Source organism: Nostoc sp. CCY0012, assembly GCF_963920855.1.
Classification (GTDB): Bacteria; Cyanobacteriota; Cyanobacteriia; order Cyanobacteriales; family Nostocaceae; genus Cyanocohniella.
Window position 1 is genome coordinate 1 of record NZ_CAWUDM010000042.1, and the last position, 53,840, is coordinate 53,840.

General features: G+C 41.5%; 54 protein-coding genes, 4 tRNA genes and 3 pseudogenes. 40 read left to right on the plus strand and 21 right to left on the minus strand.

Annotation, left to right across the window (positions count from 1 at the left end):
* Positions 1-218: 218 nt before the first annotated feature.
* The gene (locus ACM0OS_RS13905) at positions 219-428 is read right to left on the minus strand and encodes a dienelactone hydrolase family protein (RefSeq protein ID WP_414543831.1); all 210 of its coding nucleotides are present in this window, start codon (positions 426-428) and stop codon (positions 219-221) included.
* Positions 429-457: 29 nt separating this feature from the next.
* Here ACM0OS_RS13905 and ACM0OS_RS13910 point away from each other — a divergent pair, with 29 nt between their 5' ends.
* The 13 genes from ACM0OS_RS13910 (at position 458) to ACM0OS_RS13970 (ending at position 10,887) form a co-directional block, all read left to right on the plus strand.
* Positions 458-1,225, plus strand: coding sequence for a hypothetical protein (locus ACM0OS_RS13910; protein ID WP_414543781.1), 768 nt, complete (start codon positions 458-460; stop codon positions 1,223-1,225).
* 131 nt (positions 1,226-1,356) lie between these two features.
* The gene (locus ACM0OS_RS13915) at positions 1,357-2,718 is read left to right on the plus strand and encodes an aminopeptidase P family protein (RefSeq protein ID WP_414543782.1); all 1,362 of its coding nucleotides are present in this window, start codon (positions 1,357-1,359) and stop codon (positions 2,716-2,718) included.
* A gap of 47 nt (positions 2,719-2,765) precedes the next feature.
* Positions 2,766-3,050 (plus strand): DUF2934 domain-containing protein, encoded by a 285-nt coding sequence (locus tag ACM0OS_RS13920; RefSeq protein WP_414543783.1) that lies wholly within the window; start codon positions 2,766-2,768, stop codon positions 3,048-3,050.
* A gap of 181 nt (positions 3,051-3,231) precedes the next feature.
* Positions 3,232-4,689: a signal recognition particle protein gene (ffh, locus tag ACM0OS_RS13925; protein ID WP_414543784.1), complete on the plus strand. Its 1,458-nt coding sequence runs from the start codon at positions 3,232-3,234 to the stop codon at positions 4,687-4,689.
* A gap of 116 nt (positions 4,690-4,805) precedes the next feature.
* Positions 4,806-5,066: a 30S ribosomal protein S16 gene (gene rpsP, locus ACM0OS_RS13930; RefSeq protein WP_414543785.1), complete on the plus strand. Its 261-nt coding sequence runs from the start codon at positions 4,806-4,808 to the stop codon at positions 5,064-5,066.
* On the plus strand, positions 5,029-5,463 hold the full coding sequence (locus ACM0OS_RS13935) for a KH domain-containing protein (RefSeq protein WP_414543786.1): 435 nt from the start codon (positions 5,029-5,031) through the stop codon (positions 5,461-5,463). Before rpsP ends, ACM0OS_RS13935 begins: the two co-directional genes overlap by 38 nt.
* Positions 5,464-5,610: 147 nt before the next feature.
* A complete protein-coding gene (locus tag ACM0OS_RS13940; RefSeq protein WP_414543787.1) occupies positions 5,611-6,564 on the plus strand; it encodes a PhoH family protein in 954 nt (317 codons plus the stop codon).
* Between the two features lie 69 nt (positions 6,565-6,633).
* Positions 6,634-7,041 (plus strand): ChuX/HutX family heme-like substrate-binding protein, encoded by a 408-nt coding sequence (locus ACM0OS_RS13945; RefSeq protein WP_414543788.1) that lies wholly within the window; start codon positions 6,634-6,636, stop codon positions 7,039-7,041.
* A gap of 66 nt (positions 7,042-7,107) precedes the next feature.
* Positions 7,108-7,896 carry a DUF6816 family protein gene (locus ACM0OS_RS13950; protein WP_414543789.1) on the plus strand — a complete coding sequence of 263 codons (789 nt, stop codon included), beginning with the start codon at positions 7,108-7,110 and terminating at the stop codon, positions 7,894-7,896.
* Between the two features lie 206 nt (positions 7,897-8,102).
* Entirely contained in the window at positions 8,103-9,923 is a 1,821-nt protein-coding gene (locus tag ACM0OS_RS13955) for an ABC transporter ATP-binding protein (protein WP_414543790.1), read from the plus strand.
* A 109-nt stretch (positions 9,924-10,032) separates the two neighbouring features.
* Positions 10,033-10,118: transfer RNA gene (locus ACM0OS_RS13960), tRNA-Tyr, on the plus strand.
* An 86-nt stretch (positions 10,119-10,204) separates the two neighbouring features.
* Positions 10,205-10,276: transfer RNA gene (locus ACM0OS_RS13965), tRNA-Thr, on the plus strand.
* Between the two features lie 179 nt (positions 10,277-10,455).
* On the plus strand, positions 10,456-10,887 hold the full coding sequence (locus ACM0OS_RS13970; RefSeq protein ID WP_414543791.1) for a hypothetical protein: 432 nt from the start codon (positions 10,456-10,458) through the stop codon (positions 10,885-10,887).
* A 55-nt stretch (positions 10,888-10,942) separates the two neighbouring features.
* Here the strand turns inward: ACM0OS_RS13970 and ACM0OS_RS13975 are convergent, their stop codons facing one another.
* The 3 genes from ACM0OS_RS13975 to ACM0OS_RS13985 all read right to left on the minus strand — a co-directional run bounded on the left by ACM0OS_RS13975 (position 10,943) and on the right by ACM0OS_RS13985 (position 11,819).
* On the minus strand, positions 10,943-11,371 hold the full coding sequence (locus tag ACM0OS_RS13975) for a type II toxin-antitoxin system VapC family toxin (RefSeq protein WP_414543792.1): 429 nt from the start codon (positions 11,369-11,371) through the stop codon (positions 10,943-10,945).
* Positions 11,368-11,667, minus strand: coding sequence for a hypothetical protein (locus tag ACM0OS_RS13980; protein WP_414543793.1), 300 nt, complete (start codon positions 11,665-11,667; stop codon positions 11,368-11,370). Before ACM0OS_RS13980 ends, ACM0OS_RS13975 begins: the two co-directional genes overlap by 4 nt.
* A 79-nt stretch (positions 11,668-11,746) precedes the next feature.
* Positions 11,747-11,819, minus strand: a tRNA-Arg gene (locus tag ACM0OS_RS13985).
* Positions 11,820-11,939: 120 nt separating this feature from the next.
* On the opposite strand from ACM0OS_RS13985, the gene ACM0OS_RS13990 reads away from it, so the two are divergent.
* The 5 genes from ACM0OS_RS13990 to cutA all read left to right on the plus strand — a co-directional run bounded on the left by ACM0OS_RS13990 (position 11,940) and on the right by cutA (position 15,192).
* A complete protein-coding gene (locus ACM0OS_RS13990) occupies positions 11,940-12,110 on the plus strand; it encodes a hypothetical protein (protein ID WP_414543794.1) in 171 nt (56 codons plus the stop codon).
* A gap of 45 nt (positions 12,111-12,155) precedes the next feature.
* Entirely contained in the window at positions 12,156-12,815 is a 660-nt protein-coding gene (locus ACM0OS_RS13995; RefSeq protein ID WP_414543795.1) for an Npun_F0813 family protein, read from the plus strand.
* Positions 12,816-12,953: 138 nt separating this feature from the next.
* Positions 12,954-13,805 carry a hypothetical protein gene (locus ACM0OS_RS14000; protein WP_414543796.1) on the plus strand — a complete coding sequence of 284 codons (852 nt, stop codon included), beginning with the start codon at positions 12,954-12,956 and terminating at the stop codon, positions 13,803-13,805.
* A 17-nt stretch (positions 13,806-13,822) separates the two neighbouring features.
* Complete coding sequence (locus ACM0OS_RS14005) at positions 13,823-14,860, plus strand: transposase (RefSeq protein ID WP_414543832.1); 1,038 nt, start codon at positions 13,823-13,825, stop codon at positions 14,858-14,860.
* 5 nt (positions 14,861-14,865) lie between these two features.
* Positions 14,866-15,192: a divalent-cation tolerance protein CutA gene (gene cutA, locus ACM0OS_RS14010; protein WP_414543797.1), complete on the plus strand. Its 327-nt coding sequence runs from the start codon at positions 14,866-14,868 to the stop codon at positions 15,190-15,192.
* A 207-nt stretch (positions 15,193-15,399) separates the two neighbouring features.
* On the opposite strand, the gene ACM0OS_RS14015 is transcribed toward cutA, so the two are convergent.
* Positions 15,400-16,347 (minus strand): ADP-ribosylglycohydrolase family protein, encoded by a 948-nt coding sequence (locus ACM0OS_RS14015; RefSeq protein ID WP_414543798.1) that lies wholly within the window; start codon positions 16,345-16,347, stop codon positions 15,400-15,402.
* A 603-nt stretch (positions 16,348-16,950) separates the two neighbouring features.
* On the opposite strand from ACM0OS_RS14015, the gene ACM0OS_RS14020 reads away from it, so the two are divergent.
* The 5 genes from ACM0OS_RS14020 (at position 16,951) to ACM0OS_RS14040 (ending at position 24,560) form a co-directional block, all read left to right on the plus strand.
* Positions 16,951-17,487 carry a hypothetical protein gene (locus tag ACM0OS_RS14020; protein WP_414543799.1) on the plus strand — a complete coding sequence of 179 codons (537 nt, stop codon included), beginning with the start codon at positions 16,951-16,953 and terminating at the stop codon, positions 17,485-17,487.
* 224 nt (positions 17,488-17,711) lie between these two features.
* On the plus strand, positions 17,712-19,655 hold the full coding sequence (sir, locus tag ACM0OS_RS14025) for a sulfite reductase, ferredoxin dependent (RefSeq protein WP_414543800.1): 1,944 nt from the start codon (positions 17,712-17,714) through the stop codon (positions 19,653-19,655).
* Between the two features lie 259 nt (positions 19,656-19,914).
* Positions 19,915-20,109, plus strand: coding sequence for a hypothetical protein (locus ACM0OS_RS14030; protein WP_414543801.1), 195 nt, complete (start codon positions 19,915-19,917; stop codon positions 20,107-20,109).
* 8 nt (positions 20,110-20,117) lie between these two features.
* Positions 20,118-23,693 (plus strand): NB-ARC domain-containing protein, encoded by a 3,576-nt coding sequence (locus tag ACM0OS_RS14035; protein ID WP_414543802.1) that lies wholly within the window; start codon positions 20,118-20,120, stop codon positions 23,691-23,693.
* Between the two features lie 360 nt (positions 23,694-24,053).
* On the plus strand, positions 24,054-24,560 hold the full coding sequence (locus ACM0OS_RS14040; RefSeq protein WP_414543803.1) for a GNAT family N-acetyltransferase: 507 nt from the start codon (positions 24,054-24,056) through the stop codon (positions 24,558-24,560).
* 63 nt (positions 24,561-24,623) lie between these two features.
* On the opposite strand, the gene ACM0OS_RS14045 is transcribed toward ACM0OS_RS14040, so the two are convergent.
* From ACM0OS_RS14045 to ACM0OS_RS14055, 3 genes are all read right to left on the minus strand, one after another.
* Positions 24,624-25,592 carry a histone deacetylase gene (locus ACM0OS_RS14045; protein WP_414543804.1) on the minus strand — a complete coding sequence of 323 codons (969 nt, stop codon included), beginning with the start codon at positions 25,590-25,592 and terminating at the stop codon, positions 24,624-24,626.
* Positions 25,593-25,714: 122 nt separating this feature from the next.
* A complete protein-coding gene (locus ACM0OS_RS14050; RefSeq protein WP_414543805.1) occupies positions 25,715-26,545 on the minus strand; it encodes a hypothetical protein in 831 nt (276 codons plus the stop codon).
* Positions 26,546-26,638: 93 nt separating this feature from the next.
* Positions 26,639-27,073: a hypothetical protein gene (locus ACM0OS_RS14055; RefSeq protein ID WP_414543806.1), complete on the minus strand. Its 435-nt coding sequence runs from the start codon at positions 27,071-27,073 to the stop codon at positions 26,639-26,641.
* Between the two features lie 176 nt (positions 27,074-27,249).
* On the opposite strand from ACM0OS_RS14055, the gene ACM0OS_RS14060 reads away from it, so the two are divergent.
* A complete protein-coding gene (locus ACM0OS_RS14060; protein ID WP_414543807.1) occupies positions 27,250-27,486 on the plus strand; it encodes a hypothetical protein in 237 nt (78 codons plus the stop codon).
* Between the two features lie 23 nt (positions 27,487-27,509).
* On the opposite strand, the gene ACM0OS_RS14065 is transcribed toward ACM0OS_RS14060, so the two are convergent.
* Positions 27,510-27,857 carry a hypothetical protein gene (locus ACM0OS_RS14065; protein WP_414543808.1) on the minus strand — a complete coding sequence of 116 codons (348 nt, stop codon included), beginning with the start codon at positions 27,855-27,857 and terminating at the stop codon, positions 27,510-27,512.
* Between the two features lie 283 nt (positions 27,858-28,140).
* Here ACM0OS_RS14065 and ACM0OS_RS14070 point away from each other — a divergent pair, with 283 nt between their 5' ends.
* The 3 genes and pseudogenes from ACM0OS_RS14070 (at position 28,141) to ACM0OS_RS14080 (ending at position 28,767) form a co-directional block, all read left to right on the plus strand.
* Complete coding sequence (locus tag ACM0OS_RS14070; RefSeq protein ID WP_414543809.1) at positions 28,141-28,284, plus strand: hypothetical protein; 144 nt, start codon at positions 28,141-28,143, stop codon at positions 28,282-28,284.
* Positions 28,285-28,299: 15 nt separating this feature from the next.
* A pseudogene (locus tag ACM0OS_RS14075) lies at positions 28,300-28,542 on the plus strand (putative toxin-antitoxin system toxin component, PIN family); the annotation flags it as partial.
* A 6-nt stretch (positions 28,543-28,548) separates the two neighbouring features.
* Positions 28,549-28,767, plus strand: coding sequence for a toxin-antitoxin system HicB family antitoxin (locus ACM0OS_RS14080; RefSeq protein WP_414543810.1), 219 nt, complete (start codon positions 28,549-28,551; stop codon positions 28,765-28,767).
* 203 nt (positions 28,768-28,970) lie between these two features.
* Here ACM0OS_RS14080 and ACM0OS_RS14085 read toward each other — a convergent pair.
* The 4 genes from ACM0OS_RS14085 to ACM0OS_RS14100 all read right to left on the minus strand — a co-directional run bounded on the left by ACM0OS_RS14085 (position 28,971) and on the right by ACM0OS_RS14100 (position 30,381).
* A tRNA-Pro gene (locus tag ACM0OS_RS14085) sits at positions 28,971-29,044 on the minus strand.
* A 50-nt stretch (positions 29,045-29,094) separates the two neighbouring features.
* The gene (locus ACM0OS_RS14090) at positions 29,095-29,460 is read right to left on the minus strand and encodes a DUF1818 family protein (protein ID WP_414543811.1); all 366 of its coding nucleotides are present in this window, start codon (positions 29,458-29,460) and stop codon (positions 29,095-29,097) included.
* A 52-nt stretch (positions 29,461-29,512) separates the two neighbouring features.
* Positions 29,513-30,118 (minus strand): hypothetical protein, encoded by a 606-nt coding sequence (locus ACM0OS_RS14095; protein ID WP_414543812.1) that lies wholly within the window; start codon positions 30,116-30,118, stop codon positions 29,513-29,515.
* Positions 30,119-30,141: 23 nt separating this feature from the next.
* Positions 30,142-30,381: a DNA-directed RNA polymerase subunit omega gene (locus tag ACM0OS_RS14100; RefSeq protein ID WP_414543813.1), complete on the minus strand. Its 240-nt coding sequence runs from the start codon at positions 30,379-30,381 to the stop codon at positions 30,142-30,144.
* A gap of 167 nt (positions 30,382-30,548) precedes the next feature.
* Here ACM0OS_RS14100 and ACM0OS_RS14105 point away from each other — a divergent pair, with 167 nt between their 5' ends.
* Positions 30,549-30,968 (plus strand): fasciclin domain-containing protein, encoded by a 420-nt coding sequence (locus ACM0OS_RS14105; protein ID WP_414543814.1) that lies wholly within the window; start codon positions 30,549-30,551, stop codon positions 30,966-30,968.
* 34 nt (positions 30,969-31,002) lie between these two features.
* On the opposite strand, the gene ACM0OS_RS14110 is transcribed toward ACM0OS_RS14105, so the two are convergent.
* Positions 31,003-32,454, minus strand: a complete 1,452-nt coding sequence (locus tag ACM0OS_RS14110; RefSeq protein WP_414543815.1) for a glycoside hydrolase family 13 protein — start codon at positions 32,452-32,454, stop codon at positions 31,003-31,005.
* Between the two features lie 944 nt (positions 32,455-33,398).
* On the opposite strand from ACM0OS_RS14110, the pseudogene ACM0OS_RS14115 reads away from it, so the two are divergent.
* A pseudogene (locus tag ACM0OS_RS14115) lies at positions 33,399-33,881 on the plus strand (S8 family serine peptidase); the annotation flags it as partial.
* Positions 33,882-34,042: 161 nt separating this feature from the next.
* On the opposite strand, the gene ACM0OS_RS14120 reads toward ACM0OS_RS14115, so the two are convergent.
* Positions 34,043-34,108: a formate dehydrogenase N subunit beta transmembrane domain-containing protein gene (locus ACM0OS_RS14120; protein WP_414543833.1), complete on the minus strand. Its 66-nt coding sequence runs from the start codon at positions 34,106-34,108 to the stop codon at positions 34,043-34,045.
* 217 nt (positions 34,109-34,325) lie between these two features.
* Between ACM0OS_RS14120 and ACM0OS_RS14125 the strand changes: the two are divergent.
* From ACM0OS_RS14125 to ACM0OS_RS14145, 5 genes and pseudogenes are all read left to right on the plus strand, one after another.
* Positions 34,326-34,808 (plus strand): annotated as a pseudogene (locus ACM0OS_RS14125) (S8 family serine peptidase); the annotation flags it as partial.
* A 137-nt stretch (positions 34,809-34,945) separates the two neighbouring features.
* Complete coding sequence (locus tag ACM0OS_RS14130) at positions 34,946-35,245, plus strand: hypothetical protein (protein WP_414543834.1); 300 nt, start codon at positions 34,946-34,948, stop codon at positions 35,243-35,245.
* A 291-nt stretch (positions 35,246-35,536) separates the two neighbouring features.
* Complete coding sequence (locus ACM0OS_RS14135) at positions 35,537-36,826, plus strand: glucose-1-phosphate adenylyltransferase (protein ID WP_414543816.1); 1,290 nt, start codon at positions 35,537-35,539, stop codon at positions 36,824-36,826.
* 66 nt (positions 36,827-36,892) lie between these two features.
* Positions 36,893-37,402: an AAA family ATPase gene (locus tag ACM0OS_RS14140; protein WP_414543817.1), complete on the plus strand. Its 510-nt coding sequence runs from the start codon at positions 36,893-36,895 to the stop codon at positions 37,400-37,402.
* A 121-nt stretch (positions 37,403-37,523) separates the two neighbouring features.
* Complete coding sequence (locus ACM0OS_RS14145) at positions 37,524-38,531, plus strand: DnaJ C-terminal domain-containing protein (protein WP_414543818.1); 1,008 nt, start codon at positions 37,524-37,526, stop codon at positions 38,529-38,531.
* On the opposite strand, the gene ACM0OS_RS14150 is transcribed toward ACM0OS_RS14145, so the two are convergent.
* The gene (locus ACM0OS_RS14150) at positions 38,521-39,795 is read right to left on the minus strand and encodes an MFS transporter (RefSeq protein WP_414543819.1); all 1,275 of its coding nucleotides are present in this window, start codon (positions 39,793-39,795) and stop codon (positions 38,521-38,523) included. The genes ACM0OS_RS14145 and ACM0OS_RS14150 overlap by 11 nt on opposite strands.
* Positions 39,796-40,823: 1,028 nt before the next feature.
* On the opposite strand from ACM0OS_RS14150, the gene ACM0OS_RS14155 reads away from it, so the two are divergent.
* The 3 genes from ACM0OS_RS14155 to ACM0OS_RS14165 all read left to right on the plus strand — a co-directional run bounded on the left by ACM0OS_RS14155 (position 40,824) and on the right by ACM0OS_RS14165 (position 44,403).
* Positions 40,824-41,213, plus strand: coding sequence for a hypothetical protein (locus ACM0OS_RS14155; RefSeq protein WP_414543820.1), 390 nt, complete (start codon positions 40,824-40,826; stop codon positions 41,211-41,213).
* A gap of 195 nt (positions 41,214-41,408) precedes the next feature.
* Positions 41,409-41,639: a hypothetical protein gene (locus ACM0OS_RS14160; RefSeq protein WP_414543821.1), complete on the plus strand. Its 231-nt coding sequence runs from the start codon at positions 41,409-41,411 to the stop codon at positions 41,637-41,639.
* A gap of 403 nt (positions 41,640-42,042) precedes the next feature.
* Positions 42,043-44,403: a WD40 repeat domain-containing protein gene (locus ACM0OS_RS14165; protein ID WP_414543822.1), complete on the plus strand. Its 2,361-nt coding sequence runs from the start codon at positions 42,043-42,045 to the stop codon at positions 44,401-44,403.
* 116 nt (positions 44,404-44,519) lie between these two features.
* Here the strand turns inward: ACM0OS_RS14165 and ACM0OS_RS14170 are convergent, their stop codons facing one another.
* Together ACM0OS_RS14170 and thrC are read right to left on the minus strand one after the other, a co-directional pair.
* Positions 44,520-45,761, minus strand: a complete 1,242-nt coding sequence (locus tag ACM0OS_RS14170) for a hypothetical protein (protein WP_414543823.1) — start codon at positions 45,759-45,761, stop codon at positions 44,520-44,522.
* Positions 45,762-46,305: 544 nt separating this feature from the next.
* The gene (thrC, locus tag ACM0OS_RS14175; RefSeq protein WP_414543824.1) at positions 46,306-47,397 is read right to left on the minus strand and encodes a threonine synthase; all 1,092 of its coding nucleotides are present in this window, start codon (positions 47,395-47,397) and stop codon (positions 46,306-46,308) included.
* A gap of 347 nt (positions 47,398-47,744) precedes the next feature.
* Here thrC and ACM0OS_RS14180 point away from each other — a divergent pair, with 347 nt between their 5' ends.
* Complete coding sequence (locus tag ACM0OS_RS14180) at positions 47,745-47,936, plus strand: hypothetical protein (RefSeq protein ID WP_414543825.1); 192 nt, start codon at positions 47,745-47,747, stop codon at positions 47,934-47,936.
* 55 nt (positions 47,937-47,991) lie between these two features.
* On the opposite strand, the gene ACM0OS_RS14185 is transcribed toward ACM0OS_RS14180, so the two are convergent.
* Together ACM0OS_RS14185 and ACM0OS_RS14190 are read right to left on the minus strand one after the other, a co-directional pair.
* Positions 47,992-50,325, minus strand: a complete 2,334-nt coding sequence (locus tag ACM0OS_RS14185; RefSeq protein ID WP_414543826.1) for a hypothetical protein — start codon at positions 50,323-50,325, stop codon at positions 47,992-47,994.
* A 382-nt stretch (positions 50,326-50,707) separates the two neighbouring features.
* Complete coding sequence (locus tag ACM0OS_RS14190; protein WP_414543827.1) at positions 50,708-51,100, minus strand: hypothetical protein; 393 nt, start codon at positions 51,098-51,100, stop codon at positions 50,708-50,710.
* Positions 51,101-51,383: 283 nt separating this feature from the next.
* On the opposite strand from ACM0OS_RS14190, the gene ACM0OS_RS14195 reads away from it, so the two are divergent.
* A complete protein-coding gene (locus ACM0OS_RS14195) occupies positions 51,384-51,722 on the plus strand; it encodes a nucleotidyltransferase family protein (protein ID WP_414543828.1) in 339 nt (112 codons plus the stop codon).
* Positions 51,709-52,059: a DUF86 domain-containing protein gene (locus tag ACM0OS_RS14200; RefSeq protein WP_414543829.1), complete on the plus strand. Its 351-nt coding sequence runs from the start codon at positions 51,709-51,711 to the stop codon at positions 52,057-52,059. Before ACM0OS_RS14195 ends, ACM0OS_RS14200 begins: the two co-directional genes overlap by 14 nt.
* Before the next feature lie 117 nt (positions 52,060-52,176).
* Here ACM0OS_RS14200 and ACM0OS_RS14205 read toward each other — a convergent pair.
* Positions 52,177-53,840 (minus strand): DUF4912 domain-containing protein (locus ACM0OS_RS14205; protein ID WP_414543830.1); only part of this gene is annotated, 1,664 nt, incomplete at its 5' end.

Consider the following 53,840-nt stretch of genomic DNA (forward strand, 5'->3'; position numbering starts at 1 on the left):
TATTCACAATGCTTCTACAGCCATTGAACCCTCGTAATTTGGCTACAGTATTGTACATCAGCCCTTTTTTTTATACTCTTTTTTTGGCTACAGTATTGTTGTAGTGAGAACTTTAGTTCTCAAATCAGGACTTTAGTCCTGACTACAAACTGATTTCTAGTAAATTTACATTACTTTACATAGCTTGGTTTTTTCAAGTAGTTTTACTTATACGGAAGTTAGACTGCTTCCTTGAGATGGGTATGGAAAAACTTTGTCAACTCGCACCAAGCATCTTCATCTGCTAAACCATTGTAAGCAGAACGTTCATGGCAGAAAAAACCATGATCAGCATCAGGATAGACCTTTAAATTGTACTCTTTACCCAATTCTTGGAATCGAGACTCGACTTGTTTAATTCGTTCAAGAGAAATAAGTATACTGAAAATTTATCAAGACATTGAAGTTGTTTGATCTAGTGGTTTCTATTTCCCAGCCAGAACAATTCATCACAAATGGTCTTATCCCGTGGCTATCAGCATTATTTGCCATTTGTTTAGCTATCATTCATATCTACTCAGGCAAACTACGTTTTATCGATACAATTCCTCGCAGTCGCTGGCTTTCCACGGCCAGTGGCGTCTCAGTCGCCTATGTCTTTGTTCACATACTTCCCGATTTGAGTATTAGACAAAGAGTGATAGCGCAGACGGGAATTTTTGCCTTTATAGAACACCATGTTTATCTCATAGCACTTTTTGGACTTACTGTATTTTATGGGCTAGAAAGAGTAGTTAGAGAATCGCGTAAAATTCAAGAAAAATTGGGTAAAGATACACCAGAAGTAGGTGTTTTCTGGCTACATATCATCTCATTTGCCCTTTACAACGGACTAATTGGTTACCTGCTATTACATCGAGAAGAACCAGGCATTCAAAGCCTTTTCTTGTTTTTTATCGCAATGGCATTGCATTTCGTTGTCAATGATTATGGTTTACGCCAACACCACAAACACATTTATCATACACAGGGGCGCTGGATACTAGCAGTTGCAATCATTGTAGGATGGGTGATTGGCTATGGCACAGAGATTGATCAAGCTGCGATCGCAGTATTGTTTGCTTTTTTAGCAGGTGGAGTAATTCTCAATGTCTTAAAAGAAGAACTCCCTGAAGAACGTGAAAGTTGTTTTTGGGCATTTGCAATAGGTGTAGGAGCTTATACCCTATTGTTGCTAGCACTTTAGGCACTTAAGTAGTCGGCAAGTTCAAAATCATCAACAATCCAAAGCTATAAAATTAAGTTGAACTAGTCTTAAAAACTCCTTTGCAACCCTTGGCGCTGAACTTTAAATTCCTTTGCGATTAAAAAATAATCATGCCCAACCTCTCCCATACCCTACAGCAACGCCGCCAAAAGCTAGCCAAACTCATTGATGTTCCGGCAATTTTGTGGTCAGGAAGCATTAATTCGCGTAACTTCCCTGCCAATCACTTTCCTTTTCGCGCCAGCAGTCACTTCCTCTACTTTGCCGGACTACCATTGCCCAACGCCGCCATTCGCATAGAAGCAGGCAAACTACAACTATTCATGGATGATCCTCACCCAAGTAGCGCCCTGTGGCATGGAGAAATGCCCACCCGCCACCAAATCGCCCAACAAATCGGTGCAGACATCGCTAAACCACTGGCAGAGTTAGAGTCTCACCTAGAAGGTGCAGCCACAATTCCCGCCCAAGATGCTGCTACTTGGACACAGCAATCGCAACTATTAAATAGATGGTTATTACCCCAACAACCACCCCAAGGAATCGATTTAGAATTAGCCAAAGCTATAATTTCCCTGCGCCTCATCCACGACGAAAGCGCATTAGCTGAATTACGCCAAGCTGCTGCGGTGACTGTTGCAGCACACAAAGCTGGTATGGTTGCCACACCAAAAGCCAAACTAGAAGCAGAAGTGCGGGCGGCTATGGAAGGGGTAATCATGTCTGATAATATGACCACCTCCTACAACAGTATTGTTACCGTCCACGGCGAAGTTTTACATAACGAGCAGTATCACCATCCCCTGCAACCAGGAGACTTACTGCTTGCTGATGTGGGTGCGGAAACTGAGATGGGTTGGGCTGCTGATGTCACCCGTACTTGGCCAGTATCAGGGAAATTTTCATCTACCCAAAGAGATATTTATGACGTGGTGTTAGCGGCTCATGATGCTTGCATTGCCAAAATATGCCCCGGTGTAGAGTATGGAGATATTCATCTCTTAGCGGCTATGGTTATTGCTGAGGGGTTGGTAAATTTAGGCATTTTACAAGGAAATAGCCAAGATTTAGTGGAGATGGATGCCCATGCACTGTTTTTCCCTCACGGCATCGGTCATTTACTAGGCTTAGATGTGCATGATATGGAAGATTTGGGCGATTTAGCAGGTTATGAAGAGGGAAGAATCAGGAGCGATCGCTTTGGTTTAGGCTATCTACGTTTAAATCGTCCTTTGCATCCAGGAATGTTGGTAACAATTGAGCCAGGCTTTTATCAAGTACCAGCTATTTTAAATAATAGAGAAGTGCGGGAAAAATATGAAAATATAGTTAATTGGCAACGATTATCTCAATTTGCTGATGTACGGGGAATACGTATAGAAGATGATGTTTTAGTTACAGAAGTAGGTAGCGAAGTTTTAACAGCAGCATTACCAAGTACAGCCAGTGAAATAGAGGATTTATCTAATTGACATAGTTTTGTTTATTTCCTCCGACTTACTTAGATATACAGAAAAAAATGCCTTATGATGTTACTAAATGTCCAGGAAAAAACTGCCCAGTAAAACAAAAATGTTCCCGTTTTACAAATGAAATTCTGGGTCGTCAGGATTTTTTTGGAGAAGCTCCCTATAATTTCACTACTAATTCCTGTGAACACTTTATTAATAACTGCCCAGATGAAAATAAAATCCGCTTGAAAGCTTATGAAATCTGGCAACAAATGGGTTATCAAGAGGGCAAGTCTGTAGAATATTGGCTTCAGGCTGAAAAGGCGTTGATAGATTTAGGGACTTACACCTAAAAAGTAAAGTTGACCCCAAAAGATCGGTTCACCACTCCAAGAAAGGGGAGTATTTGGTTGTTCAAGTCGGGGTGAAAACTACTAAGCTGGTAAATAGCACGTTAAAAATTTACCGGGAAACCTGAATCGCATTCATGGGCGGTTCAACTTTACCCATTGGCGAACTACCTGTAATTACACTATGTTTGATGCTTTATCTGAACGTTTAGAAAGTGCCTGGAAAAAACTGCGGGGACAGGACAAAATATCTCAATCCAATATTCAAGACGCTTTGCGGGAAGTACGCCGCGCCTTGTTGGAAGCAGATGTCAATCTCCAGGTAGTTAAAGATTTTATTAGCGAAGTCGAAGCCAAAGCACAGGGGGCCGAGGTGCTTGCTGGCGTGCGACCTGATCAGCAGTTCATCAAAATTGTGCATGATGAATTGGTGCAGGTAATGGGGGCGGAAAATGTACCCCTAGCGGAAGCCGAGGAACAACCCACAATTGTTTTAATGGCTGGGTTGCAAGGTACTGGTAAAACCACAGCAACAGCTAAATTAGCTTTACATCTGCGGAAATTAGAGCGTAGCTGTTTGTTGGTAGCCACAGACGTATATCGCCCAGCAGCTATTGACCAACTGGTGACGTTAGGTAAGCAAATTGACGTACCAGTTTTTGACTTGGGTAGCGATGCAGACCCCGTAGAAATTGCCCGTCAAGGTGTAGAACGCGCCAAAGCAGAAGGCGTCAACACAGTCATTATTGACACGGCTGGTCGTCTGCAAATTGACGAAGACATGATGGCGGAGTTAGCCCGTATCAAAGAAACTGTCCAACCCGATGAAACTTTGCTAGTCGTGGATTCCATGACTGGTCAAGAAGCGGCAAATCTTACCCGTACCTTCCACGAACAAATCGGTATTACTGGGGCAATTCTCACCAAGATGGATGGTGATAGCCGTGGTGGTGCAGCGCTATCAGTGCGCCAAATTTCGGGAGCGCCAATTAAATTTGTAGGCGTGGGCGAAAAAGTCGAAGCACTGCAACCGTTTTACCCTGAGCGCATGGCTTCGCGGATTCTGGGAATGGGCGATGTGCTGTCTCTGGTAGAAAAAGCTCAGGAAGAATTTGATCTGGCTGATGCCGAGAAAATGCAGGAAAAAATCCTGTCAGCCAAGTTTGACTTTACTGACTTTCTCAAACAGCTGCGAATGCTGAAAAATATGGGTTCATTGGGAGGCATCATGAAGATGATTCCAGGGATGAACAAGCTTTCAGACGACCAGCTAAAGCAGGGAGAAACCCAGCTCAAGCGCTGCGAAGCCATGATTAACTCCATGACTCGCCAAGAACGCCACGACCCAGATTTATTAGCAAGTTCACCGAGTCGGCGGCGACGGATTGCCAAGGGTGCTGGCTATAGAGAAACCGATGTCAGTAAACTAGTGGCTGATTTCCAAAAAATGCGATCGCTCATGCAGCAAATGGGTCAAGGTCAAATGCCAGGAATGCCAGGAATGTTTGGTGGCGGCGATAACGCCTTTGCCGGTGCGGGTAATCGTCCTGCTCCTGGATGGCGCGGTTACAATGCTGGTGCAGCAGGTACGAAAAAGAAAAAGAACAAAGAGAAAAAGAAAAAAGGCTTCGGCAGTCTCTAATGTTTCCCATTACCCCTTAGGGGGCCCGAGTTCCCCAGAAATCATAGCAGCGAAGACTAAGCAAGTGCTAAAATTAGCATTTCAGTACCAACAATTAGGAGAATCATTCCTCAACCATGATCAAATTGCGCTTGAAGCGATATGGCAAAAAGCGGGAAGCGAGTTACCGCATCATCGCTATTAACAACCTTGCGCGCCGTGATGGCCGTCCCCTAGAAGAACTGGGATTCTATAACCCCAGAACTGACGAAGTACGACTAGATGTTCCTGGTATCATCAAGCGTCTACAACAAGGCGCTCAACCAACTGATACCGTCCGTAGCATCTTAGTTAAAGCCAATGTTTTTGAACAGCTCAGTGCCACAAACGCATCTTAAGGACGAAATACAATCCCCAACAGCTAGTCCCAATTACGTTGGGCTAGTTAAGTTTTTGATTCAGCCATTTTTAGAATCTCCAGAGACTTTAAGCGTCGATTGTGAAATTTCTCCCACCCTGAAACGGGCTTGGATTCGCATCGCCTTTGACAGCACAGACAAGGGGAAAGTGTTTGGTCGAGGAGGACGCAATATTCAGGCGATTAGAACAGTAATTGCAGCTGCTGCGGCACTTGCCGGACAATCAGTATACCTGGATATTTACGGCAACAATGCTTTAGGCAGAGAGGGAATGTCTTTTGACGAAGATCAACAAGAACGATCATCGCCACCACCAAAAACACGGGAAAGAGCCGGAAATTTACCTAGACCTGTGGTAAAACCCCGAACTCGCTAGTTAATCAAGAGAAAGTCTGAGCGGTGGAAACTGAGCTACGCCGAAGTGCTGTAGTTACTTCCGCTCAGATATTTCAGATTAAAAATTTAAAATGGTATAACTTTTGTTATCAAAAATTGCACTTCAGAAATTAAGCAATAAATATTTATGGCAGATGCTTTAACAATTCAGCTGCCGAACATTCCCAGTGCGATCGCTCTTGCCGGTGATAGAGAAGAAAATCTCAAACTATTATCCCGACAAACAGGCGCTAATTTGGTGCTGCGTGGGCAAGAACTACATATTGCAGGTACAGAAGCGCAAATTAACCTGGCTTCTCAATTAGTGCGATCGCTTGAAGTAATCTGGACTAAAGGCGATACTATCTCCAGTGCCGACATATTAACAGCCCGTCAAGCTCTAGATAGTAATCGACAAGGGGAACTTCAAGACTTACAGCGAGATGTCTTAGCCAAAACTCGTCGCGGTGAAGAAATTCGTGCCAAAACCTTTCGTCAACGGCAGTACATTGAAGATATACGCAAGCGTGACTTGACATTCTGTGTTGGGCCTGCTGGTACTGGTAAAACCTACCTCGCAGTGGTTGTTGCTGTGCAAGCACTGTTAAATAATCAGGTAGAGAAGCTGATTTTAACTCGTCCTGCTGTAGAAGCTGGCGAAAAACTGGGATTTTTACCCGGAGATTTACAGCAAAAAGTCAATCCCTATCTCCGCCCACTTTACGATGCCATCTATGAATTTATCGATCAAGAAAAAGTCCCCAGTTTGATGGAACGGGGTGTCATTGAAGTTGCACCACTCGCCTATATGCGAGGACGTACCCTCAATCATGCTTTTGTAATTGTCGATGAAGCCCAAAATACTACACCTGCTCAAATGAAAATGGTGTTGACTCGTTTGGGTTTCCGTTCGCGGATGGTAATTACAGGTGACACTACACAAACAGATTTGCCCCTCAACCAAAAATCAGGACTAGGGGTAGCTTTACAAGTCCTCAAGAATGTTGAAGGGATAGGCTTTTGTGAATTTACCCAACAAGATGTTGTGCGTCATCCTCTAGTTCAGCGCATTGTCGCTGCTTATGAACGATACGAAAGATAATTTATCTGTAGTTGCGGAAATTTTCCTCTAGTTGTACTAATCACAAAACCTGATAACTAATAACTGATTATGAGTAAAAATTTGAAAGACTTTTTAGAAGCCTGTGAAAATTTAGGAACCTTACGCATTATTGTTACCAGCAGCGCTGCTGTATTAGAAGCAAGAGGCAAAATAGAAAAGCTATTTTATGCCGAATTGCTTAAAGGTAAGTATGCGAATATGCACACCGAAGGCTTTGAGTTTCATTTGAATATGGATAAAATTACTCAAGTAAAATTTGAAACAGGTGAAGCGAAAAGAGGTAATTTTACCACTTATGCCATTCGGTTTTTAGATGAGAGCCAGGAGTCTGCTTTAAGCCTATTTTTACAATGGGGTAAACCAGGAGAATACGAACCCGGTCAAGTGGAATATTGGCATACTTTACGGGAGCAGTATGGGGAAGTTTGGCAACCTACACCTATTGAAACTTTATGATTTTATCAAGGTTAGCTAATATTCATAATTAGGATTCATCACCACTATCCAATTCTTGTTTGAAAGATGCGTCATATAAGGGTGATTTACAGTTTTTGTTTGATTATTTTATGCCTACTCGCATGGTGTGGGAAAGCAGTAGCCGGGGAGTTATCGGAACGCCTAACAAATTTTCCTCAGTGGGAACAACTAACTTCGGTGAAACCAGCAACAGGAGATTTGGTTTATCCTGATTGGTTTGCTGGTGATTGGCAGGTAACAAGTACGTTAGTCGATTTAGTTGCACCTTTAGCACCAGATATCGTCACCCCTGGATTTGAGGCTAATCGCCAACAACTAAATCAGCCTGTAAGTTTTTTAGTGCGTTTTATTTCCGAAAAACCTCCAATTACTGAGTTAAAACTTATCCCTAAAATAGATAATAAATCAACAATTTTAGTAGCAGATAGAGCGTTTAATAGTTTGAATTTGGCCAGGGCTTATTTAGGGGATAAAGCTGTGTTATCAGTCAAAGCAGATCCCAATTCACCTAATCGTCAAATTACTCTTTTGCGGGGCGATCGCCAATTAGTTTCTATTGTGAGCGCCCGTGCTACTGAAACAACTTCAGATGACAAGTTCATCACTTCAGAAGTATTTCAACAACTATTTAAAGGGGGTTCACAACCCTATTTTAATTCAGTGGAATCTACCACCGCTTATCACAAATTAGCTACATCTCAACCCGCCATTGAGGCAGATCAAGTTACGGCTGTTTATCTCTCGCCTCAAGACCCAGATTATTTTACCGCAGGTTCTCGTCCTGTAGCCCTTTATCGCTATCGTCTGGAATTTTTTCCTGCAACTAGGGGCTAGTTACTAATACCGAGTTGCAGTCAAAGATAGTAACTTGGGCTGGGAGTAGGGAGTAGGGAATAGGGAGTAGGAATATTATGTTTGAACGCAACTTAGTATAACTACGCCTCAAGAGTGATTTAGCATCGTAGCACTTGACTACAGCATACTACAAATGTAGTATAAATATTCCAAGCTAACGCTCATGCTCTTGGACGGTGTGCATCATGGCAACATTTAAAGATATTATCAACTACTTTCGTCCTGATTGGAGGCTGAGTGTTGTCAGTATTGCAGCATCCAGCATTTATGAAATTGTTGACTTGCTTGTTCCTTATGCGATTGGGCAGATTTTAAATGTTCTGTCTAATCAACCATTGGATAGGCCATTGCAAAGTGCGATCGCTAGCATAGGAGAATTGATCAATTACCCAGTAAATCAAACTTTATCTTTAGGTGTCTTACTGGGATTAATTTTTTTGGTGACAGTAGTCAAAGCACCTACACAGCCTTGGTTAACCAGTTGGTTCCATTGGGATATTGCCTTACGGGCGCGTCGGGATAAGACTCAAACAACCATAGCCAAAGTTCTCACACTGCCACTAGAATTTTATGATGAAAATAACCCCGGGCGCATTTCTGGGCGAGTAGCTAGAGGTCTTGCGAACCATACTTGGACGTATCCCGAAATTGCCGGACAGTTGATTCCTAAATTGGTGCGTGTGCTAGGAATTTTCGTGTTTATCCTGTTAATTGAGTGGCGGATTGCGATTTTATATTTGATTTCCTTTGTAGTTATCCTCAGCTTTACCTTGAAGACTTTGCGGCGGATCATTTGGCACGAAAGTCGCTTAGATAAATACATGGAAAACACCGAAAGTCGGACTTCGGAATTGATTACAAATATCAAAACAGTCAAAGCATTTGCCACAGAAGCCAATGAACTAAAACGCCAACAGCAAAGATTGGATCGTGAGTTCACAGTAGTAGATTATCGTATCCACAAAGGTTATGTAAAACTGCTGACATGGCAAAAGGCTATAATTCAATTTTGTGTATTCACAATTTTGGGTCTAACTTTAGCTGCAACAGTAGACGGGAGAATTTCTCTAGGTCACTTTGTCATGACCTTAACACTTTCTAGCATGGCTTATGCCGAACTAGAACCTATTAGTAATCTGGCAGAAGTTTTTGCCCGACGCTATTCTTCGATGTTGCGGTTTCACGAATTTTTGCAAGAACCAATTGGCTCTGATTCAGTTGGTCTATTAGCAGCAGAAAACCAAACCGCATCACCTTATAAATTCACTGGCAAAATTGAGTTATCCCACGTCAGTTTTGGATATGATGACAGTCGTCAAGTTTTGCAAGATATCAACTTGTTGATTGAACCATACCAAACAGTGGCATTAGTTGGGCGTTCTGGTTCTGGTAAGTCTACCTTAGTGAAACTGCTGCTGCGGTATTTTGCACCTCAAGAGGGCGAGATTTTGATTGATGGTCAAGATATTCGCACCTTGGATGTAGGTAAGTATAGGCGGAGGCTGGCGATCGTTCACCAAGAAGTAGACGTTTTTAACGGTACTGTATTGGATAACCTCACCTACGGTAGACCAAACGCCACTCTAGAACAAGTCAAGGAAGCCTGTAGAATTGCCCGAGTTGATGAAGTCATGGAACACCTCCCCCAAGGTTATTACACCGTTGTCGGGGAACGTGGCGTCAGGTTATCTGGCGGACAAAGACAGCGTTTGGGAATTGCTAGGGCGTTGTTAGTTGAACCAGACGTACTAATTTTTGACGAAGCTACCTCCAGCTTAGATTACGAATCTGAACGGGCAATTCAATTAGCCATGCGATCAATTCAGGGAACTTGCACCACTATCGTCATTGCCCACCGTTTAAGTACAATCCGGGAAGCCGATAAAATTGTGGTTCTCGATCAAGGAAGAATTGCCGAAGTGGGTAGTCATGATGAACTGTTGGGTCATCAAGGGATTTACCGTCGCTTGCACTCCCTGCAAGAAACCGGAGAATTACTGAATTAGGCAGGAACAACCTGGTTTTTCCATAAATCAGGTTTCCCCAAATTAAATATTTGTTAAACGCTTGCCAATTCTAAAACCTGGTGCTACTATTGATAATCGTGAGACAAATGGGTCGGTGTCCGAGTGGTTAATGGAGACGGACTGTAAATCCGTTGGCTAGCGCCTACGCTGGTTCAAATCCAGCCCGGCCCACCACTTCTAAGGTAGTGAGCTATAATTGCTAAGTGACTGGTGAGTTCACAGCTTTATAGCTCATCACTTCAAAACCAAGTTTGTTTTTTGCCCGTGTGGCTCAGTGGTAGAGCACACCCTTGGTAAGGGTGAGGTCACGAGTTCAATCCTCGTCACGGGCTTTTTATTATATTTAGTAAATCAACAGTTTAATACTAGTTGCACAATATACGTTTAATCTATCATTATCGTTATCGCTTTGCATAGATCAAGTAAAATGCATTTTTCAGTACAAATAGCATTATTATTTACAAAGTTGTTACTTATACTTTAAGTGCAACATATGATATCCCTAGAAAATATGAAAGTATCAAACATTGTTATTTGTTTAGTTCTTCTTCAAGCTATTTGTGGATGCCAAGAGAATATTCAGAATAGTTTAGAAACAAAAATTAAAAGTGATGTAGAAATTGCCAATTCTAATCTTCCTAAATATCCATCTTTAAAAGAAGAAATTCAACGCCCTGCATTTGATAAATTTGCTGATTCTATAAAAGTAAAATACGATGATAAAAATTCATACGAAATAGAAAAAAATGAATCGGTAACTTCACCTTATACAGGAAAAGTCCAATACCAAATTACTTTGAATATACATGGTAATGAAATAAACATGAAACCCATTAAAGCATTATATGTATATAAAAATAGTAGATGGGAATTTAAAGAAGCCATGATTTCATATGAATATGGCAGAATTAGAAGTTTAGATGTTAGCCCATTGTTTCAATAAATTTTGTTAAAATTATTCAGCAAGACTTTTTTACTGATTAGCAGTGAAGTGTACTTTACACTAACCAATTTACTATTTTTAGATCTGGGATTTGTGAAAAATCTTGATAATTGCGTGTAGCTACTATTGCATTGTGAGTGAGGGCAATAGAGGCAATTCTTAAGTCTTTTTCAATTTTCTTTTTTGCCAGAGACTTGGAGTTTTGCCGTAAAATTTGATAGTAGTTTTCGGCACGAAAATCAAAATTCAAAACAGTTATCACCTTGATGAACTCTGTAGTTTGCCATAGCTTTGTGTACAGTTTAGTAAGATTGCTAGCTTGACCAGGATCATTTAATCTCCCAGTCCAACCGTTGAATAACTCCTGCACAGTAATTATGGTAATTGCTACATTATAAGAATGCTTTTCTACTTGGGTAATTATTGACTTATTCCCAGCTAAGAATAGTGAAGCATGGTCAGTATCGAGAATCCACAAACTCATAAGTCGCTATCTTGTTCGCGCTCTGCTCTTATTTCTTTCATGATTTCTATAAAATCTGGGTCATCCCGAAAAATTCCCGCAAATCTCATCACAGGGTTTTCTAGGGTACTTGGCTGTATCGGTGTAGGAATTTTAATTATTTCGGCTTTATCCAGACGTTTTTGTAATAGCTGCTGAACTTTTTCAACTGCTCCTTCTTTTGTTTCATCTCTAATTTGGCAATCTGGAACTTCTAAGACAGTTGCTATAGTAAAACCATCATTTGTACTTTCTAACAAGATATTCCAGTTATCCATCAGATTTACCTAGCTGTAATTTCTACAATTGGCTGATTACCTGATATTTTACCAATGTTTATTAATTGGCACATTGCAACGAGCGCGGCAGGGTTCGAACCTGCGACCAACGGATTAGAAATCCGTGGCTCTATCCACTGAGCTACGCGCCCAAACTAATATTCTGGCTCCCGAAGAAGTCATCGAATTGATTATATCGTTATATCCTACCAAGAAGCAAACAAAAAATTGCAGATTTACCACTAGCAAGGCTATGATTCAAGTCGCTAGTTATGTCGATTTACACTAAAAATGCAGCAAATGGGCTATTGATTGGCTATATTGTGTGGTCGATAGGTTATTTGTGTGTTGATGTCAGGGTAGCTTCAGGCGATCGCGAGGCTCAACTCAATGGCACGCTAGGTAATCGCACTCTTGGCGATGTTACCAAAACACGACTATAGATCGCATATCCATGAAGCCCCTGTGAGGAGTTATTTGCGAGTGCCATGTTTATTCTCAAACGGCAGGATGTTGAAATATCGAGTATTCAGCACCCAAAACGGGATCAGCAAGTGCCGATTCTTACTTATCAGGGGCAAACCTTTCGCTTGATTAGCCTTTTTAAAGCTAGCCAAGAAGAAGAAGCTAGAGCCTTGTGGCGAGAATTGACTGATAACCGAGGTAAAGCCTGTGTCTTGCTGGAAGAACCGGATCGCTTTAGTGTCTGGGGAAAAGTCCGCTTAGATCAAATAGGTAGTGACACGGGTGGTCATAGCAAGCAAGGAATTTATATTCAAGCCAGTATTTTGCTGCTGCAAGCAGTTTATCTGGACATTGAAGAGTTTTTAGGTGGTCGCCAAGCGACACTATTTGAGAAAGATATGGCAGAATTTTTGCGCCAGCAACAATTTCCCCAAACATCTTCCCTAGAAGCTGTCAAGCACTTGGTATCGATAAATCCCTTAGAAATAGTTAATATTCCTCCTTGGCAAGAAAACCACGTAATTAGTTTCTTGCAAACACTGCATCAACTCGGAAAAAGTTATTTTGGTAATGCAAACTTTGCTAATCAAGTCAATGATCGGTTACAAGATATGCCAGAAGCCGAGCGATCGCTATTTATCAGTTGGCTAAATCAAACTTCACTGAGTAAACTGTGGCAATAGCATGGAAAGTGTGGGAAAAACTGCGGCTACAGGCAGTTGCTTTTGGCCTCCATTGGTGCATCGCTGGATAGATAAACCGCTTCCTACACAGTCCTGCACACCAAAATCAGGCCGAGTGCATTTACACAGTTAATTCCTATGAGCAGTTCATACAAAAATTCCTACCGTTCTCAATCCATCTTCACCAATCGCAACATAATTTTAGCTAGCATCGCCTGGGCTGTGCTGGCACTGTTATACTTTTTGTTGTTTAGTGCCAAAATCCCCGGAGCAGATGGTGTAGAAAGCCGTGCTGACTGGTACGTGATTGGTACAAATATTTTTGAAGCCTTGGCTTACTTGGGTGCAGGTATCTTATGCTTAAGGAACTGGCGTAGCCCGCAAATTGTCAGTAGCAGAAATGTTTGGCTGGCGATCGCTATAGGTATGCTTTCTTATTTCCTGGGAGGGATCATCTTCGGTTACACAGAAATAATTTTAGACAAAGAACCAGATGTGTCTATTGGCGATATATTTTTTGTACTGAGTTATCTTTCCCTGGGCGTAGGCATGACTTTAGCTGTGGCTTCTAGACGAATCAATTTAGAAAAATGGCAATGGCTAATTGTGGTGGCAATAGGAGTCTTTGGCAGTTTGTTAGCATGGTGGATTTCTATGCAACAAGCAGTACCCTCAGAGCCGCTAGTCGCTATTTTGAATTGGTTTTACGTAGTTAGTGATGTGGTTTTGCTAATTATTGCTACCACTTTATTACTGGCATTTTGGGGAGGCAGAGTTGCCCAGTCTTGGAGAATGATTGCGGCGGCCGCGTTTTCGCTCTACATTGCAGATATGTGGTTTAAATATGCTCAAGGGGCAAATTATCAAAGTGGGGAGATTCTAGAAGTGTTTTGGGTATTGAGTGGAGTTTTATTTGGTATGGGCGCTGTCTTAGAACATGACGCATCGTTGAGCAGAACTCGGCGAGAGCGTGGGCGCAAACGAGCTTAGAAAATTTGGTGTCTACCGTGAGAAAACTAACAGATCCTGACAAGAAAGAAATTCTGAAGTTATATCGAGAAACTGCCGAAACAACCTCAACTTTGGCAGAACATTATGGCGTGAGTAACTCGACAATTAGTCGGCTACTTAAAAGCACCTTGCCAGAAGACGAGTACGAATATCTCGTTTCTCTCAAACGTGCTGCTAGGACTCCTGAAGGCAGGGCGCAGGTAAATTATGAACAATTACCTTTGTTAAGTCAGCCAGAGCCAGACTTAAAGCCAGAGCCACCACCAGAGCCAAAGCCAGAGCAGCCACCAAGCCAGGAAACAAAAACTCCTCGCCTGAAGTTGCCAGATATTGAGCCAAAAGAAGCAGTTATCGAAGGCGAACAATTAGAGGAGGAAGACGAATTTAGTACCTCCATGAGGCGAGTCCGTCGGCGTCCCTCAGCAGAGGAAAAACCAAAGCTACGCTCAACAAAACGATTAGAAGTTGTTGAACCCAAGCCGTCGGAAATCACCAGCATCCCCACCCCCATCTTAAAAGACGAAAATCCTGAAGCAACTGTCATTGCCAACATGCTGGGAGAAGACTTGCTAGATGAGTCGGAGGATTTGGATGATTTAGACGACGATTTAGAGGATGATTTAGACGATGAAGATTACGACGAAGATTATGACGAAGAGGAAGAAGACTTAGACGAACCAAGACCATTAGTTACTAGACGTAGAGCCAATGAAGCACCAGTGCAAGTGTTGCCATTATCAGCAGCGCAATTGCCCAAAACTTGTTATTTGGTAATTGACCGTTCCTCGGAGTTGATTACCCGACCACTCAAGGACTTTGGTGACTTAGGACAAATTCCTAACCTGGAAACCCTGCAAAAAACATTGCCGGTGTTTGATAACCATCGAGTAGCAAAGCGCTTCTCCACCAAGCGCGATCGCGTGATCAAAGTTCCCGATAGTAAAATGCTCCATAAGGCTAGTACTCATCTACAAGCCAAGGGAATCACGCGACTGTTGATTGATGGCCAGGTATACTCTTTGTCGATGGTCTAAAAGTCATGGAGATACCTGCTGATTATGGTGTAGTCTTTGTCACAACTGCCAGCAAGCAGGAGGCGGAAAAAATTGCACATGCCCTTGTAGAAGCTAAACTTGCTGCTTGTGTAAGTATGTTGCCCATTCATTCAATTTACACATGGCAAGGAGAAATATACAAAGAGTCCGAGTGGCAGTTGTTAATTAAAACCGACTTGGCACAATTTTCCATTTTGGAAGCCAAAATTCGGGAACTGCACTCTTACGAAGTGTCAGAAATCATTGCCCTACCGATAATTGCGGGTTCTCAAGCCTACTTGCAATGGATTTCTGAACAGGTTAAACGTTAAACCAATTCGCAATTCGCAATTCGCAATTCGCAATTCGCAATAGAGCCTCCGGATGCCGCTAGGCTGTACGCAATTACGTGTTGTAAAGTGGATTTAGACACCGCCACAACACTTGCGGCTTGATAGAAGTCGGGGACTTAAACCCCTACATTTTGTTAAAAGTGAGGAGTTAGAAGTAGGAGTCAGGAAACTCCCCATTTCTAACTCCTAATTTTCAGGGTAAACGGCCGCTGCAAAACGCTCTGCCAAATTTATAATGTCTTGTTTACGGGCCAGTTTATTCATCCATTCTGGGGGAATGTTTTCCACACCGTAGTAAATGCCTGCTAACCCTCCAGTGACTGCGGCGGTGGTATCTGTATCTCCACCTAAATTGACGGCTTTGAGTACGGCTTCCGAGTAAGACGAAGTATTTAACAAACACCACAGGGATGATTCTAGAGTATCAATGACATAACCCCCAGAATTAATCTCCTCCACGGGCAGGTTGGCTATTTCGCCACTAAATATCCTGCCAAAATGCCGCCTCTCCAAAAGATATTCCCGCGCAGAATAAATAGACTGGATTTTTTCTAACCCTTGTAAATAAGCTGCTTGGAGACTAGCCCCTGCCAATAAGGCGACTGCAATACTAATATAAATGCCACAGGCCATTTGCGATCGCACATGAGCATGAGTAATGGCTGATACATCATGCACCCGCGCCATCAATTCTGGAAAAGTCACGGTTTTATGACAATAAGCCATCGGCAAAATTCGCATTAAAGAACCATTGCCATTACTATCTTCTACCTTACCTCCTGCCTGATGTGGTACAACTCCTTGTTTCAGGCGCATAATTGCTGCATGGGTAGTGGGGCCAATATCAAACAAATCGCCACGGGGAGTCCAATAAGCTTGCTTATACCAACGCCAAAAGGAATTGGCTATGGTGTCTAAGGAATATCCTCTACAAAGGCTTTCTGCCAAACAAAAAGTCAGTGAACTATCATCAGACCAAGTTCCCGGCGGTTGATTCCATGTGCCATAACCTAGCATTGTTGTCACCGGAGACTTAACTCTCTCAGCGCGGCTAGTAAACTCAACTGGCACACCCAACGCATCACCGACACATAAACCCATCAAAGCAGACAACGTTTTTGCAGCGGTTAGCATTATTCAATCTCCATGAAAATTACCAAAATTTAACCTTATAGATTCCACCCTCAAGCTGGTTGCGATAGTTGCCATATCCCATTGTTTCATCCTATGTAAAAAACCAGAACAATGGGTATTAATTAAGTATTTCATTTGTGATATATTCACTAAATTTTCTTTTCCTGACTGTGACAGTTGATAAACTGACTATTTTTATTAGAACTCCCGGACAGGAAAATACGAAAGTGAAAATATAACATCTTAGATAATACTAAATAAGATAATATATTGTTGTAGGTTGGGCTACGCCACTGTGAAGTCACAAGATATATGACAGATGGCGTATGAGAGAGGGAGGTATTTTTTTAGTGGCAAATCTCTTATTTAGATAGCATTTGTCAGGTAGCTGAGAACATCAACTGCTTATAGAACTCTGACAACAATAGACTTTCCAGCACGTTCTGTATCTTTTGCCATGTAACTTATACCTTACTAGCCTTAAAGTCTTATGCATCAATAACAACAGTCATTGGACAAATTAGAAAAATTATCTGGAACCTTTTTATACTATTTTCGACTTTTAATATATAAAGCAAAACACACAAAGTTTTTTCAAGAATTATGAAAAATATACTCAAGTCTTTTATGGCAATCTCTGCATTGTCTTCCTTAGTAGTAGCTCCTATTCTTCTTAGTGCCGGTCAAGCTTCAGCCCAACCAACTAGAGGTACCGATGCTAGTTATGTTGGTGCTGGTGTAGCCGCTGGCGTGACTAATGGTGGACAAGACGGTGATGCGGCGACCTTGGGTGGTAATCTTACAGGCCGGTTGAAACTAGGCAATACACCATTTTCTGCACGTGGTAATGTCCTTTGGGGTAATGAGACTACAGCTATCATCCCAGAAATTTCCGTAGACGTACCCATTGCTAATCGCACTAACGCTTATATTACTGGTGGTTATTCTTTCGTAGAAAACAATGGCGCACCCACTCCCTTGGGTAACAGAGAATCAGTAGTAGTAGGTGCTGGCGTGGAATCAGAAGTTGCTAATAACTTCCTCGTTTACACCAATGCTAAAGTCGGACTTCGTGCTTACGAAAATAGCCCGGCTTCTGCTATCAGCATTAATGGTGGTTTAGGTTATCGGTTTAGATAGAGGCTAGGGGAAAGAGGCAGGGGGCAGGGAGGAAATTTCTTCGTTACTCCCCACTTCCTACACAAGCCGGTTTTGTTAAGTGTTTAAACACGTACGAAGCCGGCTTTTTGCCGTGTTAAAATTAAAGTATTCCTCATATTTCCGACCGAATTACCGGGGATCACTCAGCCGAAAATAAACTTCGGCGTTGACCGATGCCTTATTGAGAATACTATACAACTGTGATGGTTAAATCTGCTCCTGCCCCAATTGCTAATCGTAATAAGCCTTCCAAAGTGGAAGGTATCAAGGAAAAAAGTAATTTTTTACGTGAACCTGTAGCTACGCAAATCCTTGAGGATACTACTCATTTTACCGAAGAAGCGGTACAACTTCTCAAATTTCATGGTTCTTACCAGCAAGATAACCGTGACAATCGTGTAAAGGGACAGGAAAAAGATTACCAGTTTATGCTGCGGACGAGAAATCCTGGTGGGTTTGTACCGCCGCAGTTATATCTGGCTTTAGATAATTTGTCCGATGAATTTGGCAACCACACGTTGCGCGTCACTACCCGACAGGGGTTTCAATTGCACGGGATTTTAAAAAAGAATCTGAAAGCTGCGATCGCTACTATAGTGCAAAATATGGGTTCGACTTTGGGTGCTTGCGGTGACCTCAACCGTAACGTCATGGCACCACCCGCGCCCTTTAAGAATCGCCCAGAGTACCAGTATGCTTGGGAATATGCTAATAATATTGCTGACTTACTGACACCGCAAACAGGGGCATATTACGAAATTTGGTTAGATGGCGAAAAGGTAATTAGTGCAGAAGAAAGCCCAGAGGTGAAAGCCGCGCGTCAGCGTAATGGCACTGGCACAATTATCCATGACAGTGAGGAACCAATTTATGGTACTCACTATATGCCCCGCAAGTTCAAGGTTTGCGTGACTGTACCTGGTGATAATTCCGTTGATTTATATACCCAAGACTTGACTCTGGTAGTAATTACCAATCAACAGGGAGAATTATCAGGATTTAATGTTTTTGCTGGTGGCGGTTTAGGTAGAACCCACAATAAAGAAGAAACCTTTGCCAGATTAGCCGATGAAATTTGCTATGTGGACAAAGATGATGTCTACAACTTAGTCAAAGCCATTGTTGCTACTCAGAGAGATTATGGCGATCGCACTGACCGTCGTCATGCCAGATTAAAATATTTAATCAACGATTGGGGTGTAGATAAATTCCGTTCCCAGGTTGAGGAATATTTCGGGAAATCAGTTGCACCGTTTCAACCATTACCAGAGTTTAAATATCAAGACTTCCTTGGTTGGCAAGAACAAGGCGACGGCCAGCTATTTTTAGGCATTTCTGTTGATAATGGTCGAGTTAAGGATGAAGGTACATTTCAACTGAAAACCGCCTTACGGGAAATTGTTGAGCAATTTAACTTACCCATGCGCTTGACACCCCACCACAACATCATTTTTTACGACATTGCGCCAGATATTCAGCCAGCCATTCAACAAATTCTCAACCGTTGCGGTGTCGTTTCTGACCCCAACACCATTGAACCTCTAGTACGTTATGCAATGGCTTGTCCGGCTTTGCCTACCTGCGGTTTGGCTATCACCGAATCAGAACGGGCAATACCGGGGATTTTACAAAGAATCCGCACCCTGCTAGATAAACTGGGTTTACAAGATGAGCATTTTGTGGTAAGGATGACAGGCTGTCCTAATGGTTGCGCTCGTCCCTACATGGCAGAATTGGGTTTTGTCGGTAGTGGCCCCGAATCTTACCAAGTGTGGCTGGGAGGTTCGCCAGATCAGACACGCTTGGCGCAACCTTATACTGAGCGGTTACACGATAACGACATAGAGAGCTTCCTAGAGCCGATTTTTGTTTATTTTAATAAATCGCGGAATTCTGGTGAAAGCTTTGGTGATTTTTGCGATCGCCTGGGTTTTGATGCTCTGCGTGAATTTGCTAGCAATTACGAGCCAGGAAGCTTCACTCCTCAAGCTACTCAGCCTAAGCGTTCTCCTAGTAGATCCCGCCATCGTATCAGTCTTCATGATGACATTTACGAGAAGTTAAAGGCTGCTGCTACCAGTCAAGGCCAGCCCATGACTAATCTAGTGAATCAGGCTCTAGAAGAATATTTGCAAAAGCTGTCATAAAAGTTGGCTACATATACCCCTCATCAATACTGGTGAGGGGTGATGGCAGTTTTCAGATAGCTGAATATATTTTAATGAAAAATTGCTTGTAAATGCTGTGAGCCAACCAGATGAAGGAAACAGCAAGTATATTATTTAAAAAATTGAAATTTGCCTAAGCATAACTACTATCGTAAATTTACTGAGACTGCTAATATCAGTCTGGAATCCTGCTCTGTACATTTGTAGCTTTGTATAGACACTACTTAGACTAATTGTTATGTACTTTATTACAGGCGATCGCCACAACCAGTTTCAGACATCTGGTGTTGGGTGTGGGTTGAAGATGAGTCACATGGTGATGGATTTAATCGATCAATGGTTAGCTAGTGAAGTACATTCGGCTAGTGAATTGAACGGGGGGAGAAACTGCTGTGAATTGAAGTTTGCAGATAGTTTTGTTAATTCAATATAGTCGAACCAATGAAACAGCAAAAAACTCGTCGCAACCGAGGTGTCATTTTGACACTCAAAGGCTGGGATAAACTTCAGGCTGCTAAAGCTCAAGCAGAATGGGAAAAAAATGCTGGAGATAGCTTTTCTTTAGAAGAACTAGGCGATCGCATATGTTTATCCCTGCATACAATATCTAGAATACTGGGGCGTTTGGAACCCGTAGATAAAAGTTCGTTACACTCTGCCTTTGCTACCTTTGGTTTGGAATTAGGCAACAGTGATTATACCCGACCCAGCCCCCCTGACGATTTAGAAATCCGACACATGAATCCGCAGTATGACTGGCAAGAAGCCCCAGATGTATCTGTATTTTATGGTCGCAGTGAAGAATTATTAAAGCTACGACATTGGATATTAGAAGAAAGATGTCGTTTAGTTGCGTTATTGGGAATTGGTGGCATTGGTAAAAGCACTTTAGCCGTTAAGTTAGGATTGCAAATTCAAAGTGAATTTGAAGTGGTAGTGTGGCGCAGCCTGCAAAATGCACCACCAGTAAAGGAGCAATTGACAAATATACTGCAATTTTTGCTGTGGGCGCTGCGAAAAGAAATGGTAGTACCTGAAAGTTTTGATGAAAAACTGTCAAAGCTAATGGAATGTTTGCGATCGCACCGATGTCTGCTGATATTAGACAATGTTGAGACAATTCTTTGTGGTAGTCAAGCAGGAAAATATCGCCCTGGCTATGAGGGATATAGTCAATTAATCAAATGCATTGGTGAAGTCCCTCATACTAGTTGTGTTTTGCTAACTTCCAGAGAAAAACCCCAAGAAATAGCACTGCTAGAAGGAGACAGAACAAAAGTAAAATCTTTGCCATTAAAAGGATTGGAGTCTACCGCAGGACAAGAGTTGTTTCAGAACAAAGGACAATTCACTGGTACAGAGCGAGAATGGCAAATACTCATCGACCATTATGGGGGGAATCCCCTAGCACTAAAAATGGTTGCCGCCGGAACCAAAGAGCTGTTCAATGGTAGGATTACCCCTGTTTTGCAGTATGTGGAACAGGGAATCCCAATTTTTGAAGATATTGGTGACTTGTTAAAATGCCAATTCCAACGGTTATCAGTGGTAGAAAAAGAGGTAATGTATTGGCTGGCAATCAATCGAGAGCCAGTATCCATTGCCCAGTTAGCTGAAGATATTGTCACATCTGCTTCCAAACGTCAATTACCGTTAGCAATTAAATCTCTACTACGATGTTCATTAATTGAAGCAAGCGGCGAGCATTTCTTCCTGCAACCAGTGGTGATGGAATATGTGATCCAGCGATTGATTGAAGAGATTTATCAAGAATTAGTGGCAGAAAAGTCTGTTTCTCTAGGCTTACTTCAAACCCATACTTTGATTAAGGCAACAGCCAAAGACTACATCCGAGAGACACAAAAGCAATTAATTGTGCAACCCTTACTTGAGCAATTGTTGCTAGAGATAGGCTCTCAAAAAAAGTTGGTAATTTTATTGCAAGATGTACTAGAGCTGCAAAGACATCAAACTGCAATACTAGCTGGATATGCTGGGGGCAATGTCCTTAACTTGTTAGCGCATTTGCAAGTAAATTTACAGGGGTATGATTTTTCAAATTTGATCATTAGGCAAGCTGAATTAAAAAGTGTTAATTTAGCTGGAGTAAATTTTCAAAATACTACTTTTGATAAGTCTGTATTTGCTACAAGCTTGAAGAGTATTTTTTCACTGGACTTGAGTCCAGATGGAACACTGTTGGCTACAGGTGATATTAATGGGCAGATTCATTTGTGGCAAATGGCAGATAGAAAAAACTTGTTGACATTTAAAGGACATGAAGGTGTGGTTTGGACAGTCGCCTTTAGTCCAGATGGGCAAACCCTGGCAACTGGTGGTCATGATGGATTCGTTAAATTGTGGGATACAAACACAGGAAATTGCCTAAAAACTTTAGATAAACATACAGGCATTGTTTGGTCTGTCAGCTTTAGTCCGGATGGTCAAAGTATAGCTAGTGGTAGTCAAGACACTTTAATTTGTTTGTGGGATGTCCGTCTAGGCCAGTGCCTCAAAATACTGTACGGTCATACTAGTTGGGTATGTTCAGTCAGGTTTAATCTAGATGCTTCTATCCTAGCCAGTGGTAGTGATGATTGCGATATCCGTTTGTGGAATATCAGTACAGGCATCTGTATAAAAACTTTGCAAGGTCATGATGGTAGGGTATGCTCGGTTCGTTTCAGTCCAGATGGTAAAACTCTTGCCAGTGGGAGTAGTGACCACTCTGTTCGGTTATGGGATGTGATTAAAGGTGTGTGCGTAAGAATATTTCACGGTCATCAAGATTGGGTATGGTCAGTTTGCTTTAGTTCAGATGGTCAAACTATTGCTTCAGGTGGTAATGACTCCAGTGTGAGGTTGTGGAATGTGCTGCAAGGTACGTGTTTTAAAATTTTCCACGGACATACCAGTGAAGTGTACTCAGCTATTTTTAGTCCAGATGGTCAAACCTTATTTAGTGCTAGTAGGGATTCCAGCGTGCGTTTTTGGGATGTAAGTAAAGGTGTGTGCGTGAGAACTTTACAGGGTCATTCCAGTGGGGCGCATTTGGTCAGTTTTAACCCTGATAATTGTCTGTTGGCGACAGGTAGTTTTGATGGTTTGGTTCGGCTATGGGATATTGCATCTGCGTACTCTACTAAAATTTTACAAGGTCACACAGATTGGGTATGGTCAATTAGCTTTAGTCCAGATGGTAATATTTTAGCGAGTGGCAGTGATGACAAAAGCATTAAGCTGTGGGATGTTATTTCTGGTGATTGTATTACAACCTTATATGGTCATAGTGGTGGAGTAACATCAGTTAGCTTTAGTCCAGATGGTCAAACCTTAGCTAGTGCTAGTAGAGACAAGAGCGTGAAACTGTGGGATATTTATAAGCAGAAATGTATAACAACATTAGTAGGTCACACGGCTGAAATCTGGTCAGTTAGCTTTAGTCCAGATGGCAATACTTTAGCTACAGGTAGTGCGGACTACTTGGTTAAGTTGTGGGATGTCTCTGAAGGTAAATCCATAACAACTTTGTCAGGTCACACTGATGCAGTCTGGTCAGTGAGTTTTAGTCCTGATGGTAAAATGCTCGCTAGTGGTAGTGTTGATCACTCAATTCGATTATGGGATACCAGTAACTTTACTTGCGTAAAAGTGTTGCCAGGACATACTTCTACTGTATGGTCAGTCAGTTTTAGTCCAGATGGTTGTATCTTGGCATCCGCCAGTTCTGATCAAACAATTTGCTTATGGGATATCAATAACTTTACCTGTTTAAAAGTGTTGAATACTCATAGTAGTGGAGTATGTTCTGTTTGCTTTAATTCTGTTGGTAATATCTTGGTTCATACTAGTGAAGATGAGGGAATTAAGTTTTGGAATGTGGAAACAGCTGAGTGCATGAAAACCCTGAAGGTTGATCGCCTTTATGAAGGGATGAACATCAGGGGGGTGACTGGGTTAACAGCAGCACAGCGATCGGCTCTTTGGGCTTTGGGGGCTGTGGAAGGTAGGGGGTAAGTTTTATTGTATTAACATTTAAGTACCTCTGGAATTGGAATGAAACCTTACTTGTGTGGCCTGCGCCAGAAAGTAATCAATGCCCATAAAACTGAGAACCGCTATAATACCTCCAACCGACTGCAACAAGAGACGCTTATTTTGGTTCTTCAGTACCTAAATAAATATGCAAAATCAAGCCAAAAAAATCTCGGAAAGCTTTATCTACATACAAAATAAGCCATAATTTTGAACATTATTACAAAATATTGACTCTTTACCCTGTTCCCTTTCCCTATTCCCTGTTCCCTCTTTCAGACTGGTGATTTAGCATTACAAGTACGATAGAACCCTTATTTTACAATCACGAGAGAAAGAAGAATGCACATTGAACCTCTTTCATATGCGACGCTCGATGAAGCGATTAATCTAATTAATAAAGTTTTTCCAAGCCAGACACTATTTGAAAGAGCTACGTTGGCATTTCCGTTGAGCCTAAGAAAAAATAGTACAATTACAAAAATTATTTTTAGGATACTAGAAATTACCGAAGTACGCTATTGGGTTGCGGTAGATGAAGATTGCAAGAGAGTAATAGGAACTACAGGATTGTATGGATATCTAAAAGATATACATGAAGCATACTGGCTCGCCTGGACATGTGTATCGCCTACTGTTCGTGGTCAAGGAATTGGAAGTAAATTAGTTGATTTTTCCATTGAAAAGGCACGAGCAGAAGGTAAACAGTTCTTACGGCTATACACATCAAACTCTCCCGATGAAGCAGTTGCACAAATTCTTTACCAAAAACGTGGATTTCGGTTGATTGGTGAGGATAAAATATGGGGAAGTAAATCCAAAAAGCTCTACTTTGAACTTAAGTTATAAACTCTAGTATCGAGTTTCAAATTAGATTGCCCTTTCTCACTGTTTTTGAAGACAGTAACTCAACTATTTGTCAGCCCATGTCTTCAATATATAGCAAATACTGTCAACTACTAATTCGTAGCTTTCTTTTGTGTATCCACCGCCTAAGACCATAGCACATGGAATCCCAAAATCAATCAGACTATTCAAAACAAATTTATCTCGCTCTAACACTCCTTGCTTAGATATGCTCAACTTGCCTAAAGGATCTTTTTCATAAATATCAGTACCAGCATTATAGAAAGCAATTTTTGCATCTCTTTGATTCTTTAGAAATAAAGGCAGTTCCCTCTTTAAGTTATCAATGTATACAGAGTCCTTCGTACCATAATTAAGAGGAATATCAGTATTTATTCTTTTCCTTGCCCATAAATCTTTGGGATAGATATCTTTGTTATACATATCAAAAATAAAAACACTTTTATCTTCATCAAATATCCTTGCAATACCGTTGCCTTGATGGGCATCTAAATCAATCATAAGAACTTTATCATCAGATTTTATCTTTCCGCTTTGTCTAAGTTCATAAACAGCAACACCAATATCTGAATAAATACAAAATCCCTCACCTTTTTTCCTGCTTGCATGATGATATCCACCAGATAAATTAACAGAGATTCCATCTTCTAATGCGGCTTCTGCTGCCATAATAGTTCCCCTTGTTGCTAAACGCATAGGAGATAGAACAGTTCTATCAATCAGTTTATAAGGAACAAGTGCTAAGGGGGGTATTTCAAGAGCTTTAGAAAGATACTGAGAATTTGTGATTAATTCAGACAAGTATATCTTGGTATGAACAGTAGATAATTCATTGGATGAGACTTCTCTTTCTGGGCATTTTGTCCAATTATCTAAGTTTTCACCAAATATATTTTTAAGTTCTTTCCATGCTCGTCCATACTTACATCCATCAAATGGATGTAGCTTCTCAATTCCAAAAAAATGAATATTATACTTATGTGAGAAGATAAGTGTAGGCTTAATTCTGGACATTTTAGGGGTTTTTCTAAATTAGTTTATGTTCAACTTAATTTGTTTAGCATTCAGCGAAAGAATATATAGCTTATAGATTATTTAATTCAGGATCACAGCGAGAAGAGTTATTAGATAAATTGCTAATCGCAGTATAGCTTATTATCAAAATAGACCCAATCATAAATTGGCCATTTGCCATTTTCATTATCCTCATTTAAGGTTACTAAAACATAATATTTTCCTCTGGGTGGTCTACAATAAGTAACAGTATGTTTAATATCATAATAATTCCAGCCTCCTTTGAGTGGATCAAATCGTGTTTCAGCAAATATATGACCCTTGTCAATCTCTTTTCCGTCAAAAGGGCTTTCGGTAGCCCAAAATATAAGCCTGAGAGTTTTACTAGTTCCACTGTTTCGATTATTTATAAGCTTATCGACTGTAATCTCTACGTGAGGGTCTATAATCTCATAACTCACGTTTCCATGTATACCTAAATCCCTCTTTAAAGCATGTAAACGAATCATTTCAGCATATTTTATTACATCCTTTGGGGTATAAATACCGTGCCAGGACTGAGGTTGAGGAGGTGAAATTCCTGACATATCCTTAAGGTTATCAATAACGGTATAACAACAGTTGCTGCTTGTTATATCCCACTTTTGTTTCTCCCAAGCGGTTGTATAAGAATCAATGCTATATTTGTTGGGATTTAGTAAGTTGGGAATATTAATAATTTCATCTGCGGGTCTTGTAATTTTTGTACAATCTTCAGGGTAATTCTTTGGTATGTAAGGATCAGAACTTTTCCACAGATGTTGGAGATCCTTTTTACGACTTGTATTTGGCCAAAAACTCAAATAAGAGGAACTACCATCCGCACCTCTTATACTTAGAGAAGCATGACCAAGGTCAAAGTTCAAGACATTGTGTTTCCAAACATATACAATTGCTTTTGAAATACAAACCATGAATTTTTCTTGGGTTTATACTAATTAATAGTCAGGTTTTTACTGTTAATACTTGGAGTAAAGTAGCATATAAATTACTTTTTATTTGTATTTTTACTGCTTAAATGATCCAAATACCAGAATAAACATTGATATAAATACTATCAAGAAAATTATTGCAAAAACATACAGTACTATTGTCAATACATTAAGGTCAGGATACTCTTTTAATGTAAGTTGAATTGCTAATAAATCAACTTCTTTCTTTGCAATCTCAAAAGTATGTATACCATATAGAGCAATATATAAAAAACCACCACTCATAACAGCAGGTAGTAATAAAGAATATTTTATATATTGTTTATTTGGATTTGCAAAATAAAATGTAATAATACTACCTGTAACAGCATAAAAGAATGCATTTGCTTTAAAAGCACTATCTAAATAAAACTTATAAAGGTCTATCCAAAGAGAATATTGCTTCCATAAAAATTCTTGTTTTTTCCAGTCATAATTCATGCCACTTTCTAAATTTTTACCTATAGACATATTTTGCATCCTCAGTCTTCTGTTGTGATTTCTCGTAGAATTACACAATTTACAAATATAAAAAGCTATTTATAAAGTGCGATAACTTTGTTGCATAACTTCAGTATGCGTACTTTTCCCCACTCACACAAGGCAAGTTTAGCAAGTTAATTTCAAATTAAGGCTCTCGTAAACAAATGAGAGCGATCAGCTACGCTGGGCGGAACGCTATCGCCTATATCAACCCCATCACCAGAATTGTGCTCGCCCATTGGACACAGTTGCTCAGAGTGCGATCGCCCACTATCACCAACAGGACAAAGGCTTATGTGGCATATTTGCGAAGAATGCGATCGCCTATTTATCTGAATATGAATAATGCAATCGCAAGATGGACTCTAGAAAGGCATGAACCATTAGATGCCATGCCTTAATATTCCTAACTACTGTCTATAAATTAGCGGAATTTTACATAGCTACCATTTCTGTCAAACTGACCTTTGAAAGCCCAGTTAATCCATCCCCCATCGCCTTTGTTGGTAAAATCACCACTTTCAAAAGCCCAAATACCGTAAGTAATACCGTTATAATTAGTCTTAGCAAAAAATTTAACTCCCTTGAAGTTTTCATCATAGTTTTGGCTCAAATTAAAAACCATCACATTATGATTTTTCCCAGCTTTAAAATAAGCTTCTTCCATTAGACCCTTTACGAATCCTTCACGGTCTCGATCAGCATTAACACTAGATGCGATCGCTCCAGCAATTCCAAGTACATCGAGTCCAACATCTAAACCAATAGCCATCTTTTACTCCTTATACAAGTATTTTGATCGCACTCTTCACATCTGTACAAATCAAAACCAAGTCTGATTACGCACATACAGAGTTTTTTGTAAAGTGAGATGTAATTGTTGCATGATTACAGTCTGCCGAGTATTCCGTATTTACACTAGGCAACTTTAGCAAGTTAAGTGCAATTTAAGGCTTTCGTAAACAAACAAGTGCGATCAGCTACGCTGGGCGGAACGCCATCGCTTACATCACCCCATCATTAAAATTGCGATCTGCGGAAAGCAGCAGTGCTGAGTGCAAAGCACACGCTCCGCGAACGCTATCGCCCGCATCAACCTCACAGGAATGCGATCGCCCACATCACCCCATCATCAAAAATGCGTAGGCGTAGCCCGTCGTAGACATCGCTCATGGGACATAGTTGCTCAGAGTGCGTAGGCGTAAACATCGCGCCCTTTAACTACTGAAGAAATTTTTGCTTTACTTGCATCATTGATGAGCGTAAGTCAATGGGTTTATATTTATTCTTTATGGCGACCTAATTTAAAAGACGAAGCTGACAATCACTTAATTGAATTAGTCGTTGCTGGCAATGCTCAAATTATTGCCACTCACAATCTCAAAAATTTCCAAAATACTGAATTGTTATTTCCTAACTTATCAATATTAAAACCAGAAGAAATTATTAGGAGTTAAACAAAAATGGCAACTTTAACTATTCGTTTACCAGACGATAAGCATAATAGATTGAAAGAACTTGCTCAAGCCAAAGGCATCAGTGTCAATAAATTGATTGAAGAACTTTCTACCATAGCTCTAGCAGAATTTGATGCCCATACAAGATTTAAAGCAATGGCTGCGACTGGTAACCTAGAAGCAGGTTTGAAAATACTAGCCAAACTTGATATTACGGCAGAATAGAGCTTGTAGCGCCATGATGCAAATGCTAATCGGAGGCGATCTGCCAAAGGCAGCAGCGAAACGATCGCACACATTTCCCGCCTTCAGTAGCGGTTTGAGAAAGTAGTGGGAATTTAGCGATCGCCTTGAATCTTAATCAGTTGGTGCTACTAAAAAACCTGCCAATCTTTTATACAAGACTAGCAGGTAGGGTCTTTTGTTAATCGGAGCGGCGGGATTCGAACCCACGACCTCCACTACCCCAAAGTGGCGCGCTACCAAGCTGCGCTACGCCCCGGTCAGAATTACTATCATACTGCAAAGCCACAGGATAATCAAGGGGAAAATTTAAAAAACTTTTAGCATCCCAGCTGCTTGCAGTAAACCCTCTACAGCGCTAGCATTCCATGCACCTTCTACACACCGTCCGGTATTGAGAATCAAGCGCAGACTATAGGCTTGAGGATAGCCTTCTACTTCCATCCATAATAAGTCACTTTCGGCTTCACAGGCGATTTTCTCGTCGTCCATTAATTCGGTGGCGACTTGCTTAATGGTGTCGGCTAGCTGTGTAAGTAGTCGGCAAAAATCATTCAACTCGGATTCTGTTAACTCTATTGCCCAATCATCTGTACCTACTAAACCTTTAAATTCTGGTGCGTTGGGGTTCCAGCCAATCCGCCAGCCAGTTCCACTTTTAAGTACACGTTCCATAAATCGATTTTTTAAACGCAAAGGGCGCGCGGTGAACCCGAAGGGAGGTTATTTACCTGAGAAGTTCGGCACCGCCTTGTTGGGGTGGTTGTGGGGTGGATGTGTTGGGGTTGGTGGTTTTATCGGGGTTGGGGGTTTGGGTATTTGGAGGATTGGGGGTGAAGAGATTGGCTAAAACTTGTACTAGGGCATTCCTTTGTTGGCGATTGAGTTTAGCTATGGCCGCGCGATCGCCTTCTAAGGGATTTTGCCGCAATATATCATTACCAGGATAGGAATGATCGTACATAATTTCGTTAGCGTCTAGGTAGTCGGCTAATGTTAGCTTCCAATCTAGGCGGTAACTGGGGGCGCGCCCTTTTGTATATAGGTGATAGCGAATCAGGCGACTGGCTAAGGTGCTGTTTTCGGCAACCTGTCCAGTTTCTCTACTGATATATTGGTTTTCCTTGGGGAAGTCGGGTAGTTGCTTATATACTTGTTGCCAAATATCTCCAGGACTAATTCTCTGGGCGATGGCAGGTTGAATACCCAGTAAGTTTATAGGTATGAATTTATTTACCCCTGAACTCGCAACAAGTACACCCACCACCATAAAAGCAGTGAGTGTCTGCCAGAACTTGAGTAGGGGTTGAATGAACGATGATTTTTTGCTCATCCTACCTTTGCCAAAGTCTTATTTTATAGTTCGCCAATGATTTCAGGCTGAGTCAGTTCGTCGGACATTTCGATAATGGCTCTGAGTACTGGCTTCATCATCACATCTTCCGATGGGCTGTCAAAGTCTTCGTAACGACGACGCTTGGCACGGTTTGCCACCTGAACTGTAATGCGGTAGCGGTTTGAGGCTGCACTAATCAGATCTTCAGAACGGTGCATGATTTGAGACTGGGTGGTCTCGAACTTAGAACGCTTTAGCATAGTCAGTGGTTTTTGGGGTCATTCTCTAGTTTAGCAGTACTCATCAGTCTACTGTTGGGTATTGGGAGTGTATTCAATTACCTGCAACCTTTCTGTCGATAGAGGTTGGCAGTTTTTTTGGGCTGTAAAATTTATCAGTTTATGATCCAGCAATACTACTAAAGATTATGGCTGATATTGTCGAAACTGCTGCTAATGCAGGAAATTTCACTACTCTGATTCAAGCAGTTAAAACTGCAAAACTTGTAGAAACTCTGAAAAATCCTGGTTCTTTTACTATCTTCGCACCCACTGACGAGGCTTTTGCTAAATTACCAGAGGGTACGTTAGATGCACTACTGCAAGATATCCCCAAGCTGCAAAAAATATTGATGTATCATGTGGCTTCTGGGGATGTCAGATCTGATGATTTGGTACAGATTGACGAAGCCACAACTTTGGAAGGCTCAGTAGTGGCTATTGAGGCAGATAATGGGGTTTTGAAGGTCAATAATGCAAATATCCTGAAAACCGATATTCTTGCCGATAATGGCGTTATTCACGTGATTGATGCGGTGTTAATGCCAGCAATGGTTGCGGGGAGGTAAGGACACGAATATGTGTCCTTACGGTGGATATTATCTAAGCTACGCCTAAAATACAGCCTGTACGGGGTGGAAGGGTTACAGAAAGTTGCCGATCGTGCCACTCAAATTCTGCATTGCCATATAACAGCTTGTTGGGTTGAGTATGCAAACTAGCCGCATCTAGCTTTGCTGTTGTTTGTGCTGTACCAGCGTTAACAGCGATAATTAATGCTTCTGTTTTTAAAGTGCGGGCAAAAATGTACAACGCCCCCTGGGCAAAAAGAACTTGGTAATCGCCTGTACGCAACGCTGGGTATTGATGACGCAAGTGAATTAATTGGCGGTGCTGTTTGAGGATTTCTTGATTCCAGTTAGCTTCTAAGGGAAAACCACGACGTGAGTCAGGATCTATAGCACCAGGTAGCCCAACTTCATCACCATAGTAGATACTGGGGGCGCCAGGAAAGGTAAATAACAGTAAAGTTGCTAATTCCGCACTGGCTTGATCATTGCCAGCAATGGTAACTAATCTTGCTGTGTCGTGACTTGCTAGTAAATTCAGTTGAGTTAGCTGAATTTCCCAAGGGTAAAATTGCAGTAATTCTTGGATTTTGGCGGCGTATTCGGTGGCAAATAAAGGTGGATAAGGTTGGTAATCGCGGCATTGTACCTGTTCTAAGACTACGCGATCGCCTGCGGTAAAAGCGATGGTTGGCCCGGCAAATAAATAATTCATTACCCCATCAAATTGCTTACCATCCAGCCATTCCCGGGAATCTCCCCACACTTCGCCCACAATATACGCTTCGGGATTAATGGCTTTGACGCGATCGCGAAATTCTTGCCAAAATCCCGGAGTCTTAATTTCAAATGGTACATCCAATCGCCAACCGTCAATGCCGAATTTAATCCAATATTCGGCAATTTCCATAATGTATTCCCGCACTTCGGGATTGTCATGATTAAACACCGGTAAAGCCCGATTTCCTCCCCAGCCTTCGTAATTGGCGGGTAAATCCCCTGTGTAGGGTGCCAGAGGCCAATCTGTAATTTTGAACCAATTCACCCAAGGGGAATGAGGGCCATTTTCTAAAATATCGTGAAAAAAGAAAAATCCCCGACTGGCGTGATTAAAGACTCCATCCAGCACCACTTTGATATTCCGTTCGTGGGCTGCATCTAGCAGTTCCCGAAATGCCTCGTTGCCCCCCAGCAAGGGATCAACCTGATAATAATCATGGGTGTGATAGCGGTGATTACTAGCCGATTGAAAGATGGGTGTGAAGTAAATCGCGTTAATTCCTAAATTGTGGATATAGTCTAAGTCCTCAATAATGCCCCATAAATCGCCGCCTTTGTAACCTTGGAGTGTGGGCATAGCTTCCCAATCTTCCCAACGGGCTTCGTGTAACAGCCGCTTGTGGGGCTGCTTACTTCTAGCAAAACGATCTGGAAAAATTTGATAAAAAACAGCGTGCTTAACCCAGTCTGGTGTTTGAATTTGCATACATGACTTTTTTGACCTTCAGAAGTGATTGTGGCAAATACTCGCTGATTTGCCTCTCTCACTGATGATAGAAAATATCTGTTGAGGGGACTGGGATCGGGAAATTCACGTAAACGAACTACTGTGTATAAATATTATTTTTTTATTTTAGTAAGGCACGGGATTAATAAGTATTATTTAATGCTCATTTATTTTACGCACTTATAGCTTAATACTTCTTTATTTTTGTAGATTTAAATTTTTCCGTAATCACTCAGATAGATACTGTATTACTCAAAAGTGTTGGTTAACAAATCATTGAATATAAGTGAAATTGATTAACAAATCCAGACTTGATAAGTCTCTACCGTATTTACTCGTAGAGATTTAGCCAGTTAAAGAAACTTATCTTTAGGTAGAGATCAATTGAGAAAAATGAGTTATGAATTAGCAAGCCCAAATTAAAATTTATGGGTTATTTTCAGGCTCCTAACTTGGTTCGATGCTATCTATGGAAAAAATAGATAACTATAGTCGCACTCAGAAATGAAGGCTAAAAAAGTTACTTAGCCTGCATTAGTGATAGAGCGACAAATCCTGCAAAATCCAGTACCTTACTTGTATAAATTAACTAAACAGAGGTTACTATGAGACACGAAAAGCTTTCCCCTGGACTGCTATTGGCATATGAAGACTATCAACATGAAGGCGTAACAGCTTTAACCACCCACAAGCGATCGCTTGGTATAGTAGCTCCAACAAATCCTGTTAAACAAACCAAGACTATTGTTTTTATATATTGTGATTCTGATGCAGACTTGAGTCATTTGTCACAATACGGTATTGAAATCAACCAAAACTCAGGTAGTGTCCGCACAGCTTTCGTACCCCTAGACAGTTTAGATGTCTTATCTGAAGAACCCAATATCCAGCTCATCAAGCCATCACGGAAAATGAAACTGCGGATGGACGCTGCGCCGGGAGGCGTACAATTACCAGCGTTTCAAAAGAAAACCGGACTCACTGGTAAAGGAGTAATTATTGGCGTCCTTGACACAGGTATTGATGCCAAACACCCCGCTTTCGCCGGCAGAATCTTAAGCGTTTGGGATCAAACACTACCAGGCCCAGGAGTCACAGAAGGTGCCTATGGAGCTGAATTTACCGGGGCGCAAATGACTATCTCTCAAGATACTAACGGTCATGGCACTCACGTAGCTGGCATTGCGGCTGGTGTTGATAGCATCTATAACGGCGTAGCACCAGAAGCAGACTTGGTAATCATCAAATCCGACTTACAAGATGCTCACATTGCCGATGGTGTGCGCTACGTTTTCCGCGTTGCTAGAGAATTAGGTCGCCCAGTTGTATTAAATCTCAGCTTGGGTGGACACGCTGATGCTCACGACGGTAGCGATTCCCTCTCAAAAATTATTGACGCCGAATCTGGCCCAGGCAGAATTGTCTGCTGCGCTGCGGGTAATGAAGGCAACGACAACATTCATGGTCAAGCAATTATCAGCTGCCAAAGTACTCACGGTATGCGCTTTAATGTGCCTCACCATCAAGTAGGTATAGCCTGGTTAAACGCTTGGTACTCTGGTAATAGTCAATTAGAAGTGTCGGTACGCAGTCCTAACGGTTTTGTCACTCCTTTCCAAAAAGTGATTACCAACGGTAATCCTGCCCAAAATTATCAATTGCCTGATGGACATATAGAAATTGTCACACCAGGCCCAGACTCCAGCAACGGCGACTACAATTTCTTTGTGCAAATTCGTGGTAAAGGTAACACCAGAGTCGCAGGAGGTATTTGGCAGTTACAGGTACGCAACACTTCTGCTGCGGAAACCAGATTAGATGTCTGGACGCTGGATGATGCCTCATCAGTATTTTTTACAGGTGATAGCACAGAAGACTCGGTGAAAATTGGATCCCCAGGATCTGCCAGCAGTGCAATTACAGTGGCTTCCTATACAACTAAAAACAAGTTTACAGATATTGATGGCCAGGTGCGAGAGATGGGCTTAGGATTGAATACCATTTCGGAATTTAGTAGTGAAGGGCCACTACGAAATAATGCCGCCAAACCAGATGTAGCCGCACCGGGAGCGATGATTGTCGCTGCACTCTCCGCTCATGCCAATATGGATCGCTCAATGATGATTAATTCTAAATTTGTGGCCATGGCTGGTACAAGTATGGCCACACCGTTTGTCACTGGGTTAGTAGCACTGCTATTACAGCGCGACCCCAAGCTTGATCCTGAGACAGTAAAAGACTTGCTCCGCGCCAATAGTTCCATCCCCGGCAAACCCTCTGGAACCTTTGATAAAAAGTGGGGGTTTGGATTGGTTGATGTCGCTAGTTTGTGATTGGGTGCTGGGGAATTCGAGAACCTCTTCTCTTATCTATGTATAAAGATAGGTAAAGATAACGGAGAAATTTGATAGTTTGGTTGTGGGGTAGGCTCAAAATGCCTACCTTTTTTACCAAGGATTTGCTGGTCAATATGAATTACCAAAAGTTAGATGCTCCCCTATCTTTAGCCCTCAATGAGGCTCAAAACTCAAAAGAACAGAGTTTAGAGATTTTCATTCACACTGAACCTGTGGTTGATTCTAATGCGATCGCTGTTTTAGAGAGCTTGGGGGTCAAAGATGTTACTTGTGGAAAAGATGTATTTACGGCAACACTTGTGCCTACTGCTATTTCCCAGTTGTCGGAGCAACCTTGGGTGAAGTCTTTGAGGCTGTCCCAACAATTGCATTTGGTGAATCAGCGAAAGGGTATGGGTAGTTTCCGCATTTGAAAATATTTAAGGACTCTGAGAATTCCTGGGTACAGTATTGGTGAAATGTCTCCAAAGTTACTAATAGGTCATTTCAGTAAATAACGCGTGAGTATGTACTGAAATGATGACAGTATGGTCAGCCTTGACACAAAATTAGTAACATTTGATACAAAATTTTTGGATGAGTGATTGATCACCAACACTATTCTGTAAACTTGACTAATTATTAATCTGTGATCCCCCCTTACCAGCAGTCTCAGACAGTCCTAAACTGAAGGTGAGAGTTGAAAGGCAGTCGGGAGAAATTTTGTGAAAAAAGTATTAGCAATCATTCTCGGTGGTGGTGCGGGCACTCGCCTTTATCCACTAACCAAATTACGTGCTAAACCAGCAGTACCAGTGGCAGGGAAGTACCGTTTGATAGATATTCCTGTCAGTAATTGCATCAATTCAGAGATATACAAAATCTATGTCCTGACACAATTTAACTCAGCATCCCTGAATCGCCATATAGCGCGTACCTACAACTTTACTGGTTTCAACGAGGGGTTTGTGGAAGTGCTAGCGGCACAGCAAACGCCAGAGAACCCCAATTGGTTCCAAGGTACAGCCGATGCTGTACGTCAGTATTTATGGCTATTGGAAGAATGGGATGCGGAGGAGTATCTGATTCTCTCAGGAGATCATCTCTATCGCATGGATTACCGCAAGTTTATCCAGCGTCATAGAGAAACGAATGCTGATATTACTCTCTCGGTTATCCCCATTGATCAACGCCGCGCTTCGGACTTTGGTTTAATGAAAATTGACCAGTCTGGTAGGGTAATTGATTTTAGCGAAAAACCCAAAGGCGAAGCATTGGAGCAGATGAAGGTTGATACTAGTGTACTGGGATTGACACCAGAACAGGCTAATTTACAGCCCTACATTGCTTCGATGGGGATTTATGTATTTAAAAAAGAAGTTTTGTTCAAGTTGTTGAAGGAATCTTTAGACAGCACTGATTTTGGTAAAGAAATTATTCCTGATGCGGGCAAAGATTACAATGTCCAAGCCTACTTGTTTGATGATTACTGGGAAGACATCGGGACAATCGAAGCATTTTATCAAGCCAATTTAGCATTAACTAAACAACCTTTACCGCCCTTTAGCTTCTACGATGAGAAAGCACCAATTTATACTCGCGCTCGTTACTTACCACCGAGTAAACTTTTGAGTTGCCATGTCACAGAATCAATGATTGGCGAGGGCTGTATTTTAAAAAATTGCCGCATTCAGCATTCAGTTTTGGGCGTGCGATCGCGCGTTGAAGCTGGCTGCGTCATTGAAGAATCTTTGTTGATGGGAGCAGACTTTTATCAACCTTTTGTGGAACGCCAATGTAGCTTAGAAAAAGGTGATGTTCCTGTAGGCATTGGCATGGATACGATTATTCGGGGGGCGATCGTTGATAAAAATGCCCGCATTGGCAACAATGTCAAAATCATCAATAAAGATAATGTGCAAGAAGCAGAACGCGAAAGTCAAGGCTTCTACATCCGTAGTGGGATTGTTGTGGTTCTCAAAGGTGCCTTAATCCCTGATGGAACGGTAATTTAGTCATTAGTCGTTAGTCATTAGTTAGTGATCAATACTAATTAATCACTGGCCAAGGACGCAGGACAAGTGACTAAACTATTTTTACTAATTGGTCTTCCTGGTAGCGGTAAGTCAACTTTGGCAAAACAATTAGTCACAGAATGCCCCCAAATGCAACTGATTTCTACGGATGCGATTCGGGGGCAGCTTTTTGGTTCAGAAGCAACTCAAGGGCCGTGGCTACTGATTTGGAGAGAAATAGAACAACAATTTCAACAAGCTGTGACCACAGATAAAACAACAATTTTTGATGCCACCAATGCCCAAAGACGCCAACGACGGGAAATTATCGCCTTAGCTCGTGAGGTCGGTTTTACTCACATTACAGGGATGTGGGTGAGGACTCCCGTTTGGCTGTGTCTAGCACGCAATCAAAGACGTCAGCGCCAAGTTCCCCAAAATGTCATCTGGCGAATGTACCGTCAACTCCGGGATGCTCCCCCTAGTTTAGAAGAAGGAATAGACCAACTGATTTGGTTTCCCGAAAGGTGGGAGTACGGAAATTGCGCTGGTGTGGAGAGCGGGAACCACACTTGATTTTCTTTAATTTCTGTTAATTTAAAATCAGAGTTTTTGATGCTGGGGAATATACCCAGCAAATCAAGAATCTCACTTTTTACGAACAAAGATAACGAAAATTTTTATAGGAGGCTGGTAGATGGCTGCAACCGACTTTAAAGACTATTACGCAATTTTAGGAATCAGTAAAACTGCCAGTCCAGAAGAAATTAAACAAGCTTTTCGCAAACTAGCTCGTAAGTACCACCCTGATGTCAACCCAAATAACACGCAGGCGGAGTCCAAGTTTAAAGAAGTTAGCGAAGCCTACGAAGTTTTATCAGATACTGATAAACGCAAAAAATACGACCAATTTGGTCAATACTGGAAACAAGTCGGCGAAGGTTTCCCATCTGGTGGTGCAGGTGTGGATATGGGCGGCTTTGATTTTAGTCAATATGGCAGTTTTGATGAGTTTGTCAATGAGTTATTAGGGCGCTTTGGTGGCCCTGGCCCGCGTCCTGGGCGACAAAGTTACTCTTCTTATCGCACCTCCACAGGTAGACCTAGTGGTTATGGCGGTTTTAATGATTTTGGTTTTCAAGATGTAGGTACTGGTGCTAGTGCTGGCCAACAAGATACAGAAGCAGCGATCGCCTTGACTTTTGCAGAGGCATTTGCTGGTGTCCAAAAGCACTACACTTTAGGCAACGAAACAATAGAAGTTCGTATCCCGTCTGGGGCGAAAACTGGTACTCGTCTGCGGTTGCGGGGTAAGGGCCAATTCAACCCCATGACTCAACAGCGGGGTGATTTATATTTAAAAGTTGAACTTCAGCCACATTCATTCTTTCAATTTGAAGGTGACAATCTTGTTTGCGAAGTGCCTATCACTCCAGATGAAGCCACTTTGGGCGCATCCATTGATGTCCCTACACCCGATGGATCAGTAAATGTGAAGTTACCTGCGGGAGTGCGTTCTGGGCAATCCCTACGGTTGCGGGGTAAAGGCTGGCCTTCAACTAAAGGTGGACGTAGCGATCAGTTAGTAAAAGTCGCCATCGTCCCTCCTAAAGACCTGAGCCAACAAGAGCGGGAATATTATGAAAAAATTCGGGCTATACGTACCTATAATCCCCGCAGTCATTTACAACAGTTTAAACTTTAACTGAATGGTCACGGAAATTTTGTTCAAGGTAACGGGGATTACGTACTCCTATATGTAAAATTAATGCTGTGACTAATGCACCCATAGCTGATACCAAAAAGGTAGTTTTATAGTCAATAGTGTCTGCAATCCATCCACCTATTATAGGAGCAAGAATGGTAGCAGGGGCAACAAGGGTATTGCCAAGACCAATATAGGCCGGTCGTTGACGCTGGTTACCAAACTCTAAGGTCATAACCGCAGCAATATTTTGCAGGGCGATCGCACCTATTCCCGCTCCGACAAAGACTAAGTAAAACCAGTTGGCACTTGTTGCGAGGTAAGCTAAAACCGAGCTGATTGCACAAGCAATAGAACCAATCTGTAAGACTAACTTATGGCCTTTGCGATCGCCTACCCAACCCAAAACCAATGCAGCAATAGTTTGAGTGACCATCAGCACCAAAGTAATTAACCCCACAGATGCTTCTTTCATCCCATGTTGGTGTACGGCGTATAGTGTATAAAAGGGAAGTGGCATCAATGCTAACTGTGATACTAGACGTGCCATCAAAAAACAGCGAAAATTCTGATCACGTCTGAGAATTACACTCAAACTATGCCAAAATTCATGCCTATTTGCCATCGCAGACACTTGGTTACTGACCGGTTCCCGCGTCCTCGACATAAAAAACCAGGATATAGCCATAGCGACGCTAGCACACAAAAAACAAAGAGCAAAGTTCAATGGTCGAGCAACTTCCTTCAGCAGTAAGCCAGCGATCATCGCACCACAAATGCCCATCAAATTATTCGCCGCCGCTTGGGAACCGTAGAAAATGCCCAGTCTCCCAGAAGGCACAATTTTAGCAACCATGCTTTGCCAAGCAGTAGCACTAAAGCCGCTACCTAGTCCCTGCCAAATTAGTAAGGCAAATGTCAATTGCAACACAGTTTGGCTATTGAGTTGTGGCTGAAATAAAGCAACTAATGCTAACCCCAAAAACGGTAACTTTTGGTGAATTGTCAATGACATCACCGTTGGCTTATAACACTGCAAACGAGCTACTTTATCAGCTATTAGTAACTGAGGAAGTTGCCAGCCTAAGCGGGGAATAGCTGGAATCAGTCCAATAAGCAATGCAGAGTTAGTAAAACCGCTAACAAACAAAGGAATAATAGTAATAAACGAAGCAAAACCAGCCCCCAAACCAAAAAATGCACTGTCAACAATATTTACAGTAAAGTTATGGCGGAGGTCTTTTTGAGTTTCAGGATTAAACATTTTTATAAATATCGCAAGTGTGAATTGATGATTTTTGACACACAAACAATGCCACTTTTTAAAGCTGCTTTTCGATAAGTTGAATTTTGAAAAAAATGATTTTAGCTGGTAATTAATCCCTCAGCCTGATAGACGATAAACACCTCTATTATTTGTTGACCTTCTTAGTCAGATGCCTTTTGGGAAGAGCATTTTAAGTAGGATGATGGATATAAAAAACTCTAATTGAGTAATAACTTGGTATAGCAAATAGCGTCTATAACCACACCCATTGAATTGGGTGATTTTTATATAGAGATGGTCACACACCTGAGGAAATTTCTAGTAGAAAAATCTATATAAATATTATTAAGCTTTACTTGTATAACATCTGACAAAACCCCACTAATCCTAGTGTTGTCAATGGCAATGGCAGCAAAACTCAATCTTTTCCCAATGATAATTACCCAAAATATTGAGCAGCATGATCCTGGGGATGATAATATTTCCTGTGACGTGTTTAGATACTCAATTAGTTATACTCAAGAAGTCGCACAATCATTAACACTGATAACAATACAGCTATTTTTTTTACTCCCTGGTGTTTTATTACTACTGGGTAAACTAGGTCAGCATTTCACACAGGTTTGCGTTCCTTTTTAGGACTAACAAAAACCTGAGTTCCATAAATTATTCCCAGATGCTTTACTTAAATCACCATTGGAAAATATTTTTTTTAACCCACTTAAACTAAGACAGGAAACAACTCAGCAACGCTTTCCTTTGAATGTGAGTTCGATGAAACTCTTCCCAACCCTTCTCCGACGCTGAAAGGGGCTGAAATATCCTTCATTAACAACGAAAATTAAGCTTTTAAAGGCTCTAACACCTCTAACGCCACTTGCTACAAGTCGGTAAAGCCGACGACAGTCGCTACTTAGGTGTAAATACAAATATGTCGATTTTTCCAGAGTCATAAAAAATCGACAAGCTAGAAACCTCTCGCTCATAACTAACGTCCTCATGACAGTGTAGTGTCAGAAAAAACCATGAAAAGCGCAGTTATTACTAAAACTCTTATTGCATCGCTGGGTTTGTTCGCTGTTTTTGCTCCTAGTCAAGCATCTGCTCAATTATTGCCACAACCTTGGGTTTCTGTGGGTGGTCAAGATGGTGAAGTCACCTATGCTGTAGGAGCTAGAGCTTTAGATTTTGGCGTTGAAGTCGGTAGAGGCCCCGATGGCGCTACTGGAGTAGATGTTTTAAAATTTTTGAGTTTGCCAATTATTTCACCTTATGTGGGAGTTGGTTTATATTCGGAAGATAAAGGTGTCGCTTTTTCAGGTGGCGTTCAAGTAGGCGCTACTGATAACGTTTTTGTAGGTGCTGGTTACAATTCTGTGCGCGGATTTAACGGTCAACTGGGAATTAGATTTTAATTTTTATTTTGATGATGAATTATGTAAATCTGATATAAGTCTCAGTAATACAGTTAAATTCTCTGATAATAGATTAAAAATATCACTCTATTGACACAGCACAACATATAAGTATGTCTCTTTTGCTAGAAGTCACTGTTACTTGCTGAGTCTTAAATTATATAAGTAGTAGTTTAACGGCATACAGAGGCAAACATGAATCAAGAGCAAGGTAAGCCGATTGATTTATCAGTCCATGAAACCTCATACCCCAGTAAATCCCGTCCTCATCAGGAAGCGGAAGTTATTGACGAAATAAATGATCTAAATGACGCTGTTCATGACGACGAAAACGTTGATGCTGAAAAATCAGAGCCTTTTGATACTGGTAGCGAACAAACTCTAGCGGATCGGCAAATCACTATTGCTAATTTGAGTGCTAGTTAGGCTTTTTGTTAGTTTCTCTAGCCCACGAGTCACAAATCTTACCCTGCAATTCCTTCTTTGGTAGAGAGGGAATTTTTTTTACAAATTCCCAGAATTATGGGTTACCCACTATAGGGGATAAACCCTGAGATAATTCAAAATTTTATTTTCGGTAAATAAATCATAATTATCAGGAAAATTACAAAAATTTAGCTGTAATTAATTTGTGGAATTAAATATTTAAATACTTTAATAGATGATTTTTATATCTTTGATTAATTATCATCTCTCAATTATTGGGGATTTTTTTAGACAATATGTTTCCTGCAAGTAGTAGTATGATCAGTGTCTACTAATTAATGACAAGTTTTTATTTATCTTTGCCGCATACTGTTAATGTTATTGATGTCATAGGAATCTTTTTATGGAGCCAGGGTTAAGGTTACTCATTCAACTTGTAATCGAGTTTGCGCCTGTGCTTGTAAATTTCATCCAAAAGAGTACAAAATCAGGTATCGCTATAACTGATTACGAGTTGCCAACATTACTTCAAGGTGCAAATATTGCACCCCAGACAAACAGTTATCAGCCAGGATTAACACAAGAAAAATTTCTGCAACAGCAATTAGCAGTTTATCAGCGAGAAACTCAACTAGAGGTAATTAAGCAAGAAAGAGAAACTAAACTACAATTACCAGAAGTTTCCAAAATCTTGGATAACTGGCCTTTGCGGTTATATCCTTCGCAAATTTTAGAGTCTCATACGAATCATCAATGTCCCCCACTCAAAATTTTTCTGGCTCCTCCACAAGTTAAGTTTGACCAATTTGACTTAAAAAATCAGGAAAATTTAAAATTAGAGCTAATGTTAGCGGAAGGTTTACGAGAGTTTATTCATCAACATTATTCTCTGCATCATCCCATTAGACCTACGGAATTATTAGCAGGAGCATGGGATAGTAAACGTTTTCATAGTGAATCTAGTATTAAAGCTTTGTTTGGTATGCTGAAAACAGAGCCGATGTTAATTCTAGAGTCAGAACAAGATGGAGATTATTTGAATTTTCGGATTGCTTATTGGGGATTGGGACAGCAACAGTATTACTACAAAACTATTTTTCGGTTACCGTATAAAGAAATTCTGTATGAGTCTGCTAAAGGTCGTGCTTTGCAGTGGAAAAAACTCAGAGATGAACTATTGTTATTAGGGGAGGATTTAGTTGAAATTAATCTTCTCGGTAAAGATAATGTATTTAATTTAGCACTTTTAGAAAAAGCTGAAAAATGGCAAGAAAAGGGTATTGATATTAGTCAATTAGCCTTAGAGTACCAAGTTAATCATCAAGACTGGGAAAAGCTTGGTCAAGTATTAATTACCTGTCACTCTTTGGTTGCTGCTTGGATAGCGGATGCTTATCATTTAGTTCACCATGACGCGTCTCCCTTGCTTCCTGAGTTACTACCTAGTTTGCTGCAAGATACGATTAATTTACCATCTGTACAAGAACAATTGCAGGTATACGCTACAGGCTATGAGCAAGTTTACCAAGCTTTAGAAAATGAGCGCCGTTACTGGATTCCCGAATTGGCTTTGCAATTAGCTCAAAGTTTATCTCATTTACCCGATCGCACTTGGTCACAAAAGCAAATTGATTACTCTCTAACCACATGGTTGCGATTACGTCAAGTGTCTCTACAGGAATTTGCTAATCCTTTGGAGGCCATGCAATCGGCCGTGAAGATGGAAGATGCAGAATATCTGCAAAAGTTAAAAGAATATTTTACAGCCGTAGATGATTGCCAAAGTATTCTAGATGTAGAGAAATTGTTAGAGGCGATCGCACACCTCAAACACGAAATTACCGTAGCATCTCCCCGTCTGGGCCATACCCTCAATGGACATACAGGTAAAGTTGCATCTGTAGCCATTAGTGCAGATGGAGAAGTATTAGTCAGTGGGTGTGCAGATAAAACTATCAATATTTGGCAACTTAACACAGGCAAAAAAATTCGCACCCTTTCAGGGAATTTAGGAGAAGTCTCATCTGTAGCCATTAGTCCTGACGGGAATTTTTTGGCGATGGGTAGTTGTGAACACCCCAAAGGAAATGTCAAAGTTTGGCATTTAAAAACCGGAAAACTCATCCACACACTCTTGGGACATCAAAAACCAGTAAACGTGGTAGCAATTAGTCCAGATGGGCAGATTCTCGCTAGTGGTAGTAATAAAATTAAAATCTGGAATTTGCACACAGGCGATCGCATTTGTACTCTTTGGCATTCCTATGCTGTTCATGCTGTGGCTATCAACCGCGATGGTACAATCCTCGCCAGTGGTAGTGCTGATCATAAAATCAGACTATGGAACCCACGCACGGGTGATCCTTTACGCACTCTCATTGGTCACTCAGATGAAGTGAAATCAATAGCCATTAGTCCTGTTGGTGCAGCGTCCCCGGAGGGGTTTGGCGAACTCCTTTTCAGTGGTAGTGCTGATACTACCATCAAAATTTGGCATTTAATTTCCGGGAAACTCCTGTATACATTGAGTGGTCACTCGGATGAGGTAAACTCATTGGCGGTTAATCCTGATGGAAAATTCTTATTTAGCGGTAGTGCTGATACAACTATCAAAATGTGGTGTCTGGCTACAGGTGAAGTGCTACAAACCATGACTGGACACTCAAGAACTGTAAATGCAATTTCTCTAAGTCAAGATGGTAAGTTACTCGCCAGTGGTAGTGCTGACAAAACTATCAAAATTTGGCAGATGGCTGTTAATTAAATAGGTCTTACGCACTCGCTACGAAAATCAAGGCTTTGAGATTGCTTCCCTACGGTCACAATGACGAAAATACGTGGTTGGTTACGTAAGTCCTATTAAACTGAGAATCCCATTCTCTAACCTTTTTTGCACTTTGATAACAGCAAACATACTAGTCCCATGACTACCAAGGAAATTGAAGAACTTGCTTCTGGGACAGACTGAGGACTTTGAACAGGCTGATAAACATTGATTGATGCCAAAAACTGCTCAATATCACTAGATATATCACCGTTATTAGCACCAGCACCTTGAGAAAGAATGAGCCGATTAAAGGTCTGGGTTTCAGATTCTCCTAAACCTCCTGTCAAGACTAGAAAATCTTGACCTATTCTACCGATAAGGGAGTTAATCAGGTTGTCAGCATCAGCCCTAAATTCTGGCGAAAACAATTCTAAACCTGTGTCGTTATTGCCAACACCAATCATTGTGTTGTCACTATCTATTAACCAGTTACCATTTCCCACCACTGTATTGTCATTGGTGAATATCCAGTTACCATTACCCAGAATTGTGTTGTTATTACCAAAATCCCAGTTACCGTTGCCTACAGTTGCATTATTACCACCGAAATGCCAATTACCATTACCTAAAGTTCTGTTGTTGCTACCATCTTCTAAATACCAATTGCCATTTCCTACAGTTGTATTGTTACTGCCGAATTGCCAATTACCATTACCAATAGTTGTATTATTAATGCCGTCATCCCAATACCAATTACCATTACCTAGAGTTGTATTGTTACCACCAAAATGCCAATTACCATTACCTAGGCTTGTATTATCATTTGCTAATAGCCAATTGCCGTTACCAATAGTTGCGTTGTTATTATTAAAATTCCAGTTGCCATTGCCAATGGTGGCATTATCATTACCATAGTCTGAGTTGAAATTACCAATGGTTGCGTTATCGCTGCCAAAGTTTCTGTTACCATTCCCAATTGGTGCATTCCCCTCATTAAAAGGTAGACTACCTGAATTAGAAGCGTTACCGCTAAAGGGTATATTCTCACCAGAGATAATCCTTAAGGGATCAAAAGGCAATTGCTGAGGTGAACTGTCGTCGCCTGGAAACGGATTGCTATTAGCACCATTAGTAAATGGGTTGTTATCACCGTTGAAGAAGTCGTTACCCAGAACTAATTGCAAGCGGTCAAAGATTAATTCTTGCAGCTGACTGCCAGCATCGCCTGCAAATGGATTGATAGTACTTCCAGGAATGGCATTAATATTAGGGTTGTTACCACCAATAACCAAGGGATTATCAGCACCAAAGGTGTTCTCTCCACCCTGAGTTGGGTTGACAGCATAAGCTTCCATCGGTATTCATTCTCCTGTTTTTAGTTGAAAGTTTTTACAGAATAGATGGAGAATAAAAGGCGAATTTAAATCAGTTAAATGATTGATGTTTTAATTTATTTATTAAGTAAACTTTTAGGATTTTCCTAATTAAATGGGACTTACGCACACTCTACGGATTCTTGGCGTTCTACAGCCCTTGCGGGCATCGCTGCGCGCGGGCATCTTGGCGGTATGCGCTTCGCGCACGCTACGCGAACGATAAATTAAGGTTTTTGATGATTTTTGCGTAAGTCCTGTTAAAACTAATAAAAAATTAAATCTTGATTAAAACAAAACTTTGTTTTTTTAGTTATACATATTGTTATAAAATTTATGCCGCGCTTGCAATGAACAATCTTTTGATTGCCATATCATTTCTTTTGTTTTTTGTGTGGGGATGGAGAAGACGTTTAAAAATTCCTATTGTTGGTAGTAAAACATTCTACATCCCCCTAAATCCACGTCACTTGCTATTGGAAAACAAATCGCTACATGGAAAGCAGATATTTATGGCCGCATTATGTTAAAAACCCATCGCTTTAGCTACTGCCCCTAATTCAGCATCAATCCCTTGTTTAAATTGGCTGTGGCTGTGTTTAATGGCTGTATCTGGGTCTTTTAAACCATTACCAGTCAGTACACAAACTACTGTAGCCCCGGTGGGTACTTGGTCTTTGACTTGCAATAATCCAGCTACAGATGCCGCACTAGCAGGTTCACAGAAAATGCCTTCAGATGATGCTAAAAGTCTATAAGCATCTAAAATTTCTTCATCGGTAACGGCTTTAAAGCAGCCTTGACTGGCAGATTGAGCCGCGATCGCTTTATCCCAACTGGCAGGATTACCGATGCGAATGGCTGTAGCGATGGTTTCGGGATGGGAAACTGACTTGCCATTTACTAGAGGCGCTGCACCTGCGGCTTGGAATCCCATCATTTTAGGCAGGCGATCGCACTTACCAGCTTGATGATATTGACAAAATCCCATCCAATATGCTGTGATATTTCCGGCGTTACCCACTGGGATACACAACCAGTCTGGGGCGTTACCCAAGGCATCCACTACTTCAAATGCTCCGGTTTTTTGCCCTTCTAAACGGTAGGGATTGACGGAATTAACTAATGTCACAGGATAGCTTTCTGCCATTTCCCGCACAATTTCTAGGGCGCGGTCAAAGTTGCCTTTAATGGCTAAAACTTCTGCACCATACAATAATGCCTGGGCTAATTTACCCAACGCCACATAACCATCGGGTATCAACACAAAGGGCTTCATCCCTCCTCGTCTAGCATAAGCGGCGGCGGCGGCTGAGGTGTTGCCTGTACTAGCACAAATCACTGCTTTGGCCCCGGCTTCTTTGGCTTTGGTGATTGCCATAGTCATACCCCGGTCTTTGAAGCTACCAGTGGGGTTTAAACCGTCGTATTTGACAAACACTTTGACTTGTCTGCCGATGCGTTCTGCGATCGCTGGCACCGGAATTAAGGGCGTATTCCCCTCTAATAAAGTCACAACAGGCGTTTCGTCGCTGACAGGCAAGTACTGGCGATAGGCTTCTATCAGTCCGGGCCAAGGTTGGCGATAAGATTTAGCGGCAGACAAACTCACAGTCACGGGTTTTAAAAGTTTTAACTAAGGATTGAGGAAAAAAGCATGGGGAAGAGAAAAACTCCAATTCTCATTCTCCCAGAATAATTATCTTTTTGCGTGGCAGTGTCTCACGGATGATTTTTATTTGATGTGAAACGTCAATTTATCATAACTGCCAATGGGTACAACTGCTCCATGTAGCGATAATTGACCTACGGAACATAGGTCGCACAATCGCAGTCACTTATGAAAACACCAGCTACCTATCAGATCAAATGATAGAAAGTATACAATCATTTAACAAACCTTAAACTTACATTATTATAATATTTACTAAATGGTGTGAGTCGAGTTGTGGATTTTATTTAACAATGCCTACTTATTCATCCAGTGTTTCCGAACGTCCCACCCAGACCCTCTGGGTTAGCGATTTAACAAAATCTCATTATCAAGATGATCAACAAGCAAAACTTCAACACCTGCAAGCAGAGGTAGATTCTCTGTTACAGCAATTACAAAACCTGAAAGAACAACGTTCAACCGATAACAACCAAGAAGCATAAATTTATTTTTGGGCGATCGCCAGCAGTTCATGATTTGACAAATAGTCAAGAGCTGCTACTCAAAGCGTTGATTCTTATCTGACCAACGTTTGAGACTGTAGTTATGGGTATTCTCTACTAATAGAGCTAGAGATTTACCATGAGACAGCTTGGCGATCGCTGTCAACACTTGTTGAGAGTTTTTTTGAAAATCTGTATAAATAACCTTACCATTATCTGACAAGATGAGGGTACGAGGACGGTCTGAATTTGGCGCCAATTCCTGGGTTTCCCCGGTATCCTGTAAAGAGGCGATGGCATCTGTGGAGATAGTTAGTACCGTTTCTGGCTTGGTATTATTTGTTAAATCAATCATTTGTAGAGGCCAATCACCCAATTGTGCTTGAATATCCAGAAACTTAGGCACAGCACCTCCAGGAATTTGGCCAGATTGTTGTAAAGAATTCCACATAATCGGCAACATGGCATCAACGGCTGGGGGATTTTGTTGATACAGTTGTGTGAAAGTAATTGGTGATGGTTGTATCCATTCCAGTGTGGCAGTCGTCAAGGCTAAAGGTTTGGGTTGCTGAGATTGATACTTACCCGGAATTGCTTGTCCTGTGGCTAATAACTGCAAAACCCCATTGTGCCAACGTACCCCTTTAATAGTGGCAGAGGTGATTTCCTGTTCTCCATTGGGTAGCCACATAATAATTTGGATCACTGGATTACTATGAAGTCCCAAAGTTGTCCAAAAAAACTGGGCTGGAGAAGTTTTTGGCGGTTGCAAATTTTTGAAAGGAGAACTCAGCCAGGTTTTACCGTCATGAAAAGTACTGACATCTACCCGATACCAAATTTGCTGATCTATTAGTTGCAAGTCTGCATTGCTATTGGGCTGCAACCACTCGGCGGACTTGACTTGCGAGATGGGTTTTACCACACCCACAATCTGACTAGGATGATGAGCCACGATTTTTGGCTTTGCGACATCGCCATTGAGGTGTGCGAACAAACCTTGCACATAAGTAAGATTGGCTGGGGTAATTTGCGGTTGAGACTGTAACCAAGAATTAGCCCGTCCTTCTCCCCGTTGCGCGGCTAAAATCAACGCTGCCCAAGATTGTACATCTTGTCTGTTGGGATTAATCTTCAGCGCCGCCACTGTCCGATTCCACAACCGCCCGGTATCTGCTTTGAGGAGGGTAGCGATTTCTTGGGCATTTTGCTGTGATGCGGTAAACACCTGTAAAGCTTTGGCCCAGCGTCCATCAATTAACTCTGCTAATACTTGTTGACTGGGACTCGCCCAACTTATCTGGGCTTGAGCTTTAGTCAGTTGGGAGTGCAAGCGAATCAAATCAACCTGGGCTTGGGCTGTTGCGGGGAAACCTCCAGGGCGCTGTTTTTGGATGAATTGCAACCATTCGGTGGCGGGTGTCCATAAGCCATTACGAGCAATGAATAAGGCATCTTGGTAAGCAGAATCGTTAATGGCTGGTGATTTGAGGGAAATTTCCGCTAGTTGAACAGGGTTGAGAAAAAAATTAGTGGATTGGACTTGGTAAATGCTTAACTGGGGTTCTAAACCTACTGTTTGGTCGATAACTAGCTCTTTGGCACCGCCGCCAGTCACTTGCTGCCATTGGGGTAATTGTCCGTTGGAATTTTGCCAAGATAATAATTGTTGGAGGTTTGTACGCTGGGCATTGTAGTACACAATGTAACCGTAGGCGATCGCCTGAGTTTTTTGTTGACGCTGACCCCACAAAGCTAACCAAATCCCTGGTGATGGTGCGCTATCGTCAAAACGTTGAATTTTAGTTAAGGGTAAAAGAGTGTTGCCTTCTTGGTGTTCTAATGTGGCATCAATTAAAGATTCTTCTGGTGCAATAATGGGTAGTTGTGTCGTTAGATGATAGTAACGTTCTGGCAACGATTGGAACTCTGACTTTTCTGAACGCTGGTAAACCCTCAGTTCAACTACTTCTAGACAATCAGACTGGCAATTGGTACGCTGCTGCAAAATTGGTAATAAAAAAGAGCCTTCCTGATCATCTAACGCTAGAGTTTCCCCAGCTCTTTGTTGTTGACTGAGATTCTCTTGAATTTGGTTAAAGGTTTGAGGAGGTTCACTTTGATTCAAAGGAATGTGCAACGATTCAGGCAGAAATTCATTCAGCCACCCTACCTGTTCGGGATTGAAAATGAAAAGAATACTAATCCAGAGAAAAGCCATGACTAAGGCAGCACTGGTCAATAACAGAGTAAATGCTAGGATTGACCCCAGCCATCCCTTAGATGGAGACTTTTGCTGAGATTTTGAAGAGGCGCGTTTGTTAGGACGACCATGAGACTGATTTCGTTGAGAAGATTGTGGCTTCAGCTTGCGCGAGCGATGTGCCATTGTGGTTTTTAGGTAAATCAAAGAACAGGTTTGTATCGTTCTTTTATACTCCTGCTTTGATGATGTTGCCTAGAAGGGTGAAATCTAGTACCGCCAATTTCGCCGTTGCTGATGCTGATTTGGTCATTGAGCCAGTAGATTTTTATAAACTTGTGGCACTAGTTCTTGAAGTGTAGAGATCCATTCAGCATCAGAGGATACGGAGACGCAATATTTATAGCTTGAGGCAAATTATGATCATAGTTTTTAGAAGGGCGATCGCTTAAATTTATTTTTCATCCGCAACTATCAAATATGCAAAGCCCTGTGAGCATTCCTGCTGCTGGACAGCTAATGCTAGCCCAGGTATTGATGCAGGAAAACAAGGGTAGTGCTGTCCGGATTAATCTGCTGTTTTTGTTTTCAACACCTGATCTAGCAAATCTCTAGCAGGTTGTGCTTTAGCTAGGGCTGCTTGATGGTCACTATAAGCGCGAATCAGACGAGAAAGACCACTCACACCTGATTTGAGTTGCTCAAGTTCTTCTCCTGCAACTATTTCTCCATCAAGCATTCTTCCAATTAAAGGTTTGATGTCGCCCACGTCCTGGCGGATTTTTTGGAGCTTTTCTACAGTGGATAGTAAAGTTTTGAGTGAGTTCAAGATGCTATCAATATCCTGGACATCCTCTACTGATTCAGGCTTTTCGGCAATTTCTTCTGAATCTTGAACATCTAATTCTGTAGACAAGTCTTGTGCGGATGTTTCTGTTTTTACACCATTTGTCCGTGGCATTAATACTTCCTCAAAGGATTTTTTCTAGTGTATCGTGAAAAATTATTTCACATTGAGGTCGCCATGCACGCAGACGCATATTGTGACGCGATCGCCTTTGCTAACTAGTAGTGTTCATTTTCTTGCACGTGGAGAAGATATTTCTTCTCGTCCAATGGTACAGTCCTTGGCGCAGGTGTTAGTGGGGTTATGTCGATCAAAAGGCGATCTCACTCAACAACTAATCAAAATTTAAGCGAAAATCAGTAAACTAAGTTTATGCAGATAGTTCACAGATATGATAATGAAAACACAAAAATATCCAGTTAAAAAATTAGCAATACCTCTACCAATGGACGCTATAGAAAGCTTTTGTCAACGCTGGAAAATTGCTGAATTATCAGTATTTGGCTCTATTTTACGTGATGATTTTAATGTAGATAGTGATGTGGATTTTTTATATGTCCTTAAACCTAATATTCACTGGAAATTACTTGATTTAATTGGTGCTGAAGAAGAATTAGAAAAATTGCTTGGTCGCAAGGTTGACTTAGTGAATAAGTCTAGCGTTGAGCAAAGTCATAATTGGCTAAGAAAACAAAATATCCTTTCATCGTCTCAAGTTATTTATGACAGCAAATAGGGATTTAGAGTCCATACTTGATATACACCATTACAGTCAAAATACGATTTCTTTTGTGTCCGGGATGACGAAAGCTGAATTTGTAGAAGATCAAAAAACAATTGCAGCAGTAATGTACGCGATCGCTGTCATGGGAGAAGCCACTAAAAGATTGTCAAAAGAATTTCGAGAGCAACATTCCCATTTACCTTGGAAGCAACTCGCTGGTTTACGCGATCACTTGATACATGATTATAAAAATATTGATCTGGATATACTATGGGATGTCGTTTCGGTTGAAATTCCAGCATTACTGGTTAATTTAGCACCTTTGTTGCCCAAGCAGGAAGAATCATGATGAGCGATCGCCTGTGCTAACTAGTAGTATTCATTTTCTTAAAATGTTGGTGCGTGAGGACTAAAGTCCATCACACACGCTACCAATTAAAAACAAATGAGGGTAAGATTGTGGGCTTCAGGTTGAGTGAGACTGTTCCTGAGAAAACTGCTTATGGATAGTTTGACTGTGTTGTCCATTGGCAGCAATTGCCGTCATCATATAGTCGATTAAGTCCTCAGAAAAAGGAATACGCAAGTGGAAAGTCCCATCTGATTTGAGTGTGATGGGGTTATCACCAATAGTTACTGTGGCACCTGGTTCTGTTGCGCCGTGGATAATTAATTCAGCATCGGCGACAAACCAGAAATCTGCTTGGGGACGACTGAAAACACGCACTCTTTCGGAACGGGCGATGGTTTCCCAATGTTCGCCTGGTGTAATATAACCAATTTCGGTCATATAATCGCGTTCGCTTGTGGGAATGGCTACGTAACGATCTGATGTGATGCCTTCACATTCATACTGCTGCAATAACTGGGGAGTCTGATAACTCAAGTCTATATCTGTGACATCATACAGCCGCAAAGATAATTGAGAAATGCCTGCATCCCGTAGTGCTTGCTTGTGGGTTTCGCTAATGTACCAAGTCGTATATGCCCATTTGGCAGTCCGGGATTTGAAGATAATATGACTCTCGTTATTTGTAGGGGGCAATTCTACAAATGTTTCATCTGCTGTGGGTGTAGTTTCATCTATGTTATTTGTTACTGGCAGATTAAAGACACGCACTCTTGGGGAACGAGTAATTGTCATCCAGCGTTCATCTTGTGTAAGATAACCGACTTCGGCAATATAATCGCGTTCGCTTTGAGGAATTTCTACTTCGTGTGCTTCTACACTAGGTTCGAGTTCGTAATGCTGGATAAATTCTGGTGTTTGATAACTTAAGTCCAAATCAGTGACATCATATAGCCGTAATGCCAATTGAGTAACGCCACGAGATTGGAGTGCTTGTTGGCAAGTTTCGCTAATCGACCAAGTGACATCAGCCCATTGGGAGTTTCGGGGTTGGATGGTAATATTTCTTTCCCCATCTACATCTAGTGGCGGTTCATCTATGGTATCTGTAACTGACAAGCCAAAGACACGCGCCCTTGGGGAACGGGCAATTGTCACCCAGCGATCGCCTGATGTCACATATCCTATTTCGGCAATATAATCGCGTTCGCTTTGAGGAATTTCTACATAGATTTCTACTGCCCCAGGTTCTAATTCATACTGCTTAATAGATTCTGGTGTCTGGTAACTCAAGTCCAAATCGGTGACATCATATAGCCGCAATGCCAATTGAGAGATACCTGATGCTTGCAATGCGTGCTGCCAGATTTCCGCAATGTACCAAGTTACATAAGCCCATTCTGCATTTCGGGGTTGGAGGATAATATTCCTTTCCCCCTCTACCTCTGGTAACGGTTCATCTGTAGCATCTGTGACTGATAAACCAAAGACACGCGCCCTTTCGGAACGGGCAATTGTCACCCAGCGATCGCCTGATGTCATATATCCTATTTCGGCAATATAATCGCGTTCGCTTTGGGGAATTTCTACATAGATTTCTACTGCACCCGGTTCTAATTCATACTGCTTAATAGATTCTAGTGTCTGGTAACTCAAATCCATATCTGTGACATCATATAGCCGCAATGCCAATTGAGAAATACCTGCTGTTTGCAGTGCTTGTTGGCTGGCTTCACCAATGAACCAAGTAGCATAAGCCCATTCTGCATTGCGGGGTTTCA

Excerpts from the sequence above, each read along its gene's own strand:
- ACM0OS_RS14045 (WP_414543804.1), bottom strand. The coding sequence starts at position 25,592 with ATGTCCAGAATTAAGCCTACACTTATCTTCTCACATAAGTATAATATT.
- ACM0OS_RS14030 (WP_414543801.1), top strand. The coding sequence starts at position 19,915 with ATGTACTTTATTACAGGCGATCGCCACAACCAGTTTCAGACATCTGGT.
- ACM0OS_RS13975 (WP_414543792.1), bottom strand. The coding sequence starts at position 11,371 with ATGAGTTTGTGGATTCTCGATACTGACCATGCTTCACTATTCTTAGCT.
- ACM0OS_RS14200 (WP_414543829.1), top strand. The coding sequence starts at position 51,709 with ATGACAGCAAATAGGGATTTAGAGTCCATACTTGATATACACCATTAC.
- ACM0OS_RS14095 (WP_414543812.1), bottom strand. The coding sequence starts at position 30,118 with ATGAGCAAAAAATCATCGTTCATTCAACCCCTACTCAAGTTCTGGCAG.
- ACM0OS_RS14065 (WP_414543808.1), bottom strand. The coding sequence starts at position 27,857 with ATGGCTATTGGTTTAGATGTTGGACTCGATGTACTTGGAATTGCTGGA.
- ACM0OS_RS14110 (WP_414543815.1), bottom strand. The coding sequence starts at position 32,454 with ATGCAAATTCAAACACCAGACTGGGTTAAGCACGCTGTTTTTTATCAA.
- cutA (WP_414543797.1), top strand. The coding sequence starts at position 14,866 with ATGGAGATACCTGCTGATTATGGTGTAGTCTTTGTCACAACTGCCAGC.
- ACM0OS_RS14190 (WP_414543827.1), bottom strand. The coding sequence starts at position 51,100 with ATGCCACGGACAAATGGTGTAAAAACAGAAACATCCGCACAAGACTTG.
- ACM0OS_RS14020 (WP_414543799.1), top strand. The coding sequence starts at position 16,951 with ATGAAAAATATACTCAAGTCTTTTATGGCAATCTCTGCATTGTCTTCC.
- ACM0OS_RS14055 (WP_414543806.1), bottom strand. The coding sequence starts at position 27,073 with ATGTCTATAGGTAAAAATTTAGAAAGTGGCATGAATTATGACTGGAAA.
- sir (WP_414543800.1), top strand. The coding sequence starts at position 17,712 with ATGGTTAAATCTGCTCCTGCCCCAATTGCTAATCGTAATAAGCCTTCC.
- ACM0OS_RS14040 (WP_414543803.1), top strand. The coding sequence starts at position 24,054 with ATGCACATTGAACCTCTTTCATATGCGACGCTCGATGAAGCGATTAAT.
- ACM0OS_RS13980 (WP_414543793.1), bottom strand. The coding sequence starts at position 11,667 with ATGGATAACTGGAATATCTTGTTAGAAAGTACAAATGATGGTTTTACT.
- ACM0OS_RS14100 (WP_414543813.1), bottom strand. The coding sequence starts at position 30,381 with ATGCTAAAGCGTTCTAAGTTCGAGACCACCCAGTCTCAAATCATGCAC.
- ACM0OS_RS14165 (WP_414543822.1), top strand. The coding sequence starts at position 42,043 with ATGGAGCCAGGGTTAAGGTTACTCATTCAACTTGTAATCGAGTTTGCG.
- ACM0OS_RS14000 (WP_414543796.1), top strand. The coding sequence starts at position 12,954 with ATGAGCAGTTCATACAAAAATTCCTACCGTTCTCAATCCATCTTCACC.
- ACM0OS_RS14150 (WP_414543819.1), bottom strand. The coding sequence starts at position 39,795 with ATGTTTAATCCTGAAACTCAAAAAGACCTCCGCCATAACTTTACTGTA.
- rpsP (WP_414543785.1), top strand. The coding sequence starts at position 4,806 with ATGATCAAATTGCGCTTGAAGCGATATGGCAAAAAGCGGGAAGCGAGT.
- ACM0OS_RS14130 (WP_414543834.1), top strand. The coding sequence starts at position 34,946 with ATGAATTACCAAAAGTTAGATGCTCCCCTATCTTTAGCCCTCAATGAG.
- ACM0OS_RS14145 (WP_414543818.1), top strand. The coding sequence starts at position 37,524 with ATGGCTGCAACCGACTTTAAAGACTATTACGCAATTTTAGGAATCAGT.
- ACM0OS_RS13915 (WP_414543782.1), top strand. The coding sequence starts at position 1,357 with ATGCCCAACCTCTCCCATACCCTACAGCAACGCCGCCAAAAGCTAGCC.
- ACM0OS_RS13935 (WP_414543786.1), top strand. The coding sequence starts at position 5,029 with ATGTTTTTGAACAGCTCAGTGCCACAAACGCATCTTAAGGACGAAATA.
- ACM0OS_RS14050 (WP_414543805.1), bottom strand. The coding sequence starts at position 26,545 with ATGGTTTGTATTTCAAAAGCAATTGTATATGTTTGGAAACACAATGTC.
- ACM0OS_RS13950 (WP_414543789.1), top strand. The coding sequence starts at position 7,108 with ATGCGTCATATAAGGGTGATTTACAGTTTTTGTTTGATTATTTTATGC.
- ACM0OS_RS13955 (WP_414543790.1), top strand. The coding sequence starts at position 8,103 with ATGGCAACATTTAAAGATATTATCAACTACTTTCGTCCTGATTGGAGG.
- ACM0OS_RS13945 (WP_414543788.1), top strand. The coding sequence starts at position 6,634 with ATGAGTAAAAATTTGAAAGACTTTTTAGAAGCCTGTGAAAATTTAGGA.
- ACM0OS_RS14105 (WP_414543814.1), top strand. The coding sequence starts at position 30,549 with ATGGCTGATATTGTCGAAACTGCTGCTAATGCAGGAAATTTCACTACT.
- ffh (WP_414543784.1), top strand. The coding sequence starts at position 3,232 with ATGTTTGATGCTTTATCTGAACGTTTAGAAAGTGCCTGGAAAAAACTG.
- ACM0OS_RS13990 (WP_414543794.1), top strand. The coding sequence starts at position 11,940 with ATGTCGATTTACACTAAAAATGCAGCAAATGGGCTATTGATTGGCTAT.
- ACM0OS_RS14180 (WP_414543825.1), top strand. The coding sequence starts at position 47,745 with ATGCCTACTTATTCATCCAGTGTTTCCGAACGTCCCACCCAGACCCTC.
- ACM0OS_RS14035 (WP_414543802.1), top strand. The coding sequence starts at position 20,118 with ATGAAACAGCAAAAAACTCGTCGCAACCGAGGTGTCATTTTGACACTC.
- ACM0OS_RS14060 (WP_414543807.1), top strand. The coding sequence starts at position 27,250 with ATGAGAGCGATCAGCTACGCTGGGCGGAACGCTATCGCCTATATCAAC.
- ACM0OS_RS14170 (WP_414543823.1), bottom strand. The coding sequence starts at position 45,761 with ATGGAAGCTTATGCTGTCAACCCAACTCAGGGTGGAGAGAACACCTTT.
- ACM0OS_RS14185 (WP_414543826.1), bottom strand. The coding sequence starts at position 50,325 with ATGGCACATCGCTCGCGCAAGCTGAAGCCACAATCTTCTCAACGAAAT.
- ACM0OS_RS13970 (WP_414543791.1), top strand. The coding sequence starts at position 10,456 with ATGAAAGTATCAAACATTGTTATTTGTTTAGTTCTTCTTCAAGCTATT.
- ACM0OS_RS14160 (WP_414543821.1), top strand. The coding sequence starts at position 41,409 with ATGAATCAAGAGCAAGGTAAGCCGATTGATTTATCAGTCCATGAAACC.
- ACM0OS_RS13920 (WP_414543783.1), top strand. The coding sequence starts at position 2,766 with ATGCCTTATGATGTTACTAAATGTCCAGGAAAAAACTGCCCAGTAAAA.
- ACM0OS_RS14155 (WP_414543820.1), top strand. The coding sequence starts at position 40,824 with ATGAAAAGCGCAGTTATTACTAAAACTCTTATTGCATCGCTGGGTTTG.
- ACM0OS_RS14080 (WP_414543810.1), top strand. The coding sequence starts at position 28,549 with ATGGCAACTTTAACTATTCGTTTACCAGACGATAAGCATAATAGATTG.
- ACM0OS_RS13940 (WP_414543787.1), top strand. The coding sequence starts at position 5,611 with ATGGCAGATGCTTTAACAATTCAGCTGCCGAACATTCCCAGTGCGATC.
- ACM0OS_RS14090 (WP_414543811.1), bottom strand. The coding sequence starts at position 29,460 with ATGGAACGTGTACTTAAAAGTGGAACTGGCTGGCGGATTGGCTGGAAC.
- ACM0OS_RS14015 (WP_414543798.1), bottom strand. The coding sequence starts at position 16,347 with ATGCTAACCGCTGCAAAAACGTTGTCTGCTTTGATGGGTTTATGTGTC.
- ACM0OS_RS14195 (WP_414543828.1), top strand. The coding sequence starts at position 51,384 with ATGAAAACACAAAAATATCCAGTTAAAAAATTAGCAATACCTCTACCA.
- ACM0OS_RS13995 (WP_414543795.1), top strand. The coding sequence starts at position 12,156 with ATGTTTATTCTCAAACGGCAGGATGTTGAAATATCGAGTATTCAGCAC.